The sequence below is a fragment of the uncultured Wocania sp. genome (assembly GCF_964021735.1).
In the GTDB taxonomy this organism is placed as follows: domain Bacteria; phylum Bacteroidota; class Bacteroidia; order Flavobacteriales; family Flavobacteriaceae; genus Wocania_A.
The window spans coordinates 1-45,293 of record NZ_CAXIBN010000006.1; the positions used below are offsets into that span (position 1 = coordinate 1).

Annotated in this window: 42 protein-coding genes; 26 read left to right on the forward strand and 16 right to left on the reverse strand. The window is 30.2% G+C overall.

Translation table 11 applies throughout. The features are described 5' to 3' along the window. Positions 1–276: 276 nt before the first annotated feature. From AADI82_RS01215 to AADI82_RS01235, 5 genes are read right to left on the reverse strand one after another with little or no spacing between them, the layout of a single operon-like run. A complete protein-coding gene (locus AADI82_RS01215; RefSeq protein ID WP_341214644.1) occupies positions 277–1,194 on the reverse strand; it encodes a glycosyltransferase in 918 nt (305 codons plus the stop codon). Between the two features lie 2 nt (positions 1,195–1,196). Further along, positions 1,197–2,162 carry a polysaccharide pyruvyl transferase family protein gene (locus AADI82_RS01220; RefSeq protein ID WP_341214645.1) on the reverse strand — a complete coding sequence of 322 codons (966 nt, stop codon included), beginning with the start codon at positions 2,160–2,162 and terminating at the stop codon, positions 1,197–1,199. 41 nt (positions 2,163–2,203) lie between these two features. Then, entirely contained in the window at positions 2,204–3,730 is a 1,527-nt protein-coding gene (locus AADI82_RS01225; RefSeq protein ID WP_341214646.1) for an oligosaccharide flippase family protein, read from the reverse strand. Between the two features lie 39 nt (positions 3,731–3,769). Beyond that, the gene (locus AADI82_RS01230) at positions 3,770–5,050 is read right to left on the reverse strand and encodes a nucleotide sugar dehydrogenase (RefSeq protein WP_341214647.1); all 1,281 of its coding nucleotides are present in this window, start codon (positions 5,048–5,050) and stop codon (positions 3,770–3,772) included. 19 nt (positions 5,051–5,069) lie between these two features. Then, the gene (locus tag AADI82_RS01235; RefSeq protein WP_341214648.1) at positions 5,070–6,068 is read right to left on the reverse strand and encodes an SDR family oxidoreductase; all 999 of its coding nucleotides are present in this window, start codon (positions 6,066–6,068) and stop codon (positions 5,070–5,072) included. Between the two features lie 667 nt (positions 6,069–6,735). Between AADI82_RS01235 and AADI82_RS01240 the strand changes: the two genes are divergently transcribed. From AADI82_RS01240 to AADI82_RS01255, 4 genes are read left to right on the forward strand one after another with little or no spacing between them, the layout of a single operon-like run. After that, positions 6,736–7,866 (forward strand): aminotransferase class I/II-fold pyridoxal phosphate-dependent enzyme, encoded by a 1,131-nt coding sequence (locus AADI82_RS01240; protein WP_341214649.1) that lies wholly within the window; start codon positions 6,736–6,738, stop codon positions 7,864–7,866. Then, positions 7,863–9,815 carry a nucleoside-diphosphate sugar epimerase/dehydratase gene (locus AADI82_RS01245; protein ID WP_341214650.1) on the forward strand — a complete coding sequence of 651 codons (1,953 nt, stop codon included), beginning with the start codon at positions 7,863–7,865 and terminating at the stop codon, positions 9,813–9,815. Before AADI82_RS01240 ends, AADI82_RS01245 begins: the two co-directional genes overlap by 4 nt. 42 nt (positions 9,816–9,857) lie before the next feature. Further along, positions 9,858–10,661: a polysaccharide biosynthesis/export family protein gene (locus AADI82_RS01250; RefSeq protein ID WP_341214651.1), complete on the forward strand. Its 804-nt coding sequence runs from the start codon at positions 9,858–9,860 to the stop codon at positions 10,659–10,661. Between the two features lie 8 nt (positions 10,662–10,669). Next, positions 10,670–13,048: a polysaccharide biosynthesis tyrosine autokinase gene (locus tag AADI82_RS01255; protein WP_341214652.1), complete on the forward strand. Its 2,379-nt coding sequence runs from the start codon at positions 10,670–10,672 to the stop codon at positions 13,046–13,048. Here the strand turns inward: AADI82_RS01255 and AADI82_RS01260 are convergent. From AADI82_RS01260 to aroB, 3 genes are all read right to left on the reverse strand, one after another. After that, a complete protein-coding gene (locus AADI82_RS01260; protein WP_341214653.1) occupies positions 13,045–13,791 on the reverse strand; it encodes a CpsB/CapC family capsule biosynthesis tyrosine phosphatase in 747 nt (248 codons plus the stop codon). The genes AADI82_RS01255 and AADI82_RS01260 overlap by 4 nt on opposite strands. A gap of 27 nt (positions 13,792–13,818) precedes the next feature. Beyond that, the gene (locus AADI82_RS01265) at positions 13,819–14,118 is read right to left on the reverse strand and encodes a hypothetical protein (protein WP_341214654.1); all 300 of its coding nucleotides are present in this window, start codon (positions 14,116–14,118) and stop codon (positions 13,819–13,821) included. 164 nt (positions 14,119–14,282) lie between these two features. Further along, the gene (aroB, locus tag AADI82_RS01270) at positions 14,283–15,350 is read right to left on the reverse strand and encodes a 3-dehydroquinate synthase (protein ID WP_341214655.1); all 1,068 of its coding nucleotides are present in this window, start codon (positions 15,348–15,350) and stop codon (positions 14,283–14,285) included. A gap of 97 nt (positions 15,351–15,447) precedes the next feature. On the opposite strand from aroB, the gene AADI82_RS01275 reads away from it, so the two are divergent. Then, a complete protein-coding gene (locus AADI82_RS01275) occupies positions 15,448–16,626 on the forward strand; it encodes a proline dehydrogenase family protein (RefSeq protein ID WP_341214656.1) in 1,179 nt (392 codons plus the stop codon). Here the strand turns inward: AADI82_RS01275 and AADI82_RS01280 are convergent, their stop codons facing one another. From AADI82_RS01280 to AADI82_RS01295, 4 genes are all read right to left on the reverse strand, one after another. Further along, positions 16,627–17,685: an SDR family NAD(P)-dependent oxidoreductase gene (locus AADI82_RS01280; protein ID WP_341214657.1), complete on the reverse strand. Its 1,059-nt coding sequence runs from the start codon at positions 17,683–17,685 to the stop codon at positions 16,627–16,629. Between the two features lie 100 nt (positions 17,686–17,785). Further along, positions 17,786–18,379, reverse strand: coding sequence for a sugar transferase (locus tag AADI82_RS01285; RefSeq protein WP_341214658.1), 594 nt, complete (start codon positions 18,377–18,379; stop codon positions 17,786–17,788). Further along, a complete protein-coding gene (locus AADI82_RS01290) occupies positions 18,376–18,726 on the reverse strand; it encodes a hypothetical protein (RefSeq protein WP_341214659.1) in 351 nt (116 codons plus the stop codon). Before AADI82_RS01290 ends, AADI82_RS01285 begins: the two co-directional genes overlap by 4 nt. Positions 18,727–18,760: 34 nt before the next feature. Next, positions 18,761–19,960 carry an alanine dehydrogenase gene (locus tag AADI82_RS01295; protein ID WP_341214660.1) on the reverse strand — a complete coding sequence of 400 codons (1,200 nt, stop codon included), beginning with the start codon at positions 19,958–19,960 and terminating at the stop codon, positions 18,761–18,763. A 163-nt stretch (positions 19,961–20,123) separates the two neighbouring features. Here AADI82_RS01295 and AADI82_RS01300 point away from each other — a divergent pair, with 163 nt between their 5' ends. Beyond that, complete coding sequence (locus AADI82_RS01300; RefSeq protein WP_341214661.1) at positions 20,124–22,547, forward strand: outer membrane beta-barrel family protein; 2,424 nt, start codon at positions 20,124–20,126, stop codon at positions 22,545–22,547. Here the strand turns inward: AADI82_RS01300 and AADI82_RS01305 are convergent. From AADI82_RS01305 to AADI82_RS01320, 4 genes are all read right to left on the reverse strand, one after another. Further along, positions 22,544–23,020, reverse strand: coding sequence for a hypothetical protein (locus tag AADI82_RS01305; protein ID WP_341214662.1), 477 nt, complete (start codon positions 23,018–23,020; stop codon positions 22,544–22,546). The two genes, AADI82_RS01300 and AADI82_RS01305, sit on opposite strands and share 4 nt — an antisense overlap. A 7-nt stretch (positions 23,021–23,027) precedes the next feature. Continuing rightward, positions 23,028–23,174, reverse strand: a complete 147-nt coding sequence (locus AADI82_RS01310; protein ID WP_341214663.1) for a hypothetical protein — start codon at positions 23,172–23,174, stop codon at positions 23,028–23,030. A 170-nt stretch (positions 23,175–23,344) separates the two neighbouring features. After that, positions 23,345–23,776 carry a tRNA (adenosine(37)-N6)-threonylcarbamoyltransferase complex ATPase subunit type 1 TsaE gene (gene tsaE, locus AADI82_RS01315; protein WP_341214664.1) on the reverse strand — a complete coding sequence of 144 codons (432 nt, stop codon included), beginning with the start codon at positions 23,774–23,776 and terminating at the stop codon, positions 23,345–23,347. 94 nt (positions 23,777–23,870) lie between these two features. Continuing rightward, positions 23,871–25,424 (reverse strand): bifunctional response regulator/alkaline phosphatase family protein, encoded by a 1,554-nt coding sequence (locus tag AADI82_RS01320; protein ID WP_341214684.1) that lies wholly within the window; start codon positions 25,422–25,424, stop codon positions 23,871–23,873. A gap of 83 nt (positions 25,425–25,507) precedes the next feature. Between AADI82_RS01320 and AADI82_RS01325 the strand changes: the two genes are divergently transcribed. The 20 genes from AADI82_RS01325 to hisIE all read left to right on the forward strand — a co-directional run bounded on the left by AADI82_RS01325 (position 25,508) and on the right by hisIE (position 45,239). Then, positions 25,508–26,728 carry an HD domain-containing protein gene (locus tag AADI82_RS01325; RefSeq protein ID WP_341214665.1) on the forward strand — a complete coding sequence of 407 codons (1,221 nt, stop codon included), beginning with the start codon at positions 25,508–25,510 and terminating at the stop codon, positions 26,726–26,728. Between the two features lie 122 nt (positions 26,729–26,850). Next, the gene (gene lpxD, locus AADI82_RS01330) at positions 26,851–27,873 is read left to right on the forward strand and encodes a UDP-3-O-(3-hydroxymyristoyl)glucosamine N-acyltransferase (RefSeq protein ID WP_341214666.1); all 1,023 of its coding nucleotides are present in this window, start codon (positions 26,851–26,853) and stop codon (positions 27,871–27,873) included. Then, positions 27,864–29,270 (forward strand): bifunctional UDP-3-O-[3-hydroxymyristoyl] N-acetylglucosamine deacetylase/3-hydroxyacyl-ACP dehydratase, encoded by a 1,407-nt coding sequence (locus AADI82_RS01335; RefSeq protein ID WP_341214667.1) that lies wholly within the window; start codon positions 27,864–27,866, stop codon positions 29,268–29,270. The genes lpxD and AADI82_RS01335 overlap by 10 nt, the downstream gene beginning before the upstream one ends. Positions 29,271–29,360: 90 nt before the next feature. Then, the gene (gene lpxA / locus AADI82_RS01340; protein ID WP_034039843.1) at positions 29,361–30,146 is read left to right on the forward strand and encodes an acyl-ACP--UDP-N-acetylglucosamine O-acyltransferase; all 786 of its coding nucleotides are present in this window, start codon (positions 29,361–29,363) and stop codon (positions 30,144–30,146) included. Between the two features lie 68 nt (positions 30,147–30,214). Further along, a complete protein-coding gene (gene efp / locus AADI82_RS01345; protein ID WP_341214668.1) occupies positions 30,215–30,781 on the forward strand; it encodes an elongation factor P in 567 nt (188 codons plus the stop codon). Further along, on the forward strand, positions 30,781–31,722 hold the full coding sequence (locus AADI82_RS01350; RefSeq protein ID WP_341214669.1) for a UDP-3-O-(3-hydroxymyristoyl)glucosamine N-acyltransferase: 942 nt from the start codon (positions 30,781–30,783) through the stop codon (positions 31,720–31,722). Before efp ends, AADI82_RS01350 begins: the two co-directional genes overlap by 1 nt. A gap of 78 nt (positions 31,723–31,800) precedes the next feature. After that, on the forward strand, positions 31,801–32,673 hold the full coding sequence (gene sucD, locus AADI82_RS01355; RefSeq protein WP_341214670.1) for a succinate--CoA ligase subunit alpha: 873 nt from the start codon (positions 31,801–31,803) through the stop codon (positions 32,671–32,673). Positions 32,674–32,781: 108 nt separating this feature from the next. Then, a complete protein-coding gene (gene fabG / locus AADI82_RS01360; RefSeq protein ID WP_341214671.1) occupies positions 32,782–33,528 on the forward strand; it encodes a 3-oxoacyl-[acyl-carrier-protein] reductase in 747 nt (248 codons plus the stop codon). A 57-nt stretch (positions 33,529–33,585) separates the two neighbouring features. After that, positions 33,586–35,619, forward strand: a complete 2,034-nt coding sequence (locus AADI82_RS01365; protein ID WP_341214672.1) for a VWA domain-containing protein — start codon at positions 33,586–33,588, stop codon at positions 35,617–35,619. Positions 35,620–35,632: 13 nt separating this feature from the next. After that, entirely contained in the window at positions 35,633–36,448 is an 816-nt protein-coding gene (locus AADI82_RS01370) for a prohibitin family protein (RefSeq protein WP_341214673.1), read from the forward strand. A gap of 35 nt (positions 36,449–36,483) precedes the next feature. Beyond that, the gene (locus AADI82_RS01375; protein WP_341214674.1) at positions 36,484–37,296 is read left to right on the forward strand and encodes a LytTR family DNA-binding domain-containing protein; all 813 of its coding nucleotides are present in this window, start codon (positions 36,484–36,486) and stop codon (positions 37,294–37,296) included. 108 nt (positions 37,297–37,404) lie between these two features. Beyond that, positions 37,405–37,776 carry a hypothetical protein gene (locus AADI82_RS01380; protein WP_341214675.1) on the forward strand — a complete coding sequence of 124 codons (372 nt, stop codon included), beginning with the start codon at positions 37,405–37,407 and terminating at the stop codon, positions 37,774–37,776. A gap of 340 nt (positions 37,777–38,116) precedes the next feature. Continuing rightward, positions 38,117–38,974, forward strand: coding sequence for an ATP phosphoribosyltransferase (gene hisG / locus AADI82_RS01385; RefSeq protein WP_341214676.1), 858 nt, complete (start codon positions 38,117–38,119; stop codon positions 38,972–38,974). Positions 38,975–38,985: 11 nt separating this feature from the next. After that, entirely contained in the window at positions 38,986–40,272 is a 1,287-nt protein-coding gene (gene hisD / locus AADI82_RS01390; RefSeq protein ID WP_341214677.1) for a histidinol dehydrogenase, read from the forward strand. Then, complete coding sequence (gene hisC / locus AADI82_RS01395; RefSeq protein WP_341214678.1) at positions 40,269–41,306, forward strand: histidinol-phosphate transaminase; 1,038 nt, start codon at positions 40,269–40,271, stop codon at positions 41,304–41,306. The genes hisD and hisC overlap by 4 nt, the downstream gene beginning before the upstream one ends. Then, complete coding sequence (gene hisB / locus AADI82_RS01400) at positions 41,303–42,436, forward strand: bifunctional histidinol-phosphatase/imidazoleglycerol-phosphate dehydratase HisB (protein WP_341214679.1); 1,134 nt, start codon at positions 41,303–41,305, stop codon at positions 42,434–42,436. Before hisC ends, hisB begins: the two co-directional genes overlap by 4 nt. Then, the gene (gene hisH, locus AADI82_RS01405; protein ID WP_341214680.1) at positions 42,437–43,018 is read left to right on the forward strand and encodes an imidazole glycerol phosphate synthase subunit HisH; all 582 of its coding nucleotides are present in this window, start codon (positions 42,437–42,439) and stop codon (positions 43,016–43,018) included. It begins immediately after the preceding gene. 89 nt (positions 43,019–43,107) lie between these two features. Further along, positions 43,108–43,842 (forward strand): 1-(5-phosphoribosyl)-5-[(5-phosphoribosylamino)methylideneamino]imidazole-4-carboxamide isomerase, encoded by a 735-nt coding sequence (gene hisA, locus AADI82_RS01410; RefSeq protein ID WP_341214681.1) that lies wholly within the window; start codon positions 43,108–43,110, stop codon positions 43,840–43,842. Position 43,843: 1 nt separating this feature from the next. Then, positions 43,844–44,599: an imidazole glycerol phosphate synthase subunit HisF gene (gene hisF, locus AADI82_RS01415; protein WP_341214682.1), complete on the forward strand. Its 756-nt coding sequence runs from the start codon at positions 43,844–43,846 to the stop codon at positions 44,597–44,599. A 46-nt stretch (positions 44,600–44,645) separates the two neighbouring features. Further along, positions 44,646–45,239, forward strand: a complete 594-nt coding sequence (gene hisIE, locus AADI82_RS01420) for a bifunctional phosphoribosyl-AMP cyclohydrolase/phosphoribosyl-ATP diphosphatase HisIE (protein ID WP_341214683.1) — start codon at positions 44,646–44,648, stop codon at positions 45,237–45,239. The last annotated feature ends 54 nt before the right edge of the window (positions 45,240–45,293 follow it).

Sequence of the window (45,293 nt, forward strand, 5' to 3'; positions counted from 1 at the left end):
TAGTTGGCTTTTATTGAAAGAACCCTTTCAATACCGCCATGTCTAAAAACTTGATCTATAATAAAAACTATCCTCATAATTTCTATCGATTTATTAAACTTTTAAATAACTCATCCCATTTAGGAACTATAACGTCTGGAGAAAAACGCAGTACATTTTCTCTGGCGTTAGTTCCCATTTCTATTCTTTTCGATTGATTATTAATTAGACAAATTAATTTTTCGCTTAGCGCTTTTATATCTCCATTTGAGACTAAATAACCATCAATATCGTTTTTTATAATGTCTGATGAGGACAATCAAATGATACGCATGGCACTCCATACGCCATAGCCTCAATTAAAACCATTCCAAATCCTTCATATCTTGAAGACATAACATATATTGAAGCGCTTTTGTATTTTTCTCCTATATTTTTTTCTGGAGGGAAAAATGTAACACTCTTGTCAACTTTAAGCTCTTTAGCTAAATTATGTAACCCCTCTCTTTTATCAATAGAACCATAAACTTCTAATTTCCAATCAGGATACTTTTCAGATAGAATCTCCCAACTCTTTAGAAGTCTATCATAACCTTTTTGATGACAGTGTTTGCCTACAGCTATAACTGTTTTGTTTTCTAAACTAGATATTTTGTTAGGGTAAAAAGAAAGTGGATTAGAAATAACCTCTAAATTATTTAGATTCCATTCTTTTAAATTCCCTTTCGTTAATACAATAAATCTATTATATCTTTTTGCTCCTAAGTTCATAAGCGCAAAAATAAATTTTAGTTTTATGCTTTGAAAAAATGAAGTGGTATCTGATTTTATTTCTATGTTTTTTGATACATGCCTCTCATATACCATAGGACAAGGTTTTTTTATAAACCATGGCACAAAAAAACCTTTTAAGCCATCATCACAGACAGAAATTATATCTGGCTTTACAAAATCTACTATTTTTTTTAATCCATTTTTATACTTTAAAAAGTAGTTTATGGGGTTTCCTAATGCGTTAATATTATGATAGATTAGAGAATCACTAAACTTGTAAAATAAAGATTTATTTCCTTGATTAAGTGTAACAATATGTACTTCATAATTTAGCTTATCGGCTAAATAGCTTGCCTTTATCGAAAGTACACGCTCTAAACCACCAGAACCAGATATCTGATTGGTAATATATAATAACTTAATAGGGTCATTATTTGTCATTACTAAATAAATTTCTTACACCTTTCTTTTAATGGTTCTGCCAATTTATGATGTAAACCTAAATTGGTAACAGTTGTATTTAAATCAATTTTGCCTTCTAAACCAAAATTTGAAGTATACTCACCAGTTTTATGATTAATATCTATCTTATTGAATAACTCTAAAATACCATCGAATCGGCAAGAATCAACAAAACTATCAAAGCCATTAACAAAAATAACAGGAGTACCTAATGCCAAACAGGGCAGCGCACAATGAATTCTTGAAGTAATTACCAATTTTGCTCGTGCATATTTTTTTAGCAAATCTTCTGCCATTTCAAACTTTTCTTCCTCTGAAAAAGTATTAGATGGTGGCTCTTGATTCACATGTATTGCTTTATCTAAAACGTCTTTACCTATAAACTTTTTTATGTGATTTTGTTTCTTTTTTAATTGAAAAATTTTTCCATTAAGTGTGTTTCTAATAATGGATTTGAAATTAAAAAAAACTTTTAATGATCTTGGATAATTGTATAGAGGATCTACAATATAAATGTCATTGCCTCTTTCTGAATCATCAACTTTATAGCTATCTAAAGTTAAAGTTAAACAACCAGAGAAATAGGCGTCTATACCTTTTGATTTTAATGTATCTGCTGTAAATTGATCTCTACACCCAATAGGCTGGTGCTTTTTTAAATAGGCTATACCTTTATCACTTAGCATAAAAGGTGCTGCTGTATTATTCATGTGAAAAGACACAAACAATGGATCGATATCTTCAGATGGTACCCAATTATGAATATTGTGGGTAAACCAGCCATTCATTATCAACTTCGTTTTTTCACCTTTATAATCAGCTAGTTTTTCTCTGTTCAAAAGAAAATCTGTTTGAGGTAAAAATTGTTTAGCAGCAAGGCTTTGAATATTATCTCCAACATTAAAAAAACGTTTGTTTTCGTCGTATTTTAGTAGTCCGTATTTCATAGTCATTTAAGAATGTGTAGTTTTTTTATGAACTCAAAGAGTTATGATGTTCTTTTTTTTATAATTTTATTTTTTAAATTCCCAATTGATTTATTGAATAATAATTTTTCAAACTCAATACTTCCTTTATAGTACATTAAGGCAAAATAAACAACTGAATACATTATTGCTTTTAAAAAGAAATTAAGCCAACTATCTCCAGGGAGATAACTTATGAGGTATCCAATACCTAAAATTAAAACAAATATCAAGAGTGTTTTATTAAAAAGTTCTTTGAAAAATCTCAAAATATTTATCCCTAAAACTTTATGATAATAATAGTTCATTATATTCTGTACTATAAACCAACCCAAAACTATTCCAGAAATCATACCTATTGCCCCAAATTTTTTAGATAAAAAGCCACCAATAATTGTCCCAATTACAAAAAATATTAGAAACATAACTGCTTTAAAAGAAACTCGATTACTTGCTTCAAGAATTAATATGCCAAAAGATTGAGTTAAAGGAATTGTGTATGCAAACATTATGATTAATGCAATTACCCAAGAATCAAAATATGTTTCACCAACCCATAAAAATACAAACTGTTTACCAAATAATATAAATGCTCCTAAAATATATAATAATGATATAAAAGAAATTCTTCCAATTTTTATCATCATATCAGTTAATTCTTTAGGAGACGCATTAGCAACAGTCATTTGAGTTGCTCTTGGCAAAAAAACACCAGAGATTGCAGATGAAAAAGTTCCATAGTAACTACCAAGTACTATACCTATTGCGTAAATAGCGACTACATTTGTATTTGTTAGCACACCTAATATAACTTGTCCAGATTGCCATTGAAATAAAGCTACTATTGCAGAAATAAAAATCCAAAAAGAGTAGCTAAAAATCTTTTTTACAACTAAGAATTTAAAATAGTGAAGCTTAAATGAAACTTTTAATTTTTTAAAAACAAATCCAGCATTAGCAATAATAACGAAAAGATTCATTAGTGTGTCAACAATTACCATGGATATAGCCTTACCTCCAAACATTAAAACAGTTACAATAGTTAATGAACGTACTATATATCTTATAATGTTTATAGATTTTGGGAAAACAAATTGTTCATAACCAATACAAATACCATTGAAAACACCACAGGGTAGACATATTGCAAGATTAAAAATTAAAATTACAAACATTATTTTTGCTCTTCTAACTTGTTCAAGTGTTAGGGAGTCTTTAAAAATATCTTCTAAATTTAGGTAACAAATAGATCCTACAATTAATATAATGAATGATATGGATAAGTATATTAGCATAGTAGTAGCTAAAAAATTCTCCTCTTCAACACGGTTTTGCTCAGCTCTATATTTAGCAACGAATCGAATAACGGTATTACTTAACCCAAAATCTAAAAGTGAGATGTAACCAACAAGTGCTCCTATTAAAGTGTATAACCCAAATTCGGAATCGCCTAGTTTTCCTATAATGAAAGGAGTTAATAATAAACCAACTATGTTGGTTAATATTATTGTTGTATAGTTTAATACAGCTCCTTTTTTTAATTGACTCAAAATTGTTGGTTTTAGTTAAAGTTATTCAAGTGTAGAAAATTATAACCTTCCACTTACATTTTCACTAAGAATACCTTTAACGTCATATAAAATTCCATTTGGTTTCAATAATGATTTTAAATTCTCTTGAAGAAACTCTTTATGCGCAACTGTTAACACAACAGCATCAAAGGTTTGACGAGGTAGCTTTTGAACAGTTTCTAAACCATATTCATGCTTTACTTCTTCAGGTTTCGCCCAAGGATCATATATGGTAACATTTGTTCCGTAGCTTTTAAGTTGGTTGATAACATCAACTGCTTTGGTATTCCTTACATCCGGACAATTCTCTTTAAATGTAATTCCTAGAGCTAATATATTTGCCTCTTTAATGCGTATATCATTTTGTACCATAAGCTTAATAACTTCAGAAGCGACATATTGTCCCATACTATCATTTACGCGACGACCTGCCAAAATAATTTCTGGATGATAGCCTACTTCTTGCGCTTTTTGAGCTAAGTAATATGGATCTACACCAATACAATGCCCACCAACAAGACCTGGTTTAAATGGTAAAAAATTCCACTTTGTTCCTGCAGCTTCTAACACATCATGAGTATCAATATCCATAAGATTAAATATTTTTGCTAACTCATTTACAAATGCAATATTAATATCGCGTTGCGAATTCTCAATTACTTTTGCAGCTTCGGCAACCTTTATTGTTGGGGCTAAATGTGTACCTGCAGTTATAACACTTGCATATAGCGCATCTACTTTTTTTCCTATTTCTGGAGTTGATCCAGCAGTAACTTTAAGTATTTTATCTACGGTATGTAGTTTATCACCAGGATTAATTCGCTCTGGTGAATAGCCTGCATAAAAATCCTTATTAAATTTTAATCCACTTATTTTTTCAAGAACTGGTACGCACTCATCTTCAGTAACTCCAGGGTACACTGTAGATTCGTATATAACAATATCCCCCTTTTTTAAAACTTTTGCAACCGTTTCGCTAGATTTATAAAGAGGTGTTAAATCTGGTCTATTATTTTTATCAATTGGAGTTGGAACAGTTATTACATAATAATTGTAGTCTTTAATGTCATCTAAATTTGATGAACAAAACAGTCCGATATTATTATCAGGGCTATTTTTTAGTACCGATTTAAGTACATCTTCTTCTACTTCTAAGGTTGAATCTTTTCCTTGTTGTAACTCATCTATTCGATTTTGATTAATATCGAAACCTACAACATTATATTTTGTAGCGAAAAGTCGTGCTAAAGGCAGACCAACATATCCTAGCCCAATAATGGCAATTTTAATATCCTTCATTTTTATATTTTGATAATAATTATTTTAAATTTTCCCAATACCAATTAACAGCTTTTTTTAAACCATTACTGATGTCGTATTTTGGGTTGTAATCTAATAATTTTTTGGCTTTATCGATAGAAGCTAAAGAGTGAGGGATATCTCCAATTCTATTATCTTTATGTTTAATTTCAATATTTTTAATAGAGGCATCAAACTCTGATAAATATGTTTTTAATAAGGTCGCTAACTCAATTAGCGTAGTTCGCTCTCCGTAAGCTACATTGTATACATTATTTAATGCTTCTTGGTTGCTTGTTGTTATGGCATTAATGTTCATTTGCACAACATTATCAATATATGTAAAATCTCTTGAGTAGCTTCCATCTCCATTTATTACAGGAGATTCATGACTTATAAATTGTTGAACAAATTTGGGTATTACAGCTGCGTAAGCACCATTAGGGTCTTGTCTTTTTCCAAATACATTAAAATAACGTAATCCTATAGTATCTAAATTATAGGTGGTGTGAAAAATGTCTGCATATAATTCATTTACATATTTAGTAATAGCATAGGGAGATAAAGGTTTTCCTATTATATCTTCAACTTTTGGTAATGCTTCATGGTCTCCATAAGTAGATGAACTTGCAGCATAAACAAATCGTTTAGCTCCAGCATCTCTTGCAGCAACAAGCATGTTTAAAAATCCAGAAACGTTAACATCATTGGTTGTGATTGGGTCGTTAATTGACCTTGGTACAGAGCCTAATGCTGCTTGATGCAATACATAGTCAACACCTTTGCAGGCTTTATGACAATCTTCTAAATTTCTTATATCGCCTTCAATTAAATTAAAATTGTTATCATTTAAAAAAGGCTCAATATTATTTCTTTTTCCTGTTGAAAAATTATCTAAGCAAATTACGCTTATATTATTAAGCAGTAAAGTTTCGCATAGGTTAGAACCAATAAATCCAGCTCCTCCAGTTATAAGTACTTTCTTTCCTGCTAATGTTTTTAATTGTTGTGTTGTCATTCTAAATTTGGGGTGTATTTTGAATTATTAATAGCTTCGCAAATATGAAAAAAATAAATGTAACATGGTTAACTATTTATATCAATACCTCATTTTTACCGACGAAATTCATTTTTTTACCAAAAACATCGATTAAATCAAATGTTTTCATGTGTAAATTAATGTATTCTCATCTTTAGAATTAATTGAAAAGTTAAAAATTATAGAAACTTAATAGTTACTGCATAAATGAAATTATTTTACGAAAAAGCAAAACTTAAAATCGACAATCTGCATAGTTTTACTACCAACGAAAACCGTTAATGTATTTAACCGATTTTTATTACTCTTTTAGCGAATTAACCCCTTGTCATGGTTTTTAAATTAAAACAATTACTAAATTTACACCATCAATAAAAGATTGAATTGATTAATAGCATATTGATTTAATAAAAGTATAAATTTAAAATAACCAAAATCCCTCTCAATATTAATCTAATATAGATTGATATAGTTTTAAAGATATATTTTATTAAGAAACAATTATAGAGCTATAAATTATGAAAATGATTCTATTTTTTACATGTGAGGGATTCACAAAAATACTTTTTAAACTTTGTAATAAAGGTGGTTTAATAAACTGCTATAAGTTTTCATGTGGAAAATTGAAAGAATAATTTAAAAAAGAATGTTGACCAAAACAAAAATATATTTATCATCACCTCATATGGGTGGCTCAGAGCAAAAATTTGTTAATCAAGCGTTTGATACAAATTGGATAGCTCCGTTAGGACCAAATGTTGATGGTTTTGAAAATGATATAAAAAACTATTTAGGAGATAACAATGAAGTTGCTGTTCTTAGTTCTGGTACAGCTGCTATACATTTAGCATTACAATTGTTAGACGTTTCAAGAGGAGATGAAGTTTTATGTCAAAGCTTTACCTTTTCAGCTTCTGCTAATCCTATTTTATACCAAGGTGCTACACCTGTATTTATAGACAGTGAGTCTGACACATGGAATATGTCTCCTGAATTACTAGAGATTGCAATTAAAGATAGAATAGAAAAATATAAAAAACCAAAAGCCATAATAGCTGTTCATTTATATGGTATGCCGTATAAAGCAAAAGAAATAAATGAAATTGCTAAAAAATATAATATCCCTATAGTTGAAGATAGTGCAGAAGCTTTAGGAAGTACATATTTTAATCAAGCATGTGGAACATTGTCTGATGTTGGTATATTATCTTTTAATGGTAATAAGATTATAACAACCTCTGGAGGAGGCGCGTTAATAACAAAAAACTTAGAGTTAAAAAACAAGGCCGTTTTTTTATCAACTCAAGCACGAGATAATGCCCCCCACTATCAACACTCATCTGTTGGGTTTAATTACAGAATGAGTAATGTTTTGGCAGGTATAGGTAGAGGTCAAATGGAAGTGATTGATGATAGAGTAGAAGCTAGAAGAAATAATTACAATTATTATAAAGATAATTTATCAAATATAGATACCATAAGCTTTTTGGATGAGCCAGAAGGATTCTTTTCTAATAGATGGATTACTTGTATGAAAACAAATTCTTACGAATTGCGTGAAGAGATAAGATTAGCATTACAACAAGATGATATTGAGTCTAGACCTTTATGGAAGCCAATGCATTTGCAACCTGTATTTAAAGATTGCTTGTCTTACACTAATGGTATCTCTGAAAATTTATTTAAAAATGGACTTTGTTTACCAAGTGGATCTAATCTAACTCAAAACGATTTAGATAGAGTTTTAAACATAATTAAAAACGCCTCAAACTCATGATAAAAAATTACTTTTCTTATTACTCACAAAAATACGCCTCAAAATGGTTAGTTTTAGGTATAGATTTAACAATAGTATTACTAACATTTTTTGTAACTTATTTTATAAGGTTTAATTTTACTTTAGGTTTTGATATTAATCAATTTTTATTTCAAATCCCTTTTCTATTAGTTATAGCTACTTTTAGTTTTTTAGTTATAGGCTCATTTAAAAGTGTTATTAGGCATACAGGTTTTACAGATGTTGTAAACTTATTTAAATCAGTTTCTTTAATGTCTTTATTATCTATTGTGTTTGTTTTATTCAATAGAATAACAAATATAATTCCTGAATTTACAATTCCATTGTCTATAATAGTTACTCATGCATTACTTAGTTTTGTAACACTTAGTGCTAGTAGGTTATTATTTAAAATGACCTATAATTATTTAAAATGTAAGCTTGTATCCTCAAAAAGAGTACTTATTTATGGTGCTGGAGAATCAGGTATTATAACATATAATGCATTGGTTAGCAACTTAAGCTCAAGGTTTAATGTTGTAGGTTTTATAGATGACGATGTAACAAAGAACGGGAAGTCTATTAATGGTGTCCCAATTTTTTCAAAAAATAGAGTTACAAAAGGCTATATAGAGTCTAATGCAATAGATGAAATTGTTGTAGCTTCTCAAACCATAGATTCAAATCGATTGTTAAACTTAATTGATAGTTTAATTGATTTAGATGTAAAAATAGCTAAAGTTCCACCAATTGAAAAATGGATTAATGGCGAGTTAAGTGCTAAACAAATAAAGCAAGTGCAAATAGAAGACCTTTTAGGACGAGCTCCTATTGAAATTGATAATCCAAATTTATTAAATGAGTTTAATGGTGAAACTATTTTAGTTACTGGGGCTGCAGGATCGATAGGTAGTGAGCTAGTAAAACAATTAGCAAATTTTGATGTAAAAAAACTAATACTTGTAGACCAAGCAGAATCTGCATTGTACGACTTACAACAAGATTTAAAACAAAATGGAAAAGAAAACTATACTGCTATAGTTGCAGATATTAGAGATGGTTTAAGAGTTGATAGCATCTTTCAAGAAAATAAACCAACTATGGTTTTTCATGCTGCGGCCTATAAACATGTTCCATTAATGGAGAAGTCTCCATACGAAGCTATAAAGATAAATGTAAACGGAACTAAAATACTAGCAGATACTGCATCTCGATACGATGTGAAAAAGTTTGTATTTGTATCTACAGATAAAGCTGTAAACCCAACTAGTGTTATGGGAGCAACTAAGCGTATGGCAGAAATGTATATTAGTTGTCTACAAAAAGAAAGCAAAACTAAATTTATTACAACACGATTTGGTAATGTTTTAGGCTCAAACGGCTCAGTAATTCCTTTATTTAAAAAGCAAATAGAAAATGGCGGTCCATTAACACTTACGCATAAAGACATAACACGTTATTTTATGACTATTCCAGAAGCTTCGCAATTAGTTCTAGAAGCTGGTACAATGGGTAAAGGTGGCGAGATATTTATTTTCGACATGGGTGAATCTGTTAAAATATACGATTTGGCTAAGAACATGATAAAATTATCTGGATTAAGATTTCCAGAAGATATTGATATTGAAATTTCAGGACTACGTCCAGGTGAAAAACTTTATGAAGAATTATTAGCTAATGGTGAAAACACATTATCTACTTACCATAAAAAGATAATGATAAGCAAAACCAGAGAGTTAGAATATAACAAAGTTAAATCAGAAATTGAGGAGTTATGCATTACTAATCGTTTTCAAAACAACAATATTGTTATGAAAATGAAAAGCCTAATCCCTGAATATAAATCTAATAATTCTGATTACGAGAAATTCGACAAAAGAGTTCAAATCTACAAGAAAGTTAGAGGTTTATCTGAGGGCAAATCAGATAAAAGCTATATCAATCTTTAATAAATAAGTAAATTTTACTACTTTCCCCAAATGTTTAAAAATATGATTAAACCTTTTTCAAGACGCAAATTACTCATTGCAAGCGTTATAATCAGCTTATTTTTCACTTCTTGTAAAACAAGGCAGGATATCGTATATTTTCAAAATGCTAAAGATTTTGAAACTATTGTTGATACAGACACTTTTACAGCAAAATTAAAAGTTGGAGACATATTAAGCATTTATATTTCTGTTTTAACAGCTACTACTGCCGAAGGCAATATTATTGATCCTGCAAGACCTTATAACATTGTAAGACAAGGAGGCGGTGGAGGCGGTGCTAGCTTTATAGATTATCTTATTGATGTAGATGGAAACATCGATTTTCCTGTTTTGGGAAAAATAAAACTAATAGGCTTAACTGTAGAAGAAGCCAAAGCCTTGATTAAGAAAAAATTTGCCGATGGAGAACTCTTGAAAGATCCAGTAGTTATTGTGCGAGTTTTAAATTTTAGGGTTACCATTGATGGAGAAGTTAGATCACCAGGTGTTTATCCAGTATCTGGCGAAAGAATATCAATTATGGAAGCACTTGGTATGGCAGGAGGTTTAACCATAAAAGGTAGAAGAGACAATGTTATGGTGGTTAGAGATTTTAATGGTACAAAAACAATTTCTAGAATAGACTTAACAACAAAAGAAGTTTTTAATTCTCCTGTGTACTTTTTAACTCAAAATGATTATGTTTACGTTGAACCAAATAATTCTGCAATAAGTAGTGCGTCAGGCGATACCAGAATAGGAACTATTATTAGTATTACTTCTTTTATTCTAACAACTGCGCTAATATTTGTAACTAGAAATTAGAATTAATAATGACTTCAAACCAAAATAATTTATTGAATAATTCTGAAGATTTTAATTTTAATCTCAAGAAAACGCTATCTGTATATTTAAAGCAATGGAAATGGTTTGCTTTAAGTTTACTAATATGCTTTGGATTGACATACCTAAGTTTAAGATATACCACACCAAAATATTTGGCTACTGCCAAAATCATGCTTTTGGATGATAAAGATAATTCTTCTGCCGGAGCATTAAAGGATTTGTCTATTTTCTCTGAGAAAGAAGACGCTATGGTTGAAGACGAAATTGAAGTCATAAAATCAAGAAGCTTTCTTAGAAATATTGTAAAAGAACTAAACCTAAATGTTAGATATTATGCTAAGGGAAGGGTTTATGAATCCGAGTTGTACAAAAGTACTCCAGTAGTTGTTAATTTTATTGAATCAGATTCTATAATTAATAACACCAATTTTAATTTCTACGTCGAAATTCTTTCTGCCACAGACTTTAATTACCGTACCAATGAAGATGGGGCAGCAAAAAAATATACTTTTGGCGAAACCATATCAACATCGTTTGGCGGTATTATCATAACTCCAAAAAACCAAAACATTGAAAATAGTGTCGGTAGTAATATTAGGATTAATATTATTAAAGCCGAATCTTTAGCCGAATCTTTAAAAGATAGGATATCTATTGAACCAATTAAAAAATCATCTAAAGTCGTTCAAGTCAGTTTGGTTGATCCTGTTATAGAGAAGGCAAAGGATATAGTAAATACACTAATACATGAGTACAACGATTTTACTATTAAAAAGAAAAATGAAATATCTGATAGTACTTCACTATTCATTGATAGGAGAATAAGAATGGTAGCAAGAAACTTGATTAATGTTGATGATAGTATTGTTGGATTTAAAACTAGTAATAAAATTACTGACGTAGTTTCTGAAGCAGGACAATTTTTAAATTCAAGTGTAGCAAACGAGCAGCAAATTGATGCTACCAAAATGCAATTAAGCCAACTTAATTTTGTAAAAGAAACACTTGGAGATGAGACTGGGAAGTATAGTTCGATTCCTTCAAACTTAGGAGCTGGAGACCCAGCTATAAGTGCTTTATCTGCAAGATATAATCAATTATTAGAAAGAAGAAGAGCACTTTTAAAAAGTGCTGGCGAACAAAACCCCATAGTTTTAAATTTAGATCAAACTATAGCAGGTGTTAGGCAAGACCTTCAACAAAGTATTGATAATTCAAGTAAATCGTTACGTATACAAATAGGGAGCTTAGAAAGCCAATCCAGAAGAATTAATGCAAAAATATTCTCGGTTCCAGGGCAAGAAAATAGATTAAGAGGTATTGAGAGAGAACGACAAACTATAGAATCTTTATATCTCTACTTGTTACAAAAAAAGGAAGAGGCTGCTATTTCTTTAACCGCTACATCACCTAGTGCTAAAATAATTGACGAGGCCTATAATAGTGCTGGAGGACCTATTTCTCCAAACAAGCAAGTCGCTTACGCTGGAGCAATATTTTTAGGATTACTAATACCATTTATGTTTTTCTATATTAAGAATCTTTTAGATACAAAAATTCATAACAAAGAAGATTTAGAAAAAGAAATTAAAAACATTACTGTTTTAGGCGAGATACCAAAAGTAAAAAGTAATAATGTTTTAGTACAAAGAAATGACCGCTCTATTTTATCAGAGTCATTTAGGATTATACGAACAAATTTTGATTACATAAAGCGTACAAGAAAAGTAGAAAACTATGATAACGTAATTTTTGTAACTTCAACTATTAACGGTGAAGGAAAATCTTTTTTTAGTATGAATATGGCATTAACACTAGCTAATACAGATAAAAGAGTATTATTAATTGGTGCAGATATTAGAAATCCTAAATTACTTATAGATTTAAATAATCAAAAGAAAAATGATGTTTCAAAAATAGGGTTAACAGAATATTTAGTTGATAAATCTGTAATTGTTGGTGAGGCTATAAATACTTATGAAATAAAAGGCAATAAAATTGATATTTTGCTGTCTGGAAAAGTACCACCAAATCCAGCAGAATTATTAATGAGTGATAGAATGAAGCCTCTTTTTGATAAAGTGTCTGAGCAATATGATTATGTTATTGTTGATACTGCTCCATCAATGCTAGTAACCGATACATTACTGTTTAGTCAATATGCTGGGCATACCATTTACATGACACGTGCAGATTACACAGAAACACGTATTTTAAATTTTGCAAAAGAATTACATGCTGAAAACAAACTTAACGGAATGATGCTTGTAGTTAACGATGTTAAGCAATCTAATTTTGGATATGGTGCTAAATACGGATACTACGGTGCCAAAGAAAAGAAAAGTTTTTTCAGAAAACGTACTTAAATAACCGAAAACGTATTGCAAGTGTTTTCTATAATAGCAGGAAGCTTTCTAATTAAATTTTTGTTAAGATTTAAATTAGAAAGTTTTTTTATATGCATATTATTATGTACATCAGTCGCCACAAAATCTATCAGTTGTTCTTCAATCAAATAATTTGCTGTTTTCTCTACATTTTTTCCATAATGTTCACTTAATGATAGTAGATTAAGTTGAAAAAAACACCCTAACTGTTTTAACTTTTTATAATACGCCTTTGTGTTATGATAAAACGAATAACGCTCAGGGTGTGCTAAAATAGGGAGATATCCTTTCATTTTAATTTTAAAAATTATTTCATCTAAGTTAATCGGTGGCTGAAAATAAGACATCTCAATTAGCAAATAATTGCCTTTAAGTGTAAATAATTCCTGCCTATCTAGTTGCTTTTGAAAATTGTCGTCTAACATATACTCCGCAGCAGGATTAATTGTAATTTCTGAAAGTATTTTAGAATCTAAAGCACCTAATAGGCTTTGATATGCATCACCAATAGTTTCATCAGTGTTTGGATAGAAATCTTGCATTACATGAGGTGTAGGCATAAATTGCTTAACGCCCAATGCTTGCATACCTTTAATTAAATCTATCGATTCTGAAGTGTTTTTTGCACCATCATCTATTCCTGGTAAAATATGAGAATGCATATCTACAAAGTCTTCTAATAAATCTTTAAGGAATACTTTTTTAGAAAAAAAATGGAACATTATTTAAGTAGGTTTGTTAAAAAGAGTTTATTCCTCTTCGTCATCAAAAATAGTGGGTTCAATCGTATTATCAACCACAACATTACCTAAATCGTTAAGTTCAATATTATCACTATCAAAATTAGTCATCGTATAATGTAATTTGCTACTTACTTTAACCAAATAAACAGCATCGGGTGTTTTAACCTCAATAGCTTCAATAGTTTCATTTCTATGATTATCAAAAGTGATAATATCATCATCTCCATAACCATCAGGGAATTTCTCAGTTAACAGATTTAAAACTTCAGGAGTTAGCTTTTTATAATCAACTATAATTCTTTTCATCTGGTCAAAATTTTATTGTTTTTTATATTTCAGATGTAATTCGGCAATAATAATGTAGGTTGGGTATCAACTAATTATTCTGGCTCATTTGATAATATCATAATAAAAATTTGGTTGACAATTAAATTTAGTAGCAATATTTATAAAATTACAAAAAAAAATATTTAAGTAGCATAAAATTTAAAAGCATTAATTATAGTGGCATCATCTACTAAACAATCTATTTCTGGGTTGCCAATATTTTTAAGAAGTACAAAATTTATGTTACCATGATTGTTTTTCTTATCGTATTTTAATAATTCTATAATGTTTTGATACTCGCTTTTATCAATACTTACTTTTTCATAATAACTTAAAAATAAGGCTTTAATTTCTTTAGTAGTTTTTTTTGGAAAACCCATTAATTCTGAAGATATGTAGCAAGCTAAAATCATTCCTATAATAACAGCTTCTCCATGCAATAAATCTTTTTTATTTGGATTGCTTAAAAAATAAGATTCTATGGCATGACCAAGAGTATGTCCAAAATTTAATGTTTTTCTAATTCCGTCTTCAAAAGGATCTGTTTCAACCACATTTTTTTTAATAATAACAGATTCGTAAATTAATTCATCTAAATCATCTAGCGATAATTTAGATAATTCTTTAAATTTATTCCAATAATTTTCATCTCTAATTAACCCATGTTTTAGCATTTCTGCTAGACCAGATCGCATTTGATTTTGTGGCAATGTCTCTAAAAATGTAGTATCAATAAGCACTAAATTTGGTGTAGTAATTACACCAATTTGGTTTTTTAAGTGCCCTAAATCTACACCTGTTTTACCGCCAACAGATGCATCTACCATAGATAATAACGAGGTAGGTACATTTATATAAGCAATTCCTCTTTTAAATGTAGAGGCTACAAACCCACCCAAATCTGTAATTACACCGCCACCAACATTTATTAGTAAACTTTTTCTATCGGCATCTAATTCAGAAAGGGTATTCCATACACCAGAGCAGGTTTCTATCGTTTTATTTTCTTCTCCAGATTCAATTTCAATAATTTCTATAACAACATTGGTTTCTAGTTTTGCTAAAAAATTTGGCAAGCAAAATTGATGGGTATTCTCATCAACTAAAATAAAAATTTTAGAAAAATTATTTGATTTAAGATGCTCATTTAATGAAGTGTAACAAGCACTATTAAAATGAATTATAGAATCATTTGCAGTAATCGATTTCATAAAAAATATCGCTATTAATTTAAGCAGTGAAATTAAGGAGTTTTTATATAAAATGATAACTAAGTCTTAATTATATTTGTGGAAAATTTTATAAATAATGGAAAAAACCGACTCTATTTTTGAGAATACCGAAATAGCGTTTGCACTTAAAAGCGATTCTGAATTAGAACGCGCATATTTTTTATTTAAAATGATTTCTATTGAGCCTTTGGTTAAAATAGGAACAGCTGCAACTAACTTTGCAATAAAAGCGCATTTACCGATTGAAGGGCTTATTCGTTCTACAGTTTTCGATCATTTCTGTGGTGGTGTCAATGAAGAGGATTGTTTACCTGTTATTGACAGAATGTATGAAAAAGGCGTAAGCTCTGTTTTAGATTACTCAGTAGAAGGGAAAGAAAATGAAGTTGAATTTGATGCTGCAATGCACATGATTCTTAAAATTATAGATTTTGCTAAAACCATTGATGCACTTCCTATTGCGGTATTTAAACCTACAGGTTTTGGACGTTTTTATTTATATGAAAAGTTAGGAAAAGGAGAGACTTTAACCGAAAAGGAACAAGAAGAATGGGATAGAGTAGTAAATAGGTTTGATGTAGTTTGTAAAAAATCTAAAGAAAATGATATTGCTATATTAATTGATGCCGAAGAAAGTTGGATGCAAGATGCTGCGGATGAATTGATAACAAAAATGATGCGAAAGTATAATACAGAAAAACCTATTGTGTTTAATACTTTGCAAATGTATAGACATGATAGACTAGACTTTTTAAAGCAGCAGCATCAATTAGCAAAGGCAGAAGGCTTTTACTTGGGGTATAAATTAGTACGTGGTGCTTATATGGAAAAAGAGAATGATCGTGCAGAAGAAAAAGGATATGTATCGCCTATTTGTGTGAATAAAAAAGCAACCGACATTAATTTTGATGAAGGTTTAAAATATGTTTTAGACAACTTAAATGAAATAGCTTTGTTTGCTGGCACACATAATGAAGAAAGTTCGTATTTATTAATGCAGTTAATGCAAGAAAGAAGCTTAGATAATAACGATTCGCGGGTTTGGTTTGGACAGCTTTATGGAATGAGCGATCATATTAGTTATAATTTAGCATACAAAGGTTATAATGTAGCTAAGTATATGCCTTTTGGCCCTGTAAAAGATGTTATGCCATACTTAATTAGAAGGGCGGAGGAAAACACTTCGGTAGCTGGACAAACCAGTAGAGAGCTTAATTTATTGGCCAAAGAGAAAAAACGTAGGAAACAAAAATAGTTACACATACTTTTTAAGTATTGTTTTTATTTCTTGAGGAGAATAATAAGGCGTAATGTTCAATAACTCATCAAAATTTAAAGTTTTTGTTGGTTTGTCACTATTACTTTTTACATGCATTATGTCTTTATGCTTTGTAGGTACTAGTGTCTCATCATTAGAAATTATATCCTCGTGCAATTTTTCACCAGAGCGAATTTTAGTAATTTTGATATCTATATCTTCGTTATAAAATGTAGTTAAAGTTTTTGCTAAATCTATTATTTTTATGGGTTTCCCCATGTTAAAAGTAAAAATAGAGTTTTCAAAATTTTCAAAACTTGTAATTTCTAATATTAAGTTACATGCTTTGTGCTTGCAAATAAAATAGCGAGAGATATTTTTATTCGTAACGGTTAAAGGTTTTCCTGCATTAATTTGATTTATAAATAAAGGAACAACCGATCCGTTAGAACCAAATATATTTCCAAAACGAGTGATGGTAAATTTAGTCTTTTCTATATTGTTTAAATTCAATAAGTAGAGTTCTGCAATACGCTTTGTCATTCCCATTGTACTAATTGGGTTAACGGCTTTATCGGTTGAAATAAAAATGAATTTTTTAACCGTATGCAAAATAGATAAATCTGCCAATAACTTGGTGCCAATTACATTTAGCTTTACAGCTTCGTAAGGGTTACATTCCATTAAAGGCACATGTTTGTATGCTGCTGTATGAAAAACGAGTGTAGGCTTATAGGTTTTAAAAAGGTGGCTTAGAGATTCTTTTTCGGTAATATTCAATAAAATGAATTTTACGTTATTTGTTTTATGCCCTAATGCCTGTTGAAGCTCGTATAGTGGAGATTCTGCAATGTCAACTAAAACGAGCTTTTTGTATTTGCAATGTAAGAGTTGCTTTGTAAGTCCGCTGCCAATGGAGCCTGCGGCACCAGTAATTAAAATGACTTCATTTGAAAAATCTAAATTAGGGTAGCTTTTTTTCGAATTACCTTTTAAATGAAGTAAACCCGAATCGTTAATTAATTGCTGGATATAATTTGAGGCAGATGTATTCATTGATTATCAACTTCGTCAAAATGTAGGTTTTAATAGATAAATTACATTAGCAAAGTATGAATAATTACCTTTTGAAGCAAATAAGTTACTAAAAGCTATTTTATTTTGTAATAACCTTTAATACAGTTATAAAAATTAGTTTTAAATCAAAAAAGAAATTTCGCTTTTCAATATACATTTTATTGAATCGTAATTTGTCCGGTATTATGGTTTTAATAAAATATTCTTCGGGGTTTTCAGCAGCTTTTAAAAGCTCCACTTCGTTTCTGTATTTTAACGATGCCAATCCTGTAATGCCGGGTCTAACTTGAAAAATTTTCATATCATCTTCATTATAAAAATTTACATAATAGCGCAATTCTGGTCTTGGGCCTACAAAGCTCATATCGCCTTTTAAGATATTTATAAGCTGGGGGAATTCATCAATTTTATAGCGTCTTAAAAAATAGCCAATTTTAGTTACACGAGAATCATTATTACCTAAAGTTAATAAGCCTTTATTTTCAGACTTAACATGCATTGTTCTAAACTTAAAAATGTTAAAATCAACATTGTTTTTACCAACACGATTTTGAATAAATAGAATAGGTCCTTTTGAGTCAAACTTAATTAAAACAGCAATTAAAACAAGAATAGGAAAGAGGAGTAATAATCCAATACATGAAAAAACTAAATCGAAAATGCGTTTTATCATTCTATTTTAAAGTTTGTAATGGTAGCAATACTGTCGCAATTTTCTACTGTTAGTGTAATTTCTTTTTTATTATAATCACCTTCAATTATATAAACACCGCAAGGTTTTTGGCGCGTATTACTTTCAGAAAAATTAATATCACCTTCTTTTAAAATATATTGTATTGCTATAGTATCGATTACTATATCATTACTATATTTTATAGTTTTTGAATTGATGTTTTTTAAGACTCTAGCATCTGGACCATAGTCGCAAGACACCTTTTTGCCGTTTAAAAAGAAAGCTAAAATAATTAATCCTAATGAGAACCCTCCCAAATAATACCCAATACGCTGTATTAATTTCATATACTAAAAATAACTTTTAACAAGGAAAGTTGGCTTAAAAAATTAGCAAGTTAATATCGCTATAATTTAAATCGAACCATTCACCAACAGGTTTGCTGGTTAAAATTCCGTGGTAAAAATACAACCCATTTTTTAAACCTCTATCAAATCTAAGAGAATTTTCAATACCACCTTCTTCGGCTATTTTTAGCAAATAAGGTGTAAATATATTACTTATTGAGACCGAAGCAGTTCGAGAGTATTTAGCCGGTATGTTAGGTACGCAATAATGTACTACATCATGCTTTATAAATGTTGGTTTTTTATGTGTAGTAACTTCGCTAGTTTCAAAACAACCACCCATATCTATACTCACATCTATAATTACAGCGCCTTTTTTCATGTGTTGTACCATGGCTTCTGACACTACAATAGGCGATCTGTTTTTTCCACGGACAGCACCAATGGCAACATCACAACGTTTTAAAGCTTTTGTTAAATTTTTTGGTTGTAATGTTGATGTAAAAAGTGGTCGACCAAGATTGGTTTGAATACTTCTTAATTTAGTAATAGAATTATCGAATATTTTTACATTGGCACCTAAGCCTATTGCACTTCTAGCTGCAAATTCGCCAACAGTACCTGCACCAAGAATAACTACTTCAACTGGAGGAACTCCACTAATATTACCAAACATTAACCCATTTCCATCCTTACTGTTTGACAATAATTCTGCTGCAATTAAAGTTGAAGCTGTACCAGCAATTTCGCTTAACGACCTCACTGCAGGATAGGTACCATCGGCATCTCTAATAAATTCAAAAGCAAGTGCTGTTATACGTTTTGATGCCAAGGCTTCAAAATATTTTTTTTCTTGAGTTTTAAGCTGTAATGCAGATATTAATATGGCTTGTGGGTTTAATAGTTTTATTTGCTCTAAACTTGGTGGTTCTACTTTTAAAATCATTGGACAGGAAAAAACTTTGGCAGTATCTTTTGTTATTTCTGCTCCAGCTTCACTGTAATCTTTATCACTAAAATTTGCGCCTTCACCTGCTCCAGATTCTAATAAAACTTTATGTCCGTTATAAACAAGAGCAGACACAGCATCTGGTGTTAAGCAAACTCTTTTTTCTTGATAAGCTGTTTCTTTTGGAATTCCAATAAAAAGTTCTCCTTTACGTTTGTTTATTTCAAGCATTTCTTCTTGTGGTAAAAGTTGTTGCTTTGTAAAAGGTGACAAAGATTTAGACATGTTTTGGTGTGTTAGAAAAATCAAATTACGAATAAATTTCTGATTGTTTTGTATTGTTAACGAAATTATTTTTAACACATAAAGGGATAAGTTTTAGACGAAATACCGTTTTAAACTGTTTTCTTGTAATATAATTATTATAAGTTTGTGTTTTAGTTGAATTATGATTTTAAAACCTATTCATTTCCTATTATTTATTTTTTCTATATCGTGCTTCTCGCAAGAATTTAGAGTAACTGGATATGTAAAAGATGCTAATAATAATCTGATTGCTTATGCAAACGTGGTAATAACTAAAAATTCTGAAGGGTATAAAGGAATTACAAATGGAACGTCTACAGATGAAAATGGGTATTTTATAATTGAAAATTTACAAGCAGGTAATTATACTTTTAAAGTAAGTTTTTTAGGGTATACTACATATAATGCCAATATTGAATTGAATAAGCACACTAAACTAAACACAATTGTTTTAGAAGAAAATTCAGAAGTACTAGACGGCGTTACTATAGTGGCAAAACGCCCAACAGTAAATAGACTTGTTGATCGCTTAGTTTTTAATGTTGAAAACTCTACACTATCAAATAATAATGTTTTAGATGTTTTAAAGCACACTCCAGGAGTTTTGGTTCATGATGGCAGTATTACTGTTAAAAACTCAGTACCTACGGTTTATATAAATGATAGAAGGGTTCATTTATCATCTAGTGAGATTCAACAGCTTTTAGAAGGTACATCGGCAACCAATGTTAAATCTATTGAGGTTATTACAAATCCGCCAGCAAAATATGAAGCCGAAGGAGGTGCAGTACTAAATATTGTAACCAGTAAAAATATTGTTGCTGGTTATAATGGTAGCGTTTTTGGTAATTATAAACAAGGTTCAAAATTCCCAAAATATTCTTTTGGTACAAGTCATTTTTTTAAAGCAAAAAGGTTAAATACTTATATAAATTATAATATAAACCCAAAAAAAGATTTTAGGAATAATAGTGAATCATTAAATTTTACAGATAATACGAGTTGGGAAACAGATTTAAAGAAAACTCGCAAAACTAAAAATCAGAATATAAATGCTAATATAGATTACGATTTAGACGAGAATAATAGCTTAGGGCTTTCTACAAATATACTAGTATCACCTAGAGAAGATACCAAAACAAGAATAAGCTCATTAACCGAAGTTTACAATAGTAATAAAATTTTAGATTCAACATTTAACACATCAAACAATCAAGTTAACGAAACTTTTAACTTAGCTTTTACTCTAGATTATATGCGTAAATTTAAAAAAGTAGGAGAGAAGCTGTCGGTTAGTTTTCATCATACTAATTATGATTTTTCAGGTTTTCAAAATGTTGATACTGATTACATGTTTCCTGATAAAACTGTGATTAGGAATAATAGATTTCAAACGTTTACAAGTCAAGAAATAAAGTTATATACTGGTCAGGTCGATTATGAATTACCAATTAGTAATTCAGCACAATTTGAAGCTGGTGGGAAGATTTCTAGTATTAATTCTGAAAGTATTTTAAATCAATTTACTTTTGAAAATGATATTAAAACTGAAGATTTACAAAATTCTGATACGTTTTTATATGATGAAACTAATTATGCATTATATACAAGTTATTCAAAAGATTGGGATGCATGGAGTTTAAAATCTGGGCTTAGAGTAGAATTTACAAATATTGAAGGAAATTCATTGTCTTCCAACCAAATCAATAATAATGATTATTTTAAGTTTTTTCCATCATTTCATGTTCTAAATAAACTGAATGATAATAATGAAATTTACTTTAATTATAATAAGCGTATTCATAGGCCTAGATATAGCCAATTAAATCCTTTTAAATATTTTTTAAATGATAATGCCTATATCACTGGAGATCCAAAACTAAAACCCCAGATTGACGATACTTTTACATTGGGCTATACTTTAAATAACAAGTTTACTTTTGAAGTTTATTATAGTTTTGAAAAAGACCCTACTTACGAAATTATATTTCAAGATAATGATGATAATATCTTAAAACAGATAAATACTAATATTGATAATAATATTTCTTACGGGTTAGATTTTACAACATATACTGAATTATTCCCAAGATGGAATTTGTATGTACTAACTTCTTTATTCTATTATGAAAACCAATTTTTTGCACTAGAGAGTGCTAATGAATTGTTTAAAATAGACAAGTGGTCTGTATATGCTCAGCTTATTAATTATTTTTCCTTTTTAAAAGATAAAAGCTTAACAGCAGATATAGCTTTCTTGCACATTTCTCCAATAGTAGATGGAGCATCAGATATTAGTTCAAGGTCAGGATTGGATATTAACTTAAGAAAAACATTTTGGAATAATAGAGCATCTTTGAGTGTTGGAGTTACAGATGTTTTTAACACGCAAAACTTTACTCAAACCACAAGGTATTTAAATCAAGATGTGTTTTTAAAATCTAGAATGGAAAATAGGTTATATACATTTGGGTTTAATTACAAGTTTGGCAACTATAGACTTACTTCTAACAAAAAAGAAATAGAGTTAAATGAACGGAATAGATTAGGAAATTCTTCTAATTAAAAATACTCCTTTACCTTACCCCAAAAGTTTTTAGGTGATAGTTTAAATTCTTCTTCTAATTCTTCTAATGATTTATTGGCTTCATTAATTCTATTAAAAATTCTTGCTCTAATTAAGTAAATAGTTGGTATTACAACAGCCATAATAGGAATTAAATAGTAAATTTGATTGTCATCAACATATTTTAAATCATCATTTAATATTATGATGATTTGGTAAAAATACATGGCAATAGGGACTAACAAAACATGATACCACCAATGTTTATTAGTGAAGAACCAAATGAATATTAAAAACAAAGGAATTAATTTATTTGAAAGGGTCCAAGCTACTGTTCTTACACTTTCATAGTATTTACTGTCATAAGAAAAGAAAAAAGTGTCCCAAACTTTTATGTTCGGAACACTTTCATATAAATCGAATAAATAGGGAGTAACAGCAATTAAAGTAGCAATGATACTACCCAGTACCAAGTTTTTTTTATTGTTGACCCCCTGGTATTTTGATTTTTGATCTTTCGATTTTTGCTGTTTGCTCTGCATCTAGGTTATATTGTGTAGCAGATTGTGCTAAAAACAACATACCTCCGAAAATTGCTATTGCAATTAAGTACTTTTTAGTTTTCATTTTATAAGGGATTTAATTAATTAATTACCCAAATGTAACTAAAGAGTATTTTGAAGAAACCGCTTAAATGTTAAAATTATGTTAAAAACAATGTTTTTTAAAATTTATGCTGTGGGTTTTCCGTAAATCTTCAAAAATCAGAGTATTTCATGTCATTTTTTCATCACAAATCATGCTTTGTTAGGGCTGTTTGCTTTTATATTTAGTTTTAATATTCTTTTGTTTTCTGAGCTAAATTCTATAAAAATTTCATCAAATTTATCAAACAAAACTGGTTCAATTTTTTCTGGCCATTCTATCAATTTATAATGTTCAGAATATAAATAATCTTCTATTCCAAAATTATAGGCTTCTTCAATATCATTGATTCTATATAAATCAAAATGATAAATCAAACCATCTTCAATTTCGTATTCATTAACAATTGAAAACGTTGGGCTACTCACTTCATCTTTACTACCAAGTGCAGCGACTATAGCTTTTATAAGTGTTGTTTTACCAACGCCCATATTTCCGTAGAACAATAAAGTTTTACTAGTTGCGTGTTTTATTAACTGTTTTGCAACATGCTCTACTTCATTTAGTTCGTAACTTATTTCCAATGTATACACTGTTTACTATGCAATACTACTAATAATTTTTGACAAAACCTAAGAAAAAATGCATTTCATCGATGTTTTATGTATTACATGGATTTTATTTAGGGTTTAAAACTACGAAAGGAATAATCATTTCTTCTAATGAAACACCACCATGTTGGTACGTATTTCTAAAATAACTTACGTAATGGTTGTAGTTATTTGGATATGCAAAAAACAAGTCGCTTTTTGCGAAAATATATGAACTACTCATCGTTATAGATGGCAAATGCACCTCTTTTGGATTTTTAGCTACAAATACATCTTTGCTATCGTAAGTTAGACTTCTACCTGTTTTATAACGAAGATTTAAACTCGTATCTCTATCGCCAACTACTTTCGATGGATTTTTCACATTAATCGTACCATGGTCTGTTGTTAGTATTAACTTAAAACCAAGTTGATGAGCAAGCTGAACCATTTCTAATAACGGTGAGTTTTTAAACCAACTCAATGCTAACGATCTGTAAGCTTTATCGTTTGATGCTAACTCTTTAACGACTTCCATTTCAGTTTTTGAATGCGAGAGCATATCTACAAAGTTGTAAACAACAACGGTTAAATCATTACTTTTTAATGAGTTGAAATTTTCAACTAATTTTCTCCCTGTCTTAAGGTTTGTTATTTTATGATATTCATAATCTAGGTTATCCAAACCTAATCGCTTCATTTGGCTTTGCAGAAATTCGGCTTCATAAAGATTTTTTCCACCTTCATCTGTATCATTTTTCCAATATTTCGGAAACAATTTTTCCATATCGCTAGGCATTAACCCAGAAAAAATAGCATTTCTTGCATATTGCGTTGCTGTTGGTAGAATGCTAAAAAAAGCATCTTCAATTTCTTTTTTATAATAGTTATTAATAATAGGTTCAAAAACCTTCCATTGGTCGTAGCGTAAATTATCTATAACGACGAGCAGTGTTGGTTGCTCTTTACTTAGTTCTGGAGCAATTTTTTCTTTAAATAGGGTATGAGACATTATTGGCGCATCTGTATGAGGCTCAAACCAACTCGCATAATTTTTATCTATAAATTTCCCAAATTGTATATTGGCTTCATTTTTTTGAGATTCTAAAATCTCAAACATACCTGCATCTTCTATGTCTTCTAACTGAATTTCCCAATAAATCAATTTTTGATAAAGACTTATCCATTCTTCATAAGAATTCACCATAGATAAATCCATAGCTATTTTTCTAAATTCTTGTTGATAATTAGAGGTCGTTTTTTCTGAAACCAATCTAGAGTGGTCCAAATTCTTCTTTAAACTTAATAATATTTGGTTTGGGTTTACTGGCTTTATCAAATAATCTGCTATTTTATTACCAATAGCTTCTTCCATTATATATTCTTCTTCACTTTTAGTAATCATTACTACGGGAAGATTATCTTGCTTTTCTTTAATTTCATTTAAGGTTTCAAGTCCAGTTAATCCAGGCATATTTTCATCTAAAAAAACAATATCAAACTTTGTATCGTCCAAAATATCAATAGCTTCAGTACCACTATTGCAGGTGGTAACTTTATAGTTTTTCTTTTCTAAAAATAAAATATGTGGCTTTAGTAAATCAATTTCATCATCAACCCAAAGTATATTTATCATATTAATTATTATTAATGTGTTTCATTTTAAATGTCCATTATGGACCTCATTAGTTATATTTGTAAATATTTAATGCAAAAATTTAAAGTTTGAACAAACTTAAAATATTAAACGACCCAATTTACGGTTTTATTACCATACCAAATTCATTAATTTTTGATTTAATACAGCATAAGTACTTTCAGCGTTTGCGCAGAATTACACAGATGGGTATGTCTTATTTAGTGTACCCTGGTGCTCATCATACTCGATTTCACCACGCTATTGGCTGTGTACACTTAATGCAGCAAGCGGTTAATGTGCTTCGTTTTAAAGGAGTTACAATTACAAATGAGGAAGAAGAAGCGCTTTATGTTGCTATTTTATTGCACGATATTGGTCATGGTCCTTTCTCACATGCCATGGAACATAGTATTGTGAATAATGTATCTCACGAGCAAATTTCGTTGCTTTTTATGGAGCGTTTAAACGAAGAGTTTAACTCAAATTTAACTCTAGCTATTAAAATTTTTAAAGGCGAATATCACAGGAGTTTTATGTGTCAGTTAATTTCTGGGCAATTAGATATGGATAGAGCCGATTATTTAAAACGTGATAGCTTTTACACTGGAGTAGCGGAAGGCAATATAAATAGCGAGCGTTTAATAACCATGCTAAATGTGGTTAATGATGAATTAGTTGTTGAAGAAAAAGGTATTTATAGTGTTGAAAAATTTATTATAGCCAGACGACTTATGTATTGGCAAGTGTATTTGCATAAAACTGGTTTGGTAGCAGAACAATTGCTTATTAGAGTTTTAAAACGAGCCAAAGAGTTAACAAATTTAGGATTGAATTTGAATGCTAGCAAGCCACTTCAGTACTTTTTATGTCATGAAATTTCTATAGAAAACTTTAATAAAGAAATATTAAACATATTCTCTGAGTTAGATGATTACGATATTATTTCAGCAATGAAAGCATGGCAAAATCATGATGATTTTGTATTGAGTAATTTATGTGAAATGATTATTAATAGAAATCTACTAAAAATCAAAATGAAAAATAAGCTAATTAAAAAAGATAAGCTTGAAAAGCATATTGAAAAACTAATTAAAACTTATAACATTTCTAAAAAAGAAGCTGAATATTTTGTGTTTACTGACAGTATTTCAAATCAAGCCTATCAAATAAAACATCAAAATATTAATATCCTGCATAAGTCTGGTAAAATTGAAGACATCGTTAAAGCATCAGACCAATTAAATCTTAAAGCTTTGTCAAAACCAGTTACTAAATATTATATGTGCTATCCTAAAGAAAAACTATAGAATGATATTTATATAAATAAATATACATATAGCAATAAAAAGCAATAGAGTAGTTGTACATGAAAAACTTTAGTACATTTTTCCTATTTTTGCGGTAATCAAAAAACAACAAATATTAAAGTGTGAAATTTACAGCACAACAAATAGCAGATATATTAGAAGGCGAAGTAGTTGGCAATCCAAATATTGAAGTATCAAAGCTATCAAAGATAGAAGAAGGTACAGAGGGCTCTTTAACATTTCTTGCAAATCCAAAATACACACCATATATATATTCAACAAAGGCATCTATCGCCATTGTAAATAAGGTGTTTACTCCAGAAATAGATATTAAAGTAACACTTATAAGAGTGGAAGATGCCTATAAGTCTTTTTCTAAGTTATTGGAATATTACAATCAAATAAAAAATAATAAAACAGGTATAGAAAGTCCAGTTTTTGTATCTGACTCTTCAAGATATGGCGACGATGTATATATAGGAGCATTCTCGTATATTGGAGAAAATGTGCATATTGGTAACAATGTAAAAATTCATCCTCATACATATATTGGTGATAATGTTGTTATAGATGATAATTCTGCAATATTTCCAGGAGCAAAGATTTATTCAGATTGTATTATTGGTAAGTATTGTGTTATTCATTCTGGAGCTGTTATTGGTGCAGATGGTTTTGGTTTTGCGCCAAATAAAAAAGGAGAATATACTAAAGTACCACAAATAGGAAATGTAATTATTGAAGATTATGTAGATATTGGTGCTACTACCACAATAGACAGAGCAACATTAGGTTCAACAATTATAAGAAAAGGTGTTAAATTAGATAACCATATTCAAATAGCCCACAATGTTGAGATTGGTAAAAACACAGTAATTGCAGCTCAAACAGGAGTTGCAGGTTCTACTAAAATAGGGGAAAATTGCCAAATAGGAGGTCAAGTAGGTATTGTTGGACATATTACTATAGGTAATAATGTAAAAATACAAGCACAATCTGGTATTGGTAGAAATGTAAAGGATAATGAAGTGCTACAAGGTTCTCCAGCTTTACCTTACGGAGATTATAATAAATCTTATGTACACTTTAAAAACCTACCAAAAATTGTTAAAGATATTAATGATTTAGAAAAAAATAAATGGGAATAGTAAATACAGAAATAAAACAAAAAACCTTAAAGAAAGAGGTGTCCTTAACAGGAGTTGGTTTACATACAGGTAAAAATGTAACCTTAACATTTAAACCAGCAACCGCTAATACTGGTTTAGCCTTTAAAAGAATTGATTTAGAAGGCGCGCCAATTATAGAGGCAGATGCAAATTATGTAACTAATACACAACGTGGTACTTGTTTAGAAAAGAATGGTGTAACCATACAAACTTCAGAGCATGTACTAGCTGCTTTAGTAGGTTTAGATGTTGATAATGCCATTATTGAATTAAACGAATCTGAACCTCCAATTATGGATGGGTCTTCAAAGTTTTTTGTAGAAGCTATAGAAAAAGCTGAAGTAGTAGAATTAGATGCTTTTAGAGATGAATTTGTTATTACAGATGTTATTTCTTATACAGATGAAGAATCTGGAAGTGAAATTTTAGTAATGCCTTCAAAAGAATACCAAATAACTACTATGGTAGATTTTGGTACTAAGGTTTTAGGAACACAAAATGCAACTTTAAATCAGATTTCAGATTTTAAAAAGGACATTTCAGATTCACGAACATTTAGTTTTTTACATGAAATTGAAATGTTATTAGAGCATGGATTAATAAAAGGTGGTGATTTAAACAATGCTATAGTTTATGTAGATAAAGAGTTATCTCCAGAAACTATGAAAAAATTAAGAATAGCATTCAAAAAAGATAATATAGCAGTTAAGCCTAATGGTATTTTAGACAACCTTACTTTACATTATCCTAATGAAGCTGCAAGACATAAATTGCTAGATGTTTTAGGAGATTTAGCCCTTATTGGTACAAGAATAAGAGGAAAAGTAATAGCCAATAAGCCAGGACATTTTGTTAATACCCAGTTTGCGAAAAAGCTATCTAAAATTATTAAAAACGAACGTCGTAATAATGTGCCAAATATTGACTTGAATCAATCGCCTTTAATGGATATTACTCAAATCATGGCAATGCTTCCACACAGGCAACCATTTTTACTTATAGATAAGGTTTTCGAACTTTCTGATAGCCATGTCATAGCTACAAAAAATGTAACTATGAACGAAGAGTTTTTTAAAGGCCATTTTCCTGGAGCTCCTGTAATGCCTGGAGTTTTAATAGTTGAAGCTATGGCGCAAACAGGAGGCGTTTTAGTTTTAAATACAGTGCCTGATCCTGAAAATTACTTAACATTTTTTATGAAGATGGACAATGTTAAGTTTAAACAAAAAGTTGTTCCAGGTGATACACTAATTTTCAAATGTTCATTAATAACACCTATACGTCGTGGTATTTGTCATATGCAGGGTTATGCTTATTCTAATGGTAAGCTATGTGCAGAGGCTGAACTAATGGCTCAAATATCAAAAGTTAAATAACTATGAACCGAGCAATCACTACATATTTATTTTATTGAAAAGCCTTAAATTGCGAACACATTTTTACCGTTAAAAAATAAAGTTTCAAAAATGAATCAGCCACTTGCTTACGTGCACCCAGGTGCAAAAATTGCTAAAAACGTTGTTATAGAGCCTTTTACTACTATACACAATAATGTAAAGATAGGAGAAGGAACATGGATTGGTAGTAATGTTACCATTATGGAAGGAGCTCGCATTGGCAAAAATTGTAATATTTTTCCAGGATCAGTAATATCTGCTGTTCCACAAGATTTAAAATATAATGAAGAAGATACTACCGTTGAGATAGGAGATAATGTTACTATTCGCGAATGCGTAACCATAAATAGAGGCACAGCGGATAGAATGAAAACAGTTATTGGAAATAATTGTCTAATCATGGCGTATTGTCATATTGCTCACGATTGTATTGTCGGAAATAATTGTATTTTCTCAAATAACAGTACGCTTGCTGGTCATATTACCATAGGTGATTATGTTGTTTTAGCAGGCATGACGGCGGTTCATCAATTTGTATCTATAGGAAATCATGCTTTTGTAACTGGGGGGTCTTTGGTAAGAAAAGATGTGCCTCCTTATGTAAAAGCTGCAAGAGAACCATTATCATATGTTGGTATTAATTCTGTTGGATTACGACGACGCGGTTACTCAACAGAAAAAATTAGAGAAATTCAAAATATATTCCGAATACTTTATCAAAAAAACTACAATAACACCCAAGCCTCTGAGATTATTGAAGCCGAAATGGAAGCCACTCCAGAGCGCGACGAAATCCTTCAATTTATAAAAAATTCGCATCGCGGTATTATGAAAGGATATTTCAAATCAAATTAATTTGAGTTTAATAAAAGAAATAATAAAAATAGCTTTACAGCTAGAACGACTTAACAACAAACAATAAAATGGCAAGTACATCAGATATTAGAAACGGATTGTGCATCAGGTATAACCACGACATTTATAAAATAATAGAATTCTTACACGTAAAACCTGGAAAAGGCCCTGCATTTGTAAGAACAAAAATGAAAAGTGTAACTAGCGGAAAAGTGCTAGACAATACATTTTCAGCTGGTCATAAGATTGATGATGTACGTGTAGAAACACATAAATTTCAATATTTATATAATGATGGTGAGTTTTATCATTTTATGAATGAAGCAGATTATACGCAAATTAGATTATTAGAAGCAGCTTTAGATAGACCAGATTTAATGAAAGAAGGAGAAGTTGTTACTGTATTAATAAATACTGAAGATAATATGCCACTATCTGTAGAAATGCCAGCAAGTGTTATTTTAGAAGTTACTGCTACCGAACCAGGTGTTAAAGGAAATACTGCTACAAATGCTACTAAACCAGCTACGGTTGAAACAGGAGCAGAGGTTAATGTGCCTTTATTTATAAATGAAGGTGATAAAATAAAAATTGAAACTGATAAAGGGACTTATAAAGAACGTGTGAAGGAATAATGAAATTCCCCAAAGCACATACACTTAAAAATATTGCTCAAATAATTGATTGCGAATTTATTGGGACTGGTGATTTTCCAGTTTTAGGCATGAATGAAATTCATGTGGTAGAAACTGGAGACATTGTTTTTGTTGACCATCCTAAGTACTATGATAAAGCTTTAGAATCAAAAGCAACAGTAATATTAATCAATAAAAAAGTTGATTGTCCTGAAGGAAAAGCATTGCTTATTAGCGATGATCCGTTTAGAGATTTTAACAAGCTCACCAATCATTTTAAACCCTTTCAACCTTCTGGTTGTCAAATATCAAAAACTGCAAAAATTGGTAAAAACACTGTAATTCAACCCAATTGCTTTATAGGAAATAATGTAGAAATTGGAGATAATTGTATCATTCATTCCAATGTGAGTATCTATGATAATGCTATTATTGGTAATCATGTCGAAATTCATTCAGGCTCAGTTTTAGGCGCTAGTGCATTTTATTATAAAAATAGACCTTCAGGATTTGATCCATTAAAATCTGGTGGACGTGTCGTTATTGAAAATCACGTAGATATTGGAGCAGCTTGCACTATTGATAGAGGTGTAACTGCAGATACTACTATTAAAGAAGGTACAAAAATTGACAATCAAGTTCAAATTGGTCACGATACTGTTATTGGTAAAAAATGCTTAATAGCATCGCAAGTTGGTATTGCGGGTTGTGTTATTATTGAAGATGAAGTAACTATTTGGGGACAAGTTGGAATTACTAGCGGCATTACTATTGGAGCAAAAGCTGTAATTTCTGCAAAAGCAGGAGTAAGCAAATCATTAGAAGGAGGCAAAAGTTATTTCGGAATTCCAGCAGATGACTTCCGTACAAAATATAAAGAAATAGCTTCTATTAGAAAGATTCCAGAGTTATTAGAAAAATTAAAACAACTGGATAAATAAAAACCCGTTTTTACTTTAAAGTTTTAATACAAAAAATTACTTTTGCTCAGTAATATAAACAAATACAAATAATCTCTTATGAGTGTTTTAGTAAATAAAGATTCAAAAATAATTGTTCAAGGATTTACTGGTAGTGAAGGTACATTTCACGCTAGTCAAATGATAGAATACGGCACTAATGTTGTTGGTGGTGTAACTCCAGGTAAAGGTGGACAAACACACTTAGAAAGGCCTGTTTTTAATACTGTAAAAGAAGCAGTAGAAAAAGCTGAAGCAGATACAACTATTATTTTTGTTCCGCCAGCATTTGCTGCCGATGCTATTATGGAAGCTGCAGATGCAGGGATTAAAGTGATTATTACAATTACAGAAGGTATTCCTGTTGCAGATATGATAACGGCTTCAAATTATATAAAAAATAAAGATTGTAGATTAATCGGCCCTAATTGCCCAGGCGTTATTACTCCAGGTGAAGCTAAAGTTGGTATTATGCCAGGGTTTGTATTTAAAAAAGGAAAAGTTGGTATTGTTTCAAAATCGGGGACATTAACTTATGAAGCAGCAGATCAAGTTGTGAAGCAAGGCCTAGGAATTACTACAGCCATTGGTATTGGAGGTGATCCAATTATAGGAACAACAACTAAAGAAGCTGTAGAGTTATTAATAAACGATCCAGAAACTGAGGCAGTTGTTATGATTGGTGAAATTGGCGGACAATTAGAAGCCGATGCAGCAAACTGGTATAAAGCTAGTGGTAGCAAAAAACCAGTTGTAGGTTTTATTGCTGGAGAAACTGCGCCTGCTGGACGAACCATGGGGCATGCAGGGGCTATTGTTGGCGGTAGTGATGATACGGCACAAGCAAAAAAGAAAATTATGAGAGCTTGTGGTATACACGTTGTGGATTCTCCTGCTGAAATAGGAAAGAAAATAGCCGAGGTTTTAGCTTAATATATAGACTCAATAAATTGTAAAAACCTCACAAGATTTTGTGAGGTTTTTTATTTGATACAACTTGTAATTACTATATTTGAATATCAACTATTTTATATAAATCGAATGAAATTATTAGAAGGAAAAACAGCCATTGTAACAGGAGCAAGTAGAGGTATTGGAAAAGGTATTGCTAAAGTATTTGCAGAACACGGGGCAAATGTAGCATTTACATACAGTTCTTCTGTTGAAGCTGCAAACGAACTTGAAAACGAATTAAACGCTTTAGGTATTAAAGCTAAAGGCTATCAAAGTAATGCAGCAAGTTTTGATGACGCTCAAAAATTAGCAGAAGACGTTGCAACCGAATTTGGAAGTATTGATATTTTAGTAAACAATGCCGGCATCACTAAAGATAATTTACTAATGCGTATTACCGAAGAAGATTTTGATAAAGTCATCGAAGTAAACCTTAAGTCTGTTTTTAATATGACCAAAGCAGTACAACGCACGATGCTAAAACAACGTAAAGGATCAATAATTAATATGAGTTCTGTGGTAGGTGTAAAAGGAAATGCTGGTCAAACAAATTATGCAGCTTCCAAAGCAGGAATTATTGGGTTTTCAAAATCTGTAGCTTTAGAATTAGGTTCAAGAAATATAAGAAGTAACGTAGTTGCACCAGGTTTTATTGAAACTGAAATGACAGCAAAACTTGATGAAGAAGTTGTAAAAGGATGGCGTGCAGCAATTCCTTTAAAACGCGGTGGAACTCCAGATGATATCGCTAATGTTTGTGTGTTTTTAGCAAGTGATATGAGTGCTTATGTTACAGGACAAACACTAAATGTTGATGGTGGAATGTTAACTTAATTCTATTTTATTATTCTCTCGAAGGAGGAATCTCTTAAATAATAGCTCTTAGCTTTAATGCAAACAGAAACTATATTATACATTATTATTGCTGGAATTATAGCGCTTTTATTAGCGCTTTTTCAGTATATAAAAGGCAAGCAAAGTGTTTCTAAGCTAAACATGTTATTTTCGTTTTTAAGATTTCTTACTTTGTTTTCAGTTTTTCTATTACTCATCAATCCAAAATTTAATCATATAAGCTTAACTATAGAAAAACCAAATCTAGTTATAGCTATTGATAATTCCAGTTCTATAAAACACTTAAAACAAGATAAAAGTGCTTTAAGTATTATTAACAAACTATCACAAAACAGCAAATTAAATAATAAATTTAATATATCAAAATACACTTTTGGAGAGCAATTAAAGCCATTTGATTCTATTCGATTTTCTGAAAAACAGACTAATATTTCTGATGCTTTTAATCAGTTATCACAAGTCTATAAAAACACGAATACAGCTACCATTCTAATTTCTGATGGTAATCAAACCTTTGGAAATGATTATGAATTTATAAACTCAAAATATAAAACTCCTATTTATCCTATTATTTTGGGTGATACTGTAATGCACACCGATTTAAAAATTCAACAACTGAATGTTAATAGGTATGCCTATTTAAAAAATCGTTTCCCAATTGAAGTGATAATGACTTACAACGGAAATAGCAATGTAAATACTCGTTTTGTCGTTACTCGCGGAAATACAACGGTATATTCTCAAGTTATTGATTTTTCAAAAGATAACAATTCTAAAACAATTAACTTTACTTTGCCAGCAAATCGTGTTGGTGTTAGTAGTTTAAAAGCAACAATAATTCCTATTGAAAACGAGAAGAATGTTATTAATAATACTAAAAATTTTGCAGTTGAAGTCATCGATCAAAAAACAAAAATTGCTATTGTTAGCGATTTTCTGCATCCAGATTTAGGAACTTTAAAGAAAAGTATTGAAAGTAACGAACAACGTTCTGTTGTTTTTTTAAATTCAAACGAAATAGTTAATCAAATAAATGATTTTCAATTAATTATAATTAATCAACCAAACAATAAGTTTAAAGAATTATTTGATATTATTAATAAAGAAAACAAAAACAGATTCATAATTATTGGTACAAAAACCGACTTAAATTTTGTAAATAGAGTGAGTCAAAATTTCGCTCACGAAATAACAAATCAAGTTGAAGACTATCAAGCCGAATTAAATCTAAACTATTCACCTTTTATTATAGATGATATAGATTTTGAATCGTTTCCACCTCTAAAATCAAATTTTGGAGCTGCTAATTTTTCAATTCCTTTTGAAACTATTTTAAATAAAAAATTAGGAGATGTTTCAACAAAACAACCACTTTTAGCAACTTTTGAAACAAATAACAGAAGAGAGGCCATTTTATTTGGGGAAAACATATGGCAGTGGCGCGCTCAGAGTTTTATAAACACAAAATCGTTTAATGCATTTGACAATTTTATTGGGAAACTCGTTCAATATTTAGCGTCAAACAAGCGCAGAAATAGGTTAAACATTGAATACGAATCATTTTATAATGGCAATACCAATGTGATAATTAAAGCACAGTTTTTCGATAAAAACTATGTTTTTGATGCACGAGAAACCCTTAATATCAAAGTAAAAGATAAGGTGTTAGACGAAGAGAGAACATTTCCTCTTATTTTAAAAAACAATAATTATCAAGTCGATTTGAGTAATTTACCACCTTCAGAATATAGTTTTATAGTTAAAGCTACAAATGAAAATATTTCAAAGGCAGGCACTTTTCAAATTTTAGAATATAATGTTGAGCAGCAATTTTTAAATGCCAATGCAACAAAGTTAAGTCAATTGGCTACTAATAGCCGTGGCGCAAGCTACTTTGTTGATAAAGTTGATAGTTTAATAAACAACTTAATAAACGATAATCGTTACACTACCATACAAAAAAGCAATAAAAATACCATACCTTTGATAGATTGGAAATTTTTACTCGTTGTCATAGCATTTAGCCTAGGGATCGAGTGGTTTTTAAGAAAATATAACGGATTAATTTAAATAAAAAAATAGAATGGAAAAATTACCAAAAGTTGCATTACCAGTAATTATTGTTGCAATAATACTTGTTGTATTGTTAGCAAAATCTGCAGTAACTATAGATTCTGGGCATGCTGGAGTTGTACACGAAACACTTGGAGAAGGTGTAGACCCTAATAAAGATGCTTTAGGACCTGGTTTTCACATTATAGCACCTTGGAATCGTGTTATAGATTATGAAACACGTCAACAGGAAATGCCTGAAAAAATGTCTGTTTTATCTTCTAATGGATTAGATATAAAATTAGATGCTTCTGTATTATATGAACCAGATTTTAAAAATTTGGGTAGATTGCATAATCAAAAAGGAATAGAATATAAAAGCAGGGTTTTACAACCAGCGATTAGAAGTGCTGCGCGTAGTGTTGTTGGACGTTATACACCTGAACAATTGTATTCAAGTAAAAGAGATGCTATTCAAGATGAGATTTTAGAGGAAACTAAAAAAATTGTAGAACCGCAATTCATTCAAATTAATGATATTTTAATTAGAGATGTAACATTACCTGCAACCATTAAAGATGCAATAGAGCGTAAACTAAAACAAGAGCAAGAATCTTTAGAATATGAGTTTAGATTAGTTACAGCATCTAAAGAAGCTGAAAAAGTAATTATTGAAGCCCAAGGTAAAGCAGATGCAAATAAAATTTTAAGTGCGTCTTTGACAGATAAAATTTTGCAAGATAAAGGTATTGAGGCAACCACGAAACTAGCAGAGTCTCCAAATAGTAAAGTAGTTATTATAGGCTCTGGAGATAGCGGATTGCCTATTATTTTAGGAAACCAGTAAAAGATATAGTAATAGAATAAAGGTTTAAGATAGAGATGCCCCGTTATTTTATACAACCTTTTGTTTTATTGGATAGCACCAAGCAAAAATTAATATTTATTGGTATTTGCTTGGTGTTTAGTATCTTTTTTTTAAATGTATTTGTCCCTTTTAATATCAATACTTGGGAAAACGATTCAGGTTTTCAGCAATTTTTTAGAATATCCAGTATATGTGTAGTTGGTGTATTGGTATTAATTTTTACACAATTTGTACTTCGAAAACTTTTCAAAATAGAATCTTTTAAACGTATAGAATTTATTGCTTGGGTTTTTTTAGAAATTATACTTATAACTTTTGTATTATCTGTATTTTTCAACACATACAATCAGTCTTTTTTTAAAGAGTTTTTAGGTAACCTTCGCCATACCTTACTTCTAATAACAATTCTTTATTTTATAGCCCTCTTAACTATTTATGCGTTTGCCTTTAAGCAAAAAAACAATACAGAAACCTTGCTCGTAAAAACAGGCTTAATTGGTATTCCTAATGCATATGGGATTCTTAAAATATCTATACAATTATCTGATTTATTGTATATAGAATCTGCCGATAATTATGTTAGTATTTATTATTTAGATGAAGGAAAAACCAAACGTACATTAATACGCAATACTTTAAAAAACTTAGAAACTGTATTTAGTAATTCTACACTAAAAAGATGCCACCGATCTTATATTGTAAATATGAACAACATAAAACTTATAGAAAAAAATTCTGGTAAGTTTCAAATACATGTTAAAAATTGTGATTATATAATTCCAATTTCAGATAATTATGCAGATGCTTTTAAAAAGAGTATTCCATAAGTCATTTTTTATCCCTAAATGATTGTATTCATCCCATAATTTTTTATAAACTACTGTTGTTGGGTACATTTACCTAGAATTAATATAAATCATGTAAAATCAAATCGTATGAAAAAAACACTTTTAATTTTAGTTGTTATATTATCAGCTATCAGTTTTAAAACAAATGCCCAAGAATCAATTAAAAGCTTTATAGGTAGCTGGGACTATGAATGTATTGATGCACCTTATGAATATAGTACAGGAATCCTTATTATTAAGCAAAAAGATAATAAACCAGTAGTAGAAGTATTATATAACGACGGAACAAAAATTGTAGCAGAGTCTGTAAAAATTATAAAAGGGATATTGTTTTTTGATATATATGTAGAAGATAATCCTATAAATATCGAATTAAAAAAAGTAGACGCAAATCTTAGTGGTAAAGTTCTTAATGGTTATAACGAAGAATTAATAATAACTGCATCGAAAAAAAAGTGATTTTAATTACTACATAAAAAAAATCATTTTGAATATTTTTAATTAATTAGTAATGTTTATTGGTTATGCTATAAAAAATTGCAACTAAAAACTTATAAAATTCAATATTTGCAATAATTGTTATTATTATTTGGAATTATAAATATAAATTATTGATATTTGTATCAAATTAAGAACATGAACTTTATTCAATTACATCATCATTTTCATATTTGCTCTCAAGCGAACTGAAAATGTATTGAATAAAATCAAAATATTTTTAAACCCGTTTGAGACAATCAAGCGGGTTTTTTTAGTTCTAAAATCAATTAGATTGTTTCAAACTCATAAAAACAAATAAATGAGTAAATTAAGAATTGCAGTACAGAAATCGGGACGTTTAAACGAAGACTCGATGAGAATTTTAAAAGATATAGGAATTTATATTGATAACGGAAAAGATCAATTAAAAGCATCTGCAAAAGGTTTTCCTGTCGAAGTATTTTATTTAAGAAATGGTGATATACCTCAATATCTTAAAGATGGCGTTGTAGATGTTGCTATTATTGGCGAAAATGTTTTAATCGAAAAAGGTAACGATATAAAAGTTGCTGAGAAATTAGGGTTTTCTACTTGTAGAGTTTGTATAGCTGTACCAAAATCAGTAAAGTATGATAGTGTTAAAGATTTAGAAGGCAAGCGTATTGCAACATCATACCCAAACACAGTACAAAGCTTTTTAGATAAAAATAGTGTTAGTGCTAAACTTCACATTATTAATGGATCTGTTGAAATTGCTCCAAATATTGGATTAGCAGATGCTATTGTTGATATTGTTTCAAGCGGAAGCACCCTTTTTAAAAATAATTTAAAAGAAGTTGAAGTCATTTTAAAATCTGAAGCTGTATTGGCTGTTTCACCAATTTTAAGTGAAGAAAAGCAAGCTATTTTAAATAAAATTCAATTTAGAATTCAATCGGTATTAAAAGGCAGACAATCAAGGTATATTTTATTAAATGCGCCAAATGATAAATTAGAAAAGATTATTAATGTTTTACCTGGAATGAAGAGTCCAACCGTTTTACCATTGGCACAAGAAGGTTGGAGTTCGGTACATTCAGTTATTAGCAAAAATGAATTTTGGAATGTTATTGAAGAGTTAAAAGCTAACGGCGCTCAGGGTATTTTGGTTTGTCCAATTGAAAAAATGGTGCTTTAATTTTTACGATTATGCAGATAATAAATAATCCTAATAAAAGTGAATGGTCAGAAATTTTAAAACGACCAACTCAAACTGTAAATGATATTGAAGCTACTGTTAATGAAATTTTTGATGATATAAATAAAAATGGAGATAAAGCCATTAAAAAGTATACGCAAAAATTTGATGATGTAAATTTAGAATCAAATATTGTTAGCATTAAGGAGATTGATGAGGCAATAAAAAAAGTACCAGTAGCCCTTCAAATTGCTATAAAAAAAGCAAAACAAAACATAGAGGTATTTCATGCCGCTCAAAAAACACCAAAAATTGAAGTAGAAACCTCAAATGGTGTTTTATGCTGGCAAGAAAAACGACCTATTGAAAAAGTTGGTGTATATATACCTGGAGGAACAGCTCCTTTGTTTTCAACAGTTTTAATGTTGTGTATTCCAGCACAAATAGCCGGTTGCAAAGAAATTATTTTATGTTCACCGCCTAATAAAATGAGAGAGTTAGCTCCAGAAATACTATATGCTGCAAAACTTTGTGGTGTAACGCAAATTTTTAAAGTTGGTGGAATTCAAGCTATTGCTGGATTAACATTTGGAACAAAAACCATACCACAAGTATATAAAATTTTTGGACCAGGAAATCAATTTGTAACGGTTGCAAAACAGCTAGCAACAAAGCATGGTGTAGCAATCGATATGCCTGCTGGACCAAGTGAATTGTTGGTAGTTGCAGACGAAACTGCAAATGCATCATATATTGCATCAGATTTATTGAGTCAAGCGGAGCATGGAACCGACAGTCAAGTCATTTTAGTATCTACATCAAAAGATTTAATTAATTCGGTTTCAGATGAAATTGAATCTCAAATTAAAATGCTTCCGCGTCAAGCGATTGCGGAAAAAGCGATTTCAAATTCTAAATTAATTTATGTTGAAAATGACGATTTAGCACTTCAGTTAATTAATGAATATGGTCCAGAACATTTTATTATTTGTAATAAAAATGAAGATTTTTATGTAAATGGTATTGCAAATGCTGGTTCTGTTTTTGTTGGTAACTATACGCCTGAAAGTGCTGGTGATTATGCTTCTGGAACAAATCACACTTTACCAACAAACGGGTTTAGTAAAGCCTATTCTGGTGTGAATTTAGATAGCTTTCTAAAAAGCATGACGTTTCAAAAAATATCAAAAGATGGTTTGTTGAACATTGGAGAAACTATTCAATTAATGGCAGAAGCTGAGGGTTTACAAGCGCATAAAAATGCGGTTTCAATACGATTAAAAGATTTGAAAAAATGAATATTCAAAACTTAATACGACCAACAATAAAAGCACTAAAACCGTATTCGTCTGCAAGAGATGAATTTCAAGGAAATAGTGATGCTATGGTATTTTTAGACGCGAATGAAAATCCGTTTGAAAATGGCATAAATCGATATCCAGATCCAAAACAAGGAAAATTAAAATCTATTTTATCAACAATTAAAGGAGTTCCTGCTAAAAACATACTTTTAGGAAATGGAAGCGACGAAGTTTTAGATCTTATTTTTAGAGCATTTTGCGAACCCAATCAAGATAACATCATCACACTACCACCAACTTATGGCATGTATAGTGTATTGGCTAATATTAATGCGATACAAATTAAAGAGGTTCAATTGGATGGAAATTTTCAGCCTAAAGTTGATGATATTTTAGATACACAAGATAAAAATACCAAACTACTTTTTATTTGTTCGCCTAATAATCCCACAGCGAATAGTTTTAATTCAGATAGAATTGAAAAATTAATAATAAATTTTAAAAGCATTGTAGTTATTGATGAAGCTTATATTGATTTTTCAAATGAAGAAAGTTGGGTGAATAAATTAAAAGATTTTCCTAATTTAATAGTTACTCAAACACTATCTAAAGCCTATGGAATGGCAGGAATTAGATTAGGAATTTGTTATGCTTCCACAGAAATTATTTCAGCATTAAATCGCATAAAACCGCCTTATAATATAAACGAATTAACACAGAAAAAAGCTATTGAACAACTATCAATAAAGAATTTGGCTAAAAATCAAATTAAAGATATTCTTAAGGAAAGGGAAAATTTAATTTCAGAATTAAACGCAATTAGTTATGTTTCTAAAATATATCCTTCAGATGCAAATTTTGTATTGGTAAAAGTTGATGACGCTACAAAGCGATACAATCAACTCATAGAAAAAGGTATTGTAATTAGAAACAGAACGACCCAAAAAGGTTGCGAAAATTGTTTAAGATTTACAGTGGGAATAAAAGAGGAAAATGAGAAACTAATAAGCACTTTAAGGTCATTAATATGAAAAAAGTTTTATTTATAGATAGAGACGGCACATTAATTAGAGAACCTGCAGATGAACAGGTTGATACTTTTGAAAAATTAATTTTTTACCCAAAAGTGTTTCAATATTTAGGGCGAATTTGTAAAGAATTAGATTTTGAAATCATTATGGTTACCAATCAAGATGGCTTAGGAACTCCAGATAATCCTTCTGAAAAATTTTGGCCAATTCATAATTTTGTGTTAGATACTTTTAAAAATGAAGGCATAGAATTTAAAGAAGTTTATATTGATGAAACCTATGCTAAAGATAATGCACCAACCCGAAAACCAAACACAGGACTGCTTACCAAGTTTTTTTCTGATGCATACGATTTAGAAAATTCATTTGTTATTGGTGACAGATTAACCGATGTAGAATTAGCAAAAAACTTAGGTGCGAAAGGCATTTTTATAAACGACGAAACCAATTTGGGGACTAATGAAATTACTGTTAAACGTGAAGAGTTAGATAGTTATATTGCCTTAGAAAGTAACGATTGGGAAAAGATTTATACGTTTCTAAAAGCTAATGAGCGTTCTGGTAGTATTATAAGAAATACAAACGAAACTAAAATAGCCATTCAACTAAATCTTGATGGCACAGGGAAAAGTAAAATTAATACGGGACTTGCCTTTTTCGATCATATGTTAGACCAAATTGCGCGTCACGGACAATTGGATTTAAATATTAAAGTTGATGGCGATTTAGAAGTCGATGAGCACCACACTATCGAAGATACTGCGATTGCTTTAGGCGAATTATTCAACACAACTTTAGGTAATAAATTAGGCATCGAACGTTACGGGTTTTGTTTACCAATGGACGATTGTTATGCGCAAGCTGCTATAGATTTTGGAGGAAGAAATTGGCTTGTATGGGAAGCCGATTTTAAACGTGAAATGATTGGTAAAATGCCAACCGAAATGTTTTATCATTTCTTCAAATCGTTTACCGATGGTGCAAAATGTAATTTGAATATAAAAGCAGAAGGGACTAATGAGCATCATAAGATTGAAGCTATTTTTAAAGCCTTTGCAAAAGCTATTAAAATGGCAATAAAACGCGATATAGAAAAAATGATTTTACCATCAACAAAAGGAATGCTTTAAATGAAGTTAGTTATTATAGATTACGGAGCTGGAAATATTAAAAGTATTCAGTTTGCATTTAAACGCTTAGGATACGAAGCTATTTTATCTAATAATCCAGAGGAAATCATAGCAGCAGATAAAGTGATTTTTCCAGGAGTAGGCGAAGCAAGTAGTGCAATGAAAATGTTAAAAGAAGGTGGGTTAGATATTTTAATTCCAACTTTAAAACAACCAGTTTTGGGTATATGTTTAGGTATGCAACTCATGTGCAAATCAACAGAAGAAGGTTGTACCAAAGGTTTAAACATTTTTCAAACTGATGTGAAAAAATTTTCCAATGCGGTAAAAGTACCTCAAATGGGGTGGAATGTGATAAAAGATTTAAAATCTGATTTATTTAAGAACATCAAAGAAAGTGAGTATATGTATTTGGTGCATAGTTATTATGCAGAACATTGTAAAGAAACTATTGCTAAAACAGATTATGGAATTAATTACGCATCAGCTTTAAAACACAATAACTTTTATGGTGTACAATTTCATCCAGAAAAGAGTAGTTTAGCAGGAGAACAAATTTTAAAGAACTTTTTAGAGATTTAGAGTCATTCTGAATTTATTTCAGAAGCACATAAATCATCTAATTTAATAATGAGAAACTGAAACAAGTTCAGTTTAACGAAATTAAAAGTATGAGAATTATACCAGCCATAGATATTATAGAAGGAAAATGTGTACGCTTAACCAAAGGCGATTATGGCACAAAAAAAATATATAGTGAAAGTCCGCTTGAAATTGCAAAAACTTTTGAAGCTTCAGGAATTGAATACTTGCATTTAGTAGATTTAGATGGCGCAAAAGCGAAACACATTGTAAATTATAAAGTCTTAGAGCAAATAGCATCAAAAACAAACCTTAAAATTGATTTTGGAGGTGGTCTAAAAACAAATGAAGATTTGCATATTGCTTTTAACTCTGGCGCTAGACAAATTACAGGAGGGAGTATTGCGGTTAAAGACCCAGAGACTTATCAAGGTTGGATATCGAAATATGGAGCTGCAAAAATTATTTTAGGAGCAGATAGCGATAATGGGAAAGTGGCTATAAGCGGTTGGATGGAACAAAGTAAAGAAGATGTTATACCGTTTATTAAATCGTATCAAAAAAAGAGTATTCAATATGTTATTTGTACAGATATTTCAAAAGACGGCATGCTTGAAGGACCATCTGTAGAATTGTACAAACAAATCATTACAGAATGCTCAAATAGTAGTAGTGGTCAATCCATAAAGCTGATAGCTTCTGGAGGTATTTCAACAATTGAAGAGCTGCCAATTTTAAAAGCTTTAGGTTGCGAAGGTGTCATTATCGGAAAAGCTATTTACGAGAATAGAATCAGTTTAAAGCAATTAGAAAAATTTGTGTAATATGCTAACCAAAAGAATAATACCTTGTTTAGACATTAAAAATGGGCGGACTGTAAAAGGCGTTAATTTTGTCGATTTACGTGACGCTGGCGATCCTGTTGAATTAGCAAAGCAATACGCAAATATTGGTGCAGACGAGCTCGTTTTTTTAGATATCTCTGCGACTTTAGAAGAAAGAGCAACCACTTTAGATATGGTTCTGCATGTGGCAGAGCAAGTAAACATTCCGTTTACTGTTGGTGGCGGAATTTCATCTATTGAAGATGTAGATGCCCTTTTAAAATGTGGCGCAGATAAAGTATCTGTTAATTCTTCTGCCATAAAACGTCCAGAATTAATTAACGAATTATCAAAAAAATTCGGAAGCCAATGTGTAGTTGTTGCTATTGATGCAAAATTAGTTGATAACAATTGGAAAGTACATTTAGCAGGTGGTAGCATTCCAACCGATATTGATTTATTTGAATGGGCAAAAGAAGTTGAACAGCGAGGTGCCGGAGAAATTTTGTTTACATCCATGAATCATGATGGTACAAAAAATGGTTTTGCAAATGAAGCTTTAAAAAAACTGTCTGAAACATTAAACATTCCTATAATAGCATCTGGTGGTGCTGGAAATGTAAAGCATTTTATTGATACATTTAAAGAAGGAAAAGCAGATGCTGCTTTAGCGGCTAGTGTATTTCACTTTGGAGAAATTGCTATTCCAGAATTAAAAAAACAATTAAAAAAGAACAATATAGAAGTGCGACTTTAGTCGTAATACCGAACTACTAGTTTCAGTATCATATAAAGAATAAGTTATGACTATTAAATACGATTCAAACGGACTCATACCAGCAATCATTCAAGATGCAACAACTAAAAATGTGTTGATGCTTGGATATATGAATGAAGAAGCATACAACAAAACAATTGAAACTAAACAGGTCACTTTCTATAGCAGAAGTAAACAACGTTTGTGGACTAAAGGTGAAGAAAGTGGAAATTTTTTAAGTTTAGTTGATATAAAAAATGACTGTGATAATGATTCACTTTTAATTCAAGTAAATCCTACGGGACCAACGTGCCACAAAGGGACAGATACTTGTTGGCAAGAAGATAATAGAGCTAACTATGGTTTCTTTTCAACTTTAGAAAATATTATTTCTGAAAGAATAGAAAATAAAGACGCCGGCAAATCTTATGTAGCTAGTTTATTTTCAAAAGGGATTAATAAAATTGCCCAAAAAGTAGGTGAGGAGGCAGTTGAAACGGTTATTGAAGCGATGGATAGCAATGATGAATTGTTTTTGTATGAATCGGCAGATTTACTATTTCATTACTTAATGTTACTTCAAGCCAAAGGATTTACTTTAAAAGATATTGAAGCTGAATTAAAAGGAAGGCATAAATAAAAAGAGACATTAAAACTGGTTAAGAATAATGTCTCTTAAAAAAATGGTTGATTT

What these genes read in the sequence shown, in the direction of transcription:
- hisB (WP_341214679.1), top strand. Translation starts at nt 41,303, where the DNA reads ATGAAAAAAGTTTTATTTATAGATAGAGACGGCACATTAATTAGAGAA.
- AADI82_RS01240 (WP_341214649.1), top strand. Translation starts at nt 6,736, where the DNA reads ATGTTGACCAAAACAAAAATATATTTATCATCACCTCATATGGGTGGC.
- AADI82_RS01280 (WP_341214657.1), bottom strand. Translation starts at nt 17,685, where the DNA reads ATGAATACATCTGCCTCAAATTATATCCAGCAATTAATTAACGATTCG.
- hisG (WP_341214676.1), top strand. Translation starts at nt 38,117, where the DNA reads ATGAGTAAATTAAGAATTGCAGTACAGAAATCGGGACGTTTAAACGAA.
- AADI82_RS01220 (WP_341214645.1), bottom strand. Translation starts at nt 2,162, where the DNA reads ATGAAATACGGACTACTAAAATACGACGAAAACAAACGTTTTTTTAAT.
- AADI82_RS01230 (WP_341214647.1), bottom strand. Translation starts at nt 5,050, where the DNA reads ATGAAGGATATTAAAATTGCCATTATTGGGCTAGGATATGTTGGTCTG.
- AADI82_RS01295 (WP_341214660.1), bottom strand. Translation starts at nt 19,960, where the DNA reads ATGTCTAAATCTTTGTCACCTTTTACAAAGCAACAACTTTTACCACAA.
- hisF (WP_341214682.1), top strand. Translation starts at nt 43,844, where the DNA reads ATGCTAACCAAAAGAATAATACCTTGTTTAGACATTAAAAATGGGCGG.
- AADI82_RS01255 (WP_341214652.1), top strand. Translation starts at nt 10,670, where the DNA reads ATGACTTCAAACCAAAATAATTTATTGAATAATTCTGAAGATTTTAAT.
- AADI82_RS01245 (WP_341214650.1), top strand. Translation starts at nt 7,863, where the DNA reads ATGATAAAAAATTACTTTTCTTATTACTCACAAAAATACGCCTCAAAA.
- hisIE (WP_341214683.1), top strand. Translation starts at nt 44,646, where the DNA reads ATGACTATTAAATACGATTCAAACGGACTCATACCAGCAATCATTCAA.
- hisD (WP_341214677.1), top strand. Translation starts at nt 38,986, where the DNA reads ATGCAGATAATAAATAATCCTAATAAAAGTGAATGGTCAGAAATTTTA.
- hisA (WP_341214681.1), top strand. Translation starts at nt 43,108, where the DNA reads ATGAGAATTATACCAGCCATAGATATTATAGAAGGAAAATGTGTACGC.
- hisC (WP_341214678.1), top strand. Translation starts at nt 40,269, where the DNA reads ATGAATATTCAAAACTTAATACGACCAACAATAAAAGCACTAAAACCG.
- AADI82_RS01350 (WP_341214669.1), top strand. Translation starts at nt 30,781, where the DNA reads ATGAAATTCCCCAAAGCACATACACTTAAAAATATTGCTCAAATAATT.
- AADI82_RS01290 (WP_341214659.1), bottom strand. Translation starts at nt 18,726, where the DNA reads ATGAAATTAATACAGCGTATTGGGTATTATTTGGGAGGGTTCTCATTA.
- lpxA (WP_034039843.1), top strand. Translation starts at nt 29,361, where the DNA reads ATGAATCAGCCACTTGCTTACGTGCACCCAGGTGCAAAAATTGCTAAA.
- AADI82_RS01265 (WP_341214654.1), bottom strand. Translation starts at nt 14,118, where the DNA reads ATGAAAAGAATTATAGTTGATTATAAAAAGCTAACTCCTGAAGTTTTA.
- hisH (WP_341214680.1), top strand. Translation starts at nt 42,437, where the DNA reads ATGAAGTTAGTTATTATAGATTACGGAGCTGGAAATATTAAAAGTATT.
- AADI82_RS01235 (WP_341214648.1), bottom strand. Translation starts at nt 6,068, where the DNA reads ATGACAACACAACAATTAAAAACATTAGCAGGAAAGAAAGTACTTATA.
- AADI82_RS01285 (WP_341214658.1), bottom strand. Translation starts at nt 18,379, where the DNA reads ATGATAAAACGCATTTTCGATTTAGTTTTTTCATGTATTGGATTATTA.
- aroB (WP_341214655.1), bottom strand. Translation starts at nt 15,350, where the DNA reads ATGAAATCGATTACTGCAAATGATTCTATAATTCATTTTAATAGTGCT.
- fabG (WP_341214671.1), top strand. Translation starts at nt 32,782, where the DNA reads ATGAAATTATTAGAAGGAAAAACAGCCATTGTAACAGGAGCAAGTAGA.
- AADI82_RS01335 (WP_341214667.1), top strand. Translation starts at nt 27,864, where the DNA reads ATGGGAATAGTAAATACAGAAATAAAACAAAAAACCTTAAAGAAAGAG.
- AADI82_RS01365 (WP_341214672.1), top strand. Translation starts at nt 33,586, where the DNA reads ATGCAAACAGAAACTATATTATACATTATTATTGCTGGAATTATAGCG.
- AADI82_RS01300 (WP_341214661.1), top strand. Translation starts at nt 20,124, where the DNA reads ATGATTTTAAAACCTATTCATTTCCTATTATTTATTTTTTCTATATCG.
- AADI82_RS01380 (WP_341214675.1), top strand. Translation starts at nt 37,405, where the DNA reads ATGAAAAAAACACTTTTAATTTTAGTTGTTATATTATCAGCTATCAGT.
- AADI82_RS01215 (WP_341214644.1), bottom strand. Translation starts at nt 1,194, where the DNA reads ATGACAAATAATGACCCTATTAAGTTATTATATATTACCAATCAGATA.
- AADI82_RS01275 (WP_341214656.1), top strand. Translation starts at nt 15,448, where the DNA reads ATGGAAAAAACCGACTCTATTTTTGAGAATACCGAAATAGCGTTTGCA.
- sucD (WP_341214670.1), top strand. Translation starts at nt 31,801, where the DNA reads ATGAGTGTTTTAGTAAATAAAGATTCAAAAATAATTGTTCAAGGATTT.
- AADI82_RS01260 (WP_341214653.1), bottom strand. Translation starts at nt 13,791, where the DNA reads ATGTTCCATTTTTTTTCTAAAAAAGTATTCCTTAAAGATTTATTAGAA.
- AADI82_RS01370 (WP_341214673.1), top strand. Translation starts at nt 35,633, where the DNA reads ATGGAAAAATTACCAAAAGTTGCATTACCAGTAATTATTGTTGCAATA.
- AADI82_RS01250 (WP_341214651.1), top strand. Translation starts at nt 9,858, where the DNA reads ATGATTAAACCTTTTTCAAGACGCAAATTACTCATTGCAAGCGTTATA.
- AADI82_RS01310 (WP_341214663.1), bottom strand. Translation starts at nt 23,174, where the DNA reads ATGAAAACTAAAAAGTACTTAATTGCAATAGCAATTTTCGGAGGTATG.
- efp (WP_341214668.1), top strand. Translation starts at nt 30,215, where the DNA reads ATGGCAAGTACATCAGATATTAGAAACGGATTGTGCATCAGGTATAAC.
- AADI82_RS01375 (WP_341214674.1), top strand. Translation starts at nt 36,484, where the DNA reads ATGCCCCGTTATTTTATACAACCTTTTGTTTTATTGGATAGCACCAAG.